This is a genomic window from Ignavibacteriales bacterium (genome assembly GCA_016709155.1).
In the GTDB taxonomy this organism is placed as follows: Bacteria; Bacteroidota; Ignavibacteria; order Ignavibacteriales; family Ignavibacteriaceae; genus JADJEI01.
In genome coordinates, this window is record JADJEI010000013.1 from 1,038,089 (window position 1) to 1,095,759 (window position 57,671).

Consider the following 57,671-nt stretch of genomic DNA (forward strand, 5'->3'; position numbering starts at 1 on the left):
CCGGTAGAAAAAATATTCGGAAATTGATAGAAGAGTGAGTGAAAAAGTATCTCTGTCAAACTGAATCCCAAAACCTTCTGGTTCAAGGAATAATTTTGTTATCATTGTTGAAATTGTCCATCCAACTGCAAATAAAATCCCTATCAAAGCAACATTAGTAAACGCTGAAGAAAGTTTTTCTTCCTGCCATTTTTTTGTGAAAATTATTAAAGCAAAAATTAAATGAACAAAAAAAATAATAGCAGTAATCATAACGAGTTAAATTCTTTCTGCCTTTTTATTTAAAAATATTTTTGCAATAACTGCACCCAAAATCGCGAAGATTATATCAATAATTAAATTGCTGAATAAAATTATCACAGAATAAAATACTGAAAATCCTGTTTGTTTAATTTCATTTGCCACTCCCTTCATAAGATTCAAACTTTCTTCGGCAAGATCTCCCAAATTCATATCCTGGATTATTTGTTCTGACTGAGGAAGTGTTTCAACGAAATCGTTTGTACGGCTGATTGCTGTGAGTAATATATCAAAACCAGTTGAAAAGAGAGCTGCAAATATTCCGGTAAGAAATCCAAACCAGATTGCCTTCTTAACCTGGATCGGTAATGATGAATTATTGATCTTTAAATCAAGAAACAAAGAGAATCCGCCTGCTAAAGGAATAACGAAGCAGCACCCAAATTCTTTTAAACCGGGGATAGTTGTCAGTACTGCTGCAGCAAATCCGCAAACAAATGAGGGAAGAATATTTTTCAATGAATTGAACCTCTAATTTTTATTATTTGATTTTCAAATGTTGCTGCCGTATAGTTAAACGCTGTCATCGCAAATGCCACCCCTGTTAAAAATGCTATCCAATTACTGTAAGAATAAACACCCGATGAATATAAAGTAACATCAACTACCATAGGGATTGATGATGCAACAAACAGAAAATTAGTTATCAGAATTTTTTTTGAAATAAAGAGATTAAAAAAGCCAGCAGTAAATGCACCTAAATATATTCCGGCACATCGCCAACACACGAATAATTTTATTCCTGAAATTTCAAAAAGTTTATCTTGCTGCTGGTGGCAAACACTGCCATAGCTATTTTTTAAAAAAAATTCTACAATAGGATTAGACAATCCAATCAATCTGGATAAAGGATAGGTAAAACCAATACACCAAAATGATATAAGTAGAAACAAGATAATTTTTGATGAAGAGAATTTGCCCGGCATTATTTCTGATTTTGAATGTTGATTTACTTTGTCTGGTTTAACGGGCGAAAACAAGTATAGATTTTTGAGTAAGTACATAGAGCTTATTATTAAACAACAACGATGAAATAATGTTTTCGTTTAGATCATAACCGAGCAGATTCACTTTACGAAGCTCGTGCGAATTTTCTTTAAAATCAATAATGTAAATACTATCTGTATTATTTAATGAAAGGATGGAGTAGATAGTTTTTATGCTTGAGAAATATAATTCTGAAGGAAAAATAGAAATGCCATTTCCATACTGATCAAAAATGACAATTCTGTTTTCATCTATTACAAACAAACTGTTGTCGGGTGTAACAGCAAATTTTCGGGGTGAATTTAAGGCAAAATTTCCCGCATCATAACCGCCGAACTGCTGAATAAAATTTCCAAACAAATCGAATTTTATTATTCTTTTATTTTCTGAATCAAGAATAAAAAGATCACCAATATTCGATGTAACACTTGCAACCGGGTAACCAAAACTTTCTTCACTGTTTTCACTTTCATGAGTACTGAGTTGTGAAATGAAATTCAGGTCTTTATCGAATCTTTGCACCCTATGATTATTATAATCGCAAACGTAAACAGATAATGCATTTGAAAAAACATCTATCGGAAAATCAAATGAAGCAGCATCCCATCCGTATCCCCCGATGGTTACAATTTGATTTCCATTTGTGTCAATTTTTATAATTTCATTCTTAAATTTATCAGCCACAACAATGAACCCTGATGCATTAATATCAAATGCCGATGCCTGCTCAAATTCGCCAATTTTATTTGAAAAATAGAAATCCTGTGCTTGTGAATTAGCAAGAATAGTTGAAACCAAAAGTAGTATGTAAAACAGTATTCTCATTTTAAAAATTTGTAAATCATTATTACAAATATCAAACTTTCTCTCTTAAAAAAGACAAAATATTTAATTGTAAAGAATAACTAAAAACTATAAATTTGCGTCGTTATTTATTTGAATTGTCCCGTGGTGTAACTGGCAACACGTCTGACTCTGGATCAGAAGAGTTCAGGTTCGACCCCTGACGGGACAACTAAAATTGCTAATGGAAAATGTTTTAGGGATATGGGAGTAGGTCTTGGAATTTTTATTTTATCCATTGTAACTAAATTATTTTACACTGGCGCGTTCGTCTAGTGGCTTAGGACACCGCCCTCTCAAGGCGGGGATCACGGGTTCGAATCCCGTACGCGCTACTTCTAAAGCGAGCAGATTGTTCGCTTTATCTATTTATAAAATATCATTAGAATGAAAAGATTCGAGAAGCATATTTTTGTTTGTGAAAATGTCAGACCTCAAAATCACCCACGAGGCTGCTGCAGTGAAAAGGGAAGTTTACAGCTTAGAGATTATTTAAAAAAACGAATTAAAGAATTAGGCATTAATTCTGATATTCGAGTCAATTCTTCCGGCTGCCTTGATGCTTGCGAATTTGGTCCTTCAATCGTCGTTTACCCCGAACAGATATGGTATGGTGGTGTTTCAATGGAAAATGTTGAAGAGATTATTCAGAGCCATTTAATTCAAAACCATCCTGTCGAGCGATTACTTATAAAAGATGCACGTTTCAATAGAGATGTTAAAGACAAATCTTAAAATTCGTGCGCGAAATATATTCGATATTCTTAGAAAGGAATACCCGGATGTCAAACCCGCACTTGAGTATAAAAATCCATTTCAGTTATTAATAGCGACTATATTGTCAGCGCAGTGCACCGATGAAAGAGTTAATCTTGTTACTAAAAAACTTTTCAAAAAATATAGATCACCGGCAGATTTTCTTTCTGCGGAAATTGGTGAATTGCAAAAAGATATTTTCTCCACAGGTTTTTACAGACAAAAAGCAAAGAGTATTATCATATGCTGCACTCAATTGATTAACGAGTACAACGGTAAAGTTCCGGCGGATTTTGATAGCTTAACAAAACTTGCAGGGGTGGGGAGAAAAACTGCATCTGTCATTGCCGGGAATGCCTTTGGAATTCCAGCCATCGCAGTTGATACACATGTTAAACGGTTATCTAATTTACTTGGGTTCATTGAGTCGGATGATCCGGTGAAAATAGAATCCAAATTGAAAGATCTGCTGGATGAATCTGACTGGATAAATTCTTCGCACTGGCTTGCCTCTCATGGCAGAAAAATTTGTATTGCGAGAAAACCTAAATGTTCTGAATGTGTAGTAAATTCTCTCTGTCCATCGAATAAAATCTCCGGAGGAAAATTTGGGAAATGATATAATGCACGATAGACTAAAGTGTCTTTCAATATTAAATGAATACACAAAAAGTGACAGCTTGCTTAAACATGCTTTTGCCGTCGAAACATGTGTTCGCGCTTACGCAGCAAAGCTTAATGAAGATGTTGAATTTTGGGGAAATGTTGCATTGCTTCACGACTTTGATTATGAAATGTTCCCCAGTGCTGAACAACACCCTTTTAAGGGGAGTGAAATTTTAAAAGAGAAAGGATTTAGCGAAGAATTTCGCAGAGCAATTTTATCGCATGCAGCATATACCGGCGTCACGCGGGAAAGTAAACTGGAAAAAATTCTTTTTGCCTGTGATGAATTAGCTGGATTTATTACAGCAGTTACTTATGTTCGTCCGAGTAAATCAATAGATGAGGTAGAGGTATCTTCAGTAAAAAAGAAAATGAAAGATAAAGCCTTTGCACGGGCAGTCAGCCGGGATGATATAAAAAATGGTGCTGCCGAGCTCGGAATGGATCTTGATTCGCATATTGCTTTCTGTATAAATGCGATGAGAGAAAATAAAACGCTTTTAGGATTATAATTGAAAAGCTCACTGCTATCCGAAATAATTTTAATATCAGTAAAATAAATTAAAATTGAATCGTATTGAGAAGGATTTTTATATAACTAAAATAAATCACTATTAACCATAAGGCAGTTGATTATACAAAAGAGCAAACCGTTAAAACGGTTGGCAGTTAAATATTTTTTAAGTTCTCAACGGGATTAATCCCGTTGAGAATGTAAATCAAATAATAATTAACCGTTTCAACGGTTTCATATTTCAATTAGTGAACCAAGGTATTTAGAATTAGGCAAAAACATTCGATATTTTTTAAAATAAATTATTTTGGGCAGAAGTGGAAAAACTATTTTAATCAATACGAAAAAAGAATAAGTTATCGGTGAATCATTTTGCACATTAGATTTAAAATCCCGGAAGAATTCATTTCGGACGTAATAAAATTGAATTACTTTAATTGACTTGACATTATCCCTATTAGTTGTATAAATTTCGAACAAAAATATTCGGGAAAAGTTTTATTAGAGATTTGCTACTGAAAAAATTAACTGCAGAATTAATATTGATTCTATTTTGATAATTCTGTAATGTTTTATTAACCATCTTGAGAATGAAATGAAAAGCAAAATCTCATTGTTTTTTCTGATATTTTTTAACTTCAGCATACTTGCCCAATCTGATCTTAAAATTATCTCGTCCGATCAACGCTCCATTTTATTGGAATTTGTTCCTGTTTATACAGATACATCCATAAACATTATTGATGGTCAGTCATTCTACTCTTTTGATTTTAATAATTCTTATTTACCAATGTCTGATAATCCGGGCGTACCAATTCAGCGGGAAAGACGATTCAATCTTGGTGTACCCGATGAAAATGGAAACACAATTGAAATTCTTAGTACTGAAAGTATTGAAAGAACAGGTGAACTTTTGCCTTACCCAAAAATGATGAAAGATGGCGATTTCAATATTCCTAAATATGAGAAATCAAATGAATACTCATCTTTCAAATCTGAATTTGAGTTAGTTTCCTTCGGTGATTTTGGTTTAGTGCGTGATCTGCCCGTACAAACTTTTATAATAAGACCAGTTCAATTTGATCCATCAATTAATAAGATTAAAATTTATAAGAGAATACTCTTTCGCGTGAACTTTACTGCACAAAGTTTCAATAATCCAGTTAGCGATGATTTACTTCAGTCAGCCGTCTTAAATTATAATTCGGCAAAATTCTGGGTGAAGAGAAAAACGCAGTTGAATAAAGAAATAATTAATAGCGTACTTTCAACCGGTAAATGGGTTAGATTCGAGACTCCGACAGAAGGCATTTATAAAATAGATTACAATTCACTTTCTTCATTCGGAATAGATCCTTCAACTGTTGATCCGCGAACAATTAAAATTTATAATAACGGTGGAAAAGTTCTTCCCGAATTAAACACCGATGACCGCCCAATTGATTTAATCGAGAATGCAATTTTAATTTCAGGTGAGAGTGACGGTAAATTTGATGCAAGCGATTATATCTTATTTTATGGAAGGGGTACATCTTTCTGGGATTTTGATCAAACCGCAAATGATTTAACCAGACAAATCAATCCCTATTCTGCACAAAACTTTTTCTGGATAACTTCCGGCGGGAACAACGGCAAACGAATGACTAACAAATCAAGTGAATCTGCTGATGCTATTCTTATAGTCAATAATACACCCGCCTTTATTCTTTACGAGGATAATAAAATAAATCTTGGCAAATCCGGACGTGAATTTTTTGGTGATGATTTCACTCCCACAGTTAATTCAAGAACTTATACTAATAAACTTGATAAACGCGATAATTCTCTTCCGGTGAATTATAAATTCAGGTTTGTTAATGGAACATCGGTTCCGTTCACTTTGTCTCTTCAGGAAAATTCATCTTCAATTTTTAATGATATAATAAGTGGTCATGACGACTATTATAAGGTTGGATATTCTGAAATTAATTTTGCAGATTTCAACAGTGCACTAACAGATGACAGAAGCGTACTAAAATTTCAATCTACCTTCTCGAATTCAAGCGGCTTAGGTTATTTAGATTATTTTGAAATTGAATATACAAGATTCTTAAAACCGGTTGATGATCATCTCCTCTTTTTCTCTCCTATAGCCGATGGAATTGTTGAATATGACTTATCTGGTTTTGCCTCTACAAATATTAAAGTTTATGATGTTACCGATTTTAGCAACACAAAGATTATTACTAATCCATCCATGCTTAGCGGCGGAGAATTCCGATTTAAGGCAGCAGAAAATAGTGTATCAAATTCAAGATACTTTGCTGTTGGTAACGATAAATTTTTAACGCCAATCAATCCGGTTGAAGCATCTAATTCAAATGTTCATGGTATTGAATCCGGTGCAAAATACATAATCATAACCTCAAAAGAATTTCTTGATGCAGCCAACCGTTTGAAGGATTACAGACAAAATGAAGCAGAAATTCCAATCTCTACAATTGTGGTTGATATTCAAGAAATTTTTAATGAATTCAGCAGCGGGTTATTTGATCCCACAGCAATGACAGATTTTCTGAAATATGCCTATGACAACTGGTCAATTAAACCCGAATATGTTTTATTTTTTGGAGCCGGCACTTATGACTACAAAAACATTGAAGGCTTCGGCAGCAATTTTATTCCTACCTACCAAACTGTTGAATCGCTTGCATTAATTTATTCTTATACAACAGATGATTATTTCTGCCGCGTTTCGGGAACTGATTCGGTTGTTGATTTAGGGTTTGGGAGAATTACGGTTCACAACTCAACAGAGGCGAATAATGTAGTGGATAAAATCATTTATTATGAAACGCAAAGTGAAAAAGGACCGTGGCGGAATAATATTACAATGATTGCCGATGATGAGAAAACCTCAACGACCTACGAAGGAAGTGAGCACACTGCTCCTTCTGAAACTTTGGCTACTACCATAATACCACAGTCATTTGATATTCATAAAATATATTCAACTACTTATGCTGATGTAATTACCGGTGCAGGCAGAAGAAAGCCAGACGTTAACAAAGCTATAATTGATGCAATAAACGAGGGTACGCTTCTCGTAAATTATATCGGTCACGGTAGTCCGGATGTTTGGGCACACGAATTTATTTTTGAAAAAAATGTCACAATCCCACAATTAAAAAATGATAAATATTTTTTTATGTCTGCTGCAACATGCGATTTTGGATATTATGACATCCCCAATTCTGTTAGCGCAGCGGAAGAAATGTTATTGATGCCCGATGCCGGTGAAATAGGTGCATTTACTTCTTCCCGATTGGTTTATTCCGGTTTAAATCATAATTTAAATTATCAATTATTCCGTGATTTATTATTAGCAGCAAGAGATTCATTGAATCTAAATGTACCCCTTGGGAAAGCATTGTTCGAAACAAAGTAATTATACTATGGCGTTAACGATCAGAAGTATCATATTTTTGGCGATCCTCTTCTAAGGCTGCGAGTCCCGGAATACCCTGCAATGATCGATACTATAAATGGCAGCGGTTTGACAACTGCAGTACAAATAAAAGCACTTGGAGATGTGAATCTTTCGGGAAAAATTTTAGATGACAATGGAAATTTGTGGAGTGATTTTAATGGCGAAGGAATACTAACCGTATTTGATTCCGAAAGAAGTGTACTGCTCGAAAAAATGAGTACAATCAGCAATCCATTTTATATGAAAATTCAAGGCGGGGTAATTTTTAAAGGCAGAATATCTGTTATCAATGGACAGTTTGAGTCGAGTTTCGTTGTTCCAAAAGATATTTCTTATGAAAATAAGAATGGAAAGATTGTATTTTATTTCCTCAATTCTAATTCGGATGGATTGGGTTACACAAATCAGATCATTGTAGGAGGCACTGATACCACAAAATCAAATGATGGTGCTGGACCCGAAATTGAAATTTATTTTGACGATACATCTTTTAGAAACGCTTATCTTGTAACTCCCAACTCAAAGTTAATTGTTAAACTTTCTGATGAGACAGGACTTAACACAACCGGTACGGGAGTTGGGCATAATCTTGAAGGCATTCTCAATGACGATAAGAATAACCCATTAAACCTTACAAACTATTTTACTGGTGATTTAGATGCCGACGGCAAGGCGGGGGAGATAAACTACCAATTTTCTGATCTCGAACAAGGCGAATATAAAATACAGGTAAAAGCATGGGATGTATTCAATAATTTTTCCGATGAAATAACCTATTTCAGTGTAGTTTCCGGTGATGAACTGGTTATCAGCGATATTTATAACTATCCAAACCCGTTTAGTTCAAATACAACATTTACTTTTCAGCAGAACCTTAATTCACCAATTGACGTGAAGATAAAAATTTATACAGTTGCCGGAAGATTGATCAAACAGATTGAACAGAATGCCATCAATGAAAAATACGTTACGATTGATTGGGATGGTAGAGATGAAGATGGTGATATTTTAGCTAACGGCGTCTATCTTTATAAGATAATCGTTAAAACGATCAACGGTGATTTCAATAAAAGCGTGCTTGGTAAAATTGCCGTAATAAAATAGGACTAAATTTTAAGTCTGTTTTTTATCATAATTTTTATATTTTAAATCCCTGCAGAAGATCATTTATTTTAGAAACTAAATAGCTTAATTATTAATCGGAGGTTACAAAAATGAAAGTACTAATCAGGCTCCTGCTGATCAGCGTGTTGTTTACAATGTTTGGAAAAGTTACCTATGCCCAAGGTGAAGCCGCTGTTCCATTTCTTCTTTTAGCTCCTGATTCTAGAGCCGGCGGGCTTGGTGAATCCGGAACCGGACTTGCAGACAACTCGGCTGCGATTTTCTGGAATCCTGCAGGAATTGCTTTCCTGACGGGAACTGAACTTAGTATTACGCACAGTAACTGGCTTCCCCAATTTAATCTTGATTTATTTTACGATTATCTTACCTATCGGCAGTACTTTGAAGAATTAGATGGAAGTGTTACAGCAAGTATCACCTATATGAACTTTGGCGAGTTTGTCCGAACCGGTCCGGATTCTCCTGACCCAATTGGCACATTCCGATCCTTTGATGCTGCTCTTACTCTTGGCTATGCAACCAAAATAGATCCTGATTGGGGACTCGGATTTAATTTCCGTCTTATTCATAGCCGTCTATCAGATGCACCGACTGCTGAAGAACAAGGTTCCGGTGTTGCAACTTCTGTCAGTTTTGACATTGCTGCAATGTGGCGACCGGTCAGATTTGTTCTTCCATTTCCTTGATGAAGACATTGGTGGAAAGTTAAGTATCGGTGTAAATCTAAGTAATCTCGGTCCAAAAATTTATTATATAGATCGTGCTCAGGCAGATCCTATTCCTACAAATTTCAGACTTGGTTTTGCTTATAAAATTCTTGATGATGAATATAACTCAATGATCTATACGCTCGACTTTAGCAAGCTGCTTGTTAGCCGAGATGGAGCTACCTCAAAGGAATTCTATCAGGCAATATTTACAGCTTGGGCTGATGATAGAGCAAGCGAGGAAATTAGAGATATCGTCACTTCCATGGGTTTGGAATATTGGTACGGAAGTCCGGGTGATTTTCTTTTTGCACTTCGCTCCGGCTTCTTTTACGAAGATCCTTCTTACGGCAACCGAAAATTTTTGACTTTTGGCGCCGGTATCAGATATGATATTTACGGATTTGATTTCAGCTACATAACCACTTCTGTTTTCAAAGGTGGTGAGAATCATCCGCTTTCCGATACATTGAGATTTACAGTATTAATTGGCTGGGGTGCTGTTCCCGAATCTACTAAAGGACTCCCAAGAGGAATTTAATCTATTTTATGCGTCAACTTTATAAGCTGTTTTTTGTAGCAATAATTTATTTGGGCAGTTCATCTGCCCAAAATTTTATTGGAGAAATAAATCCTTTTCCTTCAAAACCGATTGAACAAATTCTATCAAATGATACGATAAAAATTCTTGCGGTGATGGTGAACTTTGCCGATGATAAAGACGAATCAACTTTTGGAAATGGGAAATTTGGATCTATCTATACTCAGAATTATGGAAATACAATTATTGATCCACTTCCGCACGACACCAAATATTTTGAATCTCATCTTCAATTTGCTCAAAATTATTTTCAAAAAGTCTCCGGTGGAATGGCTAATATTTCTTTCACAATTTTACCTGACACTTTTTCAGTTTCAAAGACAATGAGGAATTATTCGCCGGAAAATAATTCAAGTGATTTTACTGTGATTGGTTCATTTGCGGAAGAGGTTTGGAGAATTGCGGATCAAAATAATCCAGGTTTTAATTTTAGTGATTATGACCTTTTCATTATCTTTCATGCAGGGGTGGGCAGAGATGTTACTCTTCCGGGAAGTCTTGGAACTGAAAGAGATATTCCATCAGTTTATCTTTCAACGAATGCTCTAAAACATATTTATGGCGAAACATTTGAAGGATTTCCTGTTTCCGGCGGTTCATTTAAAATTTTGAATAGTATGATCATTCCTGAAACCGAGAGCAGGGAAGTCAGCAGTTTCGGAAGTGTTTTCCTTTTTGAGCTTTCAATTAATGGGTTATTAGTCGCAAGTATCGCCAGCCATCTTGGGCTTCCTGATTTATTTGATACAGAAACCGGACTAAGTGCAATCGGACGTTTTGGATTAATGGATGGACAATCAATCTTTGCATACAATGGATTGTTTCCTCCCGAGCCATCCGCCTGGGAAAAAATTTATCTTGGTTGGAAAGAACCAATTGTTGTTGAACCCGGCAATTACAATCTTTCCTTAACCTCAAATACAATTGCATCTTTGAGTGATACTGTCATTCTCAAAGTCCCGCTTAACTCAACAGAATATTATTTAGTTGAGAATAGAACCCGGGATGCTTATCAGGATGGGGCGAATATCTCTTATAAAATTGGGGAGGTTATTTTTAGTAAAAATTTTGATAAAGATACCTCAGGCTTTTATAGCTTTCAAACTGACTCAGTTGATGGAGTTGTTATTGATGTTGATGAATTCGATTGGGCGCTTCCAGGTAGTGGAATTATTGTCTGGCACATTGATGAAAATGTAATTGTCTCTAAAATTGCTGAGAATAAAATTAATACAGATAAAAAACTTAGAGGAGTTGATGTTGAAGAAGCTGATGGCGTGCAGGATATCGGTGAAACCTTCTTTACAATTTTTGGCGACGAAGTAATCGGCGAAGGAACTGAGGAAGATCTCTGGCATAAAGATAATCCAGCGGACTTATTCAAGAACCGATTTTCAAAAGATACTTACCCAAACACAAATACAAATTCCAGTGCAAATAGTTTAATTACTTTTTCAAATTTTTCTTCAATTGCAAATCGAATGTCTTTCAGTTTGACCTTCGGTGACTCGATAATTAAACCGATTTTTTCTAAGCAATTAGATATTTCTGGACAAAATAAACTTACATCAGGCAGCAGCAGTGATTTCAGATTTGCGCTGCTCAATAATCAGGACTTACTAATTATAGACGAATCAGGAAATGTTAAAAAAACTTTTACAAATTTTTCATCTTACAAAGTTGCATCAACCAGCTTAATTGGTTCTAATTATTTTGTCGGCGCTCTTAATAATACGCTAAACATTTATATGACCGATGGACAAACAGAATTTTTTAAAAGTGTTGATGTAGGAGTTCCTATTTCTACCGCGCCGGTTCTTGTAAATTTACTTGGTGAAACAATCATTAAAATTGTTGCTTGAGATTCTCTAAAAGATTTCTCTCTTGGATCGCTTCCTTCAACCCCACCTGTCCAAATAAACAGCATAAAACTTGGCGAACAACTTAATATTTACAGATTATCTTTTGCTGCCGGCAGATTTTCCTATCTCGCTGAAGCACTTTCTGATCCGGTTCCTGAAATAGCGAAATATAAATTTATTGATGACACTGGTTTTGCTTATGAATTTATTGGTGAAAAACCTGGCGCTATCGCAACCACATTTTCCCGCACGGGGGAGTTTGTAAGCGTAGTTTTAGTAGAGCATAAATTTTATATTTTCTCAGAAGGAAAACTCCTTAAAATTTTAGAAAATTCAGGTTGGATCCCTTCGTTCACGTTTTCAGTTGGCGATATAAAAAATGACGGCGAGAATTATATCATTTTTGCCAACGGAAATAAAATTGAAGCAATCAACTTTGCAGGTGCTTCTGCAGATAATTTTCCTTTTGAAGATCCAAATCAAAAAACATTTTTCAGTACCCCTTTAACCGCCGATATTGATGGAACAAATCACTCGGAGGTTATTGCTTCTACGGAAGACGGTAGGATTTTTGCCATTGATGGTGCGACTGGCAAAATAATTTCCGGATTTCCTATTTCCGCAGGTTCTTTTAGCATCGGAACACCTTCGATATTTGTTGATGGACAAAACAAAATTTCACTTGCTTACCTTAACGCAGGTAGAAACTTTTCGGCTTGGGAAATTGGTCCTACCGAAGGAACAAGATTTTGGACTGAAGCGTACGGTTCAAATTTTAATTCTGCCTCAATTGAAGCTGCTTCAGTTGATAATTCTGTTAATGAGTTTTTCCCTGTTGAACGCGCCTATAATTATCCAAATCCTGTCTATGAAGGGACTACAAATATTCGATACTTCGTTTCTGAAGATTCAAAAATAAATATTAAAATTTTTGATCTTGCAGGTGACTTTGTGGATGAGTTGAACGACGATGCACAAGGAGGTTTTGATAATGAAACAGTGTGGAATGTTGGAAATATTCAAAGCGGGGTTTATCTCGCTCGAATCGAAGCATCAAGCAGCAGCGGCAAAACTGAAAGCGCAATTATTAAAATAGCGGTTGTGAAATAATTTTCTCAGCTTATCATTTAACAATTCTAATTTTTAAAACATTTTTTTAATGCAAAAATATTTTCGTATCGCAGCAAGCATTTTGTTTTTTACTAATCTATCATTTTCGCAATTCACAGAATTTCATCCTGAACTGAATTGGTTTACTATTAAAGGCGAACACGCTGAAGTTCATTATCATGAAGGTGCGGATAGAACTGCGAAAGTCATTTCAAAAATTATTGATGAAGTTTGGGGTCCCATTACTTCTCTTTATGACTATGAACCTGAAACTGTTCATTTCGTTATTAAAGATTTAGATGATTACTCAAACGGCGCAACATATTTTTTTGATAACAAAATAGAAATTTGGACAAGTGCACTTGATTTTGATCTGCGCGGGCAGCATAACTGGCTCCGTAATGTTATTTCGCACGAGTTTACTCATATGGTACAAATTCAAGCTGCAATGAAGGTGGGGAGAGGAGTGCCGGCTTTCTTTTTACAAATGTTAAACTACGAGGATGAGCGGCGTCCGGATATACTTTACGGATTTCCGAACACGATAATCAGCTATCCACTTGCAAGTATAAATATGCCAGCCTGGTTTGCTGAAGGAACTGCACAGTACATGCGAAAAGATTTTGATTATGATAATTGGGATTCGCACCGCGATATGATTCTTCGCTCGTATGTTCTTGATGATAAAATGCTGACCTGGAATGAAATGGGTGTTTTTGGAAAAACTTCGCTTGGGAATGAATCTGTTTATAATTCAGGTTTTGCTCTTACAAGGTATATTGCTCAAAAATATGGCGAAGATAAATTAAAAGAAATAACAAACGCTCTCGGCAAATTTGGTAACTTCACTATTGATGCCGCCTTCAGCGATGTTCTTGGTAAAAATGGAAATGAGATTTATAATGAATGGAAAAATTTTCTGAAAGAGGATTATCAAAATAGAACTGAATCTATTCGCTCAAACCTTGTTGAGGGTGAGTTGATTGCAAAAGATGGATTTGGTAATTTCTATCCTCAATATTCTGATGATGGAAATAAGATTTTTTATGTTTCTAATAAATCATCAGACTATTTCAGCCCTGCGGGTATTTATCAATATGATTTAATAACTAAAGAAGAAAAATTATTAGTCGGTACTGTTCGCTCAACTTTCAGTCTTATCCCCGAAACAAAAAAAATTCTCTACGCAAAACTTTCTGATGATAATAAAAATTGGTACAACGTTCATGATCTTTATACTTATGATATTGAAAATGAGGATGAAGTTCGATTAACTTATAATCTGAGGGCGAACCAGCCAAACCTTTCGCACGATGGTAAAAAAATAGTATTTCTTTATCAGAAAGATGGCACTTCTAATCTCGGGTTAATTGATATTGACGGCAATAATTTTAAGCCGCTGACTTTTTTCCAAAACGGCGAGCAGGTTTTTAATCCAAAATTTTCTAACGACGATTCATACATAGTTTTTGATTATTCGTATTATCAGGGAAGAGATATTTATAAAATTAGTGCTGATGGAGGAACTGCTGAGCCTGTAATGACATCAAAATTTGATGAGCGAAATCCTGTTTTTAACAGTGCTGGAAAACTAATTTATGCTTCGGATGAAACCGGGATTTATAATTTGTATTCACTCGATCTCAATTCAAAAGAGAAAAAGCAGCTAACCAACGTACTTGGCGGTGCATTTATGCCTGTTGAGGACTTGAACGGAAATATTGTTTATGCTGGTTATACTTCAACCGGTTATAAAATATTTCAAATGCTAAATACCGAAAAGCAGAAAGTTGACAAAAATAAATCCTATGTTCGTGTAGAAAACCCTCCCTTAAATGCCGACCAGCCAAAAGGCGATATTTCAAAATTTGATATTAATCATCTCAAGAATTTTGATGATAAAAAATTAGATGACATTCAATCTGAGAAATATACAGGCAAATTTTCTAAACTTACTTTTTATCCGTTTATCAGAATTGATAACTATAATACTTCAAATAGTTTTTTTGAAAAACTTAAACCCGGTTTGTACGTTTCCTCAAACGATATGTTAAATCGGTATTCGATTTTTGCGGGTGCTTCTATTAATTCCAAACTTGAGCGCGACTTGTTTCTTATTTTTGATTATAGAAATAAACTTCCACTTTTATTCGACCTTGGTTTAAAACCCGAACTCGCTCTCGAAATTTATAACATTAGCCGTAAAGCTAATATTGATATTTTCTTCGGCGCTGATACTGTCGGTTCTACAGTTAATTATGACTTTATCATTCCGGATGACGTTACCTATAATCTGTTTGAAGTTGATGTTGCTGCAAAGCATAAAATATTTTCACGCGAACAAAATTTAGAGTTCAGGTTTATTTTTAGCAGGTACTCTGCATCGCTTGGCAGTTTTATTTTACCAAATAATAATGGGCTTTATCCGACGACCAATGATACTTATTTAATTGGGAGAAATTTTCGGCTCACATATTCTTTTGAAGGAATCTTACCTGATAGAGATGATGAAATAAATCCAGTAGGCGCCAGGCTTGAAGTTAAGTATGATTACGAATCAAATAAGTTTAATGAAGAAGGCGAATACGTGGTTGAGGATGGTTTGCTAAAACCAAAGTACAAAATATTTAATTTTCACAAACTCGAATTAAATTCTAAAATCCATTTTGGATTGTGGAGCGATCACACACTTACCGCTCAAGTAAGGGCGGGGACAATCTTTGGTCCGCAGGTTCCAGATTTCTTTGATTTTTATCTCGGCGGATTAATCGGAATGAAAGCATATCCATTTTATGCCATCAGCGGAAATGAAGTTGGCTGGATAAATCTAACTTACAGATTCCCGTTATTCCGTAATATTGATGCACGATTCGGACATCTTTATCTCGACAAAATATTTCTCGCTTTTTACGGCGATTTCGGAAATGCGTGGAATGGCAGCGAAGTTAGTCTGAAAGATTTTAAGAAAGGCGCGGGGGCAGAACTGCGTGCCCATCTTAATTCATTCTATCTTTTCCCAACAGATGTTTTTGTAAATGCTTCCTATGGCTTTGATAAGTTCTCGCGCACTGCTCGAAACGAAGTGGTAACTTATGGAAAAGAGTGGCGTTTCTATGGTGGAATATTATTCGGTTTTGATTTTTAATTATTCAAAAAGAAAAATTTAAAATGAAAAATTCACTTTTATTTATAATCTCAATGTTGAGCAGCTCAATCATTTTGGCTCAGCCTGCAAATGATTATGGCAATAAACTCACAGGTAATCTGCAGTACGATTCAAGAATTCTATCGAAGAGTATTCAAGTTGTAAAGCCGATAAATTTATTTCCGGAATCAACTGATAAAAAATCACCATTCCTTGCTGGTGTCCTTTCATTTCTCGTCCCCGGTGCCGGTGAATTTTATTCCGGTGAATATTTGAAAGCCGGTATATTTTTAGGTGTTGAAGCAACTGTAATAACAGTAGCTTTACTTTATGATAAAAAAGGTAATGACCAGACTGAAAGTTTTCAGAATTTCGCGAATCAGAATTGGGATGCTGCCCGTTATGCGCAGTGGACATTGGACCATCTTCAGCAGCTAAATGCTTCTATTACTCCAGATGAAATTAGTTATTTCACAGAAAATCTTTTTAATGTAGAGCCTGTTAACTGGAATATTTTGAATGAAATGGAACGTTCTATCGGAAATGGTTATTCACATTCACTACCCCCATTTGGTGACCAGCAGTATTACGAGTTGATCGGGAAGTATCCTCAATACGCAGGCGGCTGGAATGATTTTACTTCTGATGATTATCATGATATCTCTCCCAATTTCACTTACTATTCCGGAGAACGCGGCAAGGCAAATGATTATTATAACGTGGCATCGAAAGCAGTTGTTGGAATTTATATCAATCATTTTTTAAGCACGCTCGATGCAGTTTGGAGTGCGATCTCATTCAACAATAATATTGCAATGAATGTTCGTGTAAATAATTTTCAATTTTCAGGACAGTTAGAATTTATACCCACTTTTAATGTTAAATTGATTTTTTAGTAAGTAACAACTTCTATCCTTTTATCGTGAATTAAACCGGAAAATTTCTGCATCCGGTATTAATTTTTAATTCATTTTGTGAAACTAAAGTTACCGAAGCAAAATTATTTTTTACTTTGAACCGATAAAAACCGCTGATTCATTCCCTAATAATCGCTATTTTTCAACTCCAAAAAATAAAAATATGAAAACACCAATTGTAGCAATAGTCGGAAGACCAAACGTAGGTAAGTCCACCCTTTTTAACCGGTTGATTGGAAAGCGGGATGCCATCGTTGACGATCAAAGCGGCGTTACTCGTGATAGAAATTATTCTGATGTGGAGTGGAATGGAAAAGTATTCAGGTTGATTGATACGGGTGGATATGTCCCTGATTCAAAAGATCTTTTTGAAACCGCTATCCGTGAACAAGTTCAACTTGCCGTAAATGAAGCAGACACAGTTTTATTTATGGTTGATTCACGGTCGGGACTGCTTCCGGTTGAGAGAGAAATTTTCAACATGCTTAGAACATCAGGGAAAAAATTTCTTGTCATTGTAAATAAAGTTGATTCTGAAAAATTTGAATCGTCGGCGAATGAGTTTTACAATCTTGGTGTTGAAAATATTTTTGCTGTTTCTGCATTGGTCGGTAGAAATATTGGGGATTTGCTTGATGTAATTGTTGAACCTTTTCCGGTTCACAGTCAAATAGAGGAAGATAAAATTATAAAAATTGCAATTGTTGGAAGACCGAACGTCGGAAAATCATCGCTTACAAACGCATTACTTGGAGCAGATCGAAGTATTGTTACCGATGTTCCTGGAACTACAAGAGACAGTTTGGATTCAACTCTAAAATACTATGGGCAGGAATTAATTTTAGTTGATACTGCCGGTTTACGAAAAAAGAAAAAAGTGCAGGAAAGTGTAGAATATTTTTCAACCTTAAGAAGTCTCAAAGCAATTTCTGAAGCTGATGTGGTGATAATTTTAATTGATGCTTCAGTTGGATTTGAAAAGCAGGATCAAAAAATAATTGATGAAGCAGAACGACGGAAAAAAGGAATAATCCTCGCAATAAATAAGTGGGATCTGATTGAAAAGGAAACAAACACTTCGCGCGAGTTTGAATTGGATATCAAACAAAAACTTGGAGCGCTGGATTATGTTCCCATCATCTTTATCTCCGCTCTTACTAAGCAAAGAATTTACAAGCTTGTGGATTTGTGCATCCGGTTATACAATGAACGCAACAAAAAAATTAGTACGTCCGACCTGAATGAAAAACTTATGGCTGAGATAGAGAGATTTCCCCCTCCTGCTACAGGTACAGGTAAAGAAATAAAAATCAAATATGTTACCCAAGGAGGCGACAAGTATCCAGTGTTTTTATTTTTTAGCAACTTTCCTAAATATGTCCCTGATAATTATAAACGATTTCTCGAAAATAGTATAAGAAAAATTTTTGGTTTTGAAGGAATACCTTTAACACTTAGTTTCAGGCAAAAATAAATTATGAGTAATATCAATAATAACTTAAAGCTGATTGAGCATCCACTCGTCAAAAGAGATTTAACAATTATTCGGGATAAAAATACGAGCACTGAAAATTTTAGAGAAGCCGTTAAACGAATTTCAAATATTCTTGCTGCCGAAATCTCAATTAATTTTGAAACAATCCAGATTAAAATTGAAACACCGCTCGAAAAAACCAATGGATATAAACTTTTACACGATGTTGTTCTTGTTCCTGTATTACGAGCAGGGCTTGGAATGGTAAATGGTTTTTTAGAATTAATCCCCGATGCAAAAGTCGGGCACATCGGGTTACAAAGAAATGAAGAAACTTTAGAACCAGTAGAATATTATTATAAAACACCAAAGAACATTAATGATTCAATGGTCATTCTCCTCGACCCGATGCTTGCAACCGGTGGAAGTGCGTCTGAAGCAATTAAGTACCTTAAACAACGGTCTGCTTCAAAAATTATTTTTGCTTGTATTGTCGCTGCACCTGAAGGAGTTTCAAAACTTCAGCACGATCACCCCGACATAAAAATCTTTGCAGCTGCTTTAGATAGAAAATTAAATAACAAAGGATACATTCTACCCGGATTGGGTGATGCAGGAGATAGGACATTTGGTACACTTTAAATATATTTTTTTAGCATTCATTTTCTTTGCAGGGCTTTCATTCGCTCAGAAATATCCGGATGATAAAATTCATACTATCCTTACACAAGGTATTCAGGAAATAATAAATCAGAACTATGATGCTGCCCAGACCAAATTTGAGAAGCTCAAGAGTGATTACCCGAATATTCCTTTAGGAAAAATTTATCTTGCTGCTGTAGAAATAGCCAGATCGTATGATCAAGCTGAAGAGTTCAACGATCAACTGATAATGAATTATCTTGATGAAGCAGAAGCCCAATCAGAAAAACTTTTGGCAAAGGAACCACAAAATGTTTGGAATAAATATTTTCTTGCTTTAGTAAAAGGCTACAATGCTTACTACAAAGCACTAAATGAAAGCTGGATCCCTGCTTTTTCCAAGGGTATGAGTTCTGTCTCGGATTTTGAAGATTGTCTGGAAATAAATCCTGAATTTTACGAATCATACATAGCAATTGGTGCTTATAAGTACTGGAGCAGCAGTAAAACAGAATTTATCAATTGGCTTCCGTTTATTTCTGATGATAAGGACAAAGGAATTGATTATTTAAAAAAGGCAATAAAATATTCTACTTATAATTCATATCTCGCAGCATATTCACTTATTTGGGTTTACATTGATCGTGAAAATTTTGGTGATGCTGAAAAAGTTGCAGAGGATGCTCTGAAGAATAATCCTGGAAGCCGATTATTCAAGTGGAGCCTTGCAAGAATTTATGAAGAGATTGATAAAAAAAGAGCGATTAATCTTTACTATGAAGTTTTAAAATCTTACCCACCCGAGGGATTAAAAAATCATATTAATGCGGTAGTACTTAAGCACATTATTGCTCAGCTTTATTATAAACTTGGACAAAAAGAAAATGCACTTCAAATATGCAATGACATTCTTGCGATCAAGGACTTTTCTGAATTTGCAGCGGATAAATTAGACAGTCGTATCGAACGAGTTAAAAAATTAAAAAGAAAAATCCTGCAGGATATGGAAGATTAATTTCTGCACTGAAAAACTGCTGACTTTCTCATTTCATTTAAAAGAAGTATTTTAAAGCCAAAATGAATTTTAATGGCTTTAAATAATGCCTTCAACCAATTCAAAAAATAAAAAATATCTCGATGAATTATTGACTGCGTGCAATAACAATTTGTCCGCAGTAAATACAGATTTAATAGTTAAGAGTTTTGAATATAGTTTCGAAGCTCATAAAGATGAATTGCGTGCTTCCGGCGAGCCATACTTTACCCATCCTTTTCACGTAGCTTTAATAGTTGTTCGCGAATTTCCACTTGATGATATTTCAGTAGCTTGTGCCTTGCTTCATGATGTACTTGAGGATACAGACGTAAATATAGATATTCTTTCCAAAGAATTTGGAAAGGAGGTAGCCGAAATTGTTGATGGCGTTACAAAAATAAGCGGGATATTTAAAGGTCACGAAATTACAAAAGCTGAAAACTATCGGAAGCTTCTTCTTTCAATGATAAAAGATGTTAGAGTGATACTCGTCAAGTTTGCTGATAGACTTCACAACATGCGCACTCTTGAATTCGTTAACCCGGATAAACAGAGAAGAATTGCACAGGAAACACTTGAAATATATGCACCGTTTGCCAATCGTTTTGGTTTGGGAAAATTAAAATGGGAGCTTGAAGATTTATCCTTTAAATTTCTAAACCGCGAAGCTTACGATGAACTTTCACGGAAAGTTAAAGGTAAACGAAAAGAACGTGAATCATACATTAGTAAATTTACCGAACCTATTGAACTGAAGTTGAAAGAGTATAAAATTAAATACGAAATAAATGGACGCCCAAAGCACCTTTATTCTATTTATCGAAAAATGTTGAGACGTAATAAACCATTCGAAGAAATTTATGATCTCTTTGCCATCAGAATTATTCTTGAAACTGAGGATACGAACGAATGCTACACAACTCTCGGAATTGTTAATCAAATTTACCTGCCGGTACCGGACCGATTTAAAGATTACGTTTCAATTCCAAAGACAAATAATTACCAATCTATTCATACCACTATTGTTGGGCATGACGGCAGATTAGTTGAAATTCAGATTCGTACAAGAAAAATGCACGAAGTAGCGGAGAAGGGTGTGGCAGCCCATTGGCGGTATAAAGAAAATAAAAGTGCCACGGACAAAGACCTTGACAGCTGGATTAACTGGGTTCGGGAAATTTTTGACAATGCTTCTCGTGACGATGCAAGAAAAGAATTACTTGAAAGTTTCAAACTAAATCTTTATCAAGATGAAATTTACGTATTCACTCCCAAAGGTGATTTAATTCGTTTACCCGTCAGCTCCACTCCGGTTGATTTTGCGTTTGAAATTCATAGCAAGGTGGGTGAACACTGCATAGGAGCAAAAGTAAATGGCAGAATTGTTCCTTTAGATTCGGTTTTGCACAGCGGAGATCAAGTAGAGATCATCTCTTCTAAAACCAACATCCTAATAAAAGTTGGTTGAAGTTTGTTACTACCCATAAAGCCAAGTCTGCTATTCGGAAGTGGATTAACTCAGAAGAGGAAGATATAGTTTTAGCGGGAAAGGAAATTTGGGAAAAAAAGATAAAAAAAATGAAACTTAATTTTAGCCAGGAGGATGTAATAAAACTTGCTGCAAGCACGAAGTATGAAAACACAAAACATTTTTTTATTGCGATTGCACAAGGTGTGTTAAATCTTGATGAAGTATTAACAACTTCAAAGGAAAAGGAGAAAAAAGAAAAAGTTTCAGCCGTTCTTGAATACAAAAATTTTGTTAATGTTGCTCGCAATGATGCTGGTGGTGTGCTAGTTGACGGCGAAAGCGGGGGGCTCTTATACACTTACGCAAAATGCTGTAATCCTGTGCCTGGCGATCCGGTTATTGGCTATATAACAATTGGCGAAGGCATTAAAATCCATAGAAAAACTTGCAATAATCTTCTGCAAATTTCTGAAAAAGATCCAACAAAACTTGTTTCAGTGCAGTGGCCCAAAGGGGAGGGTTCTCTTTTTGTCGCTGGAATAACATTAATGGGTGAGGATTCTCCCGGTTTACTAAATGAATTGTCTCACACTATTGTTTCCTTTAAGAATACTAACATCAAATCAATTAATGTCAACACAAATGATAACACATTTGAAGGTAGCATAACCGTTTATGTTCAGGATCTCGATCACCTTTATAATTTAATTGAACGACTTAAAAAAAGTTAAAGGTGTCTATTCAGTTGAGCGGTTTGAAGGTTAACAATGAGTGAAAACCTTCCGATAGAATACAAGAGAATCTTAGCAATCGATTATGGAGAAAGGAGAATTGGTACAGCGCTTTCAGATCCGCTTAAAATATTTTCTTACCCTTTTAAAACTTTAATTAATGATAATTCTATTTGGAAAGAATTGGGAAAGATCATTTTAGAGCAGGATGTTTTTTCGATTGTACTTGGTATTCCATCAGATGAGGATAAGCCCGGATCTATTCATAACAAAATTTTAAAATTTAAATTGGATTTGGAAAGTAAGTTTAAACTTGAAGTAAAACTTTGGGATGAAACATTCACTTCTGTCATTGCGTTTGAGAAAGTGCTTGAATCAGTAAATAAAAAATCAAAACGACGGGATAAAGGTTTGATTGATAATAATTCAGCGGCAATTATTCTTCAGGAATTTCTTGAAAAGCTTAAAAAATAATTGCCAATGCTTAAATTGATAATTAGAAAATTAAGAACTATTTTCCATAAAATAAGTTTAGAAGGAAGTTAATCGTGACTCAAAACTCGCTCGGAATAATCGAAACACACAGTTATGCTTGGGCACTAAAAGTTTTACAAAATTTGCCGGAAACCAGGTCAATAAAATTTATAAAGATTGAAACCTCAGGCGATAGTATCGTATCAGTTTTCTTTGAGGGTGAACTTGTTTCTATTAAAGAAATGATAGACATAAATTCTGAAGTTTTAAAAAAAGAAAATCAATTTATTACTTCGCTGATCATTCCGAAACCTCACACTGATTTAATTAAATATTTAAAAGAAAAATAATTATGGACCAAATCATCGGAATATTAGAGACAAAAGGGTTAATCCCGGCTGTGGCTGCCGTTGACTCTGTGCTAAAAAATACTGACGCTACTTTCCTTGGCTTCGAATTTATAGGGGACGGGGTTGTTGTCTCAAAATTTTCAGCTCCGCCTGTTTCTATTGATTTTGTTTTGAAAGAAGCTAAAGAACAAGCTGAAAAAAACGAAGGTTACATCGCCTCAGTTTCTATTAATATTGATAATGAAAGAATTCAAAAGATATTATTGAATAGTAAACGATTTAACTCTCACAAAATTCCCGATGAAATCGCTGTCAAAAAAATAGCCCCATCCTTTGTAAAAAATAATGATTCATTGGATGAGAATATTAATTCGGAGATAAATATCCCGCCAATTAAAATTAAAAAAACTGTTAAGCAGCCCGAGCCGGTAAAATCCAGACAAAAAGCCGAGCAAAGCACAACGAAAGAAGAAAATTTATCAAATCATTCTGAAACGATTGAAAGATTAAAACGAGAAGCATTGGGCCCAATTTATAAAAAGGAAGATCTAAAAAACGAGCCTTCCGTGGAAAAAGAACTACCAATTGACCCTGAAAATATGAATGTTCATGAATTGCGGCACTATGTAAGAGGCATTAAAAATTTTCCAATTAAGGGACGCCAAATCTCACGTGCCAATAGAGATGAATTAATTGATCATTATAAATCACTTCAAGATTAGAAAGTTAAAACCTCTTGAAAATTAAAACCCCACAAAACCTTTCTGTTATAATTATTTCTGTAATTTTTTCAATAATTATTTGGGGTTCTATTTCTTTGTCCAGTGATTACTTTGCAGTCATCGAAGTGCCGTTAAAACTCGTGAATATTCCCAAAGGACTAACTAGTGGCTCTGTAATGCCGGATAAAATTTTAATCAAGGTTAAAAGTAAAGGCTGGAAGCTTATCTCTATGAATGTGGCATCTCCTGCCGAGTTTGTTGTTCCGCAGTCAGTTGATAGTGGATTCAAGTTCATCAATCTAAATAATTATTTATCTGAAAATAATTGGCTCTCGGAAGATATGCAGGTTATGGATATTATTCCGGATACAATCTCATTCTATATCGAATCAATCGGTACAAAAAAATTACCGATTGAAGCAAATCTTAATCTTAACTTTAAAACTGGCTATGGATTAGCATCGGAGATTAAGTTCATCCCTGATTCTGTAATGGTAACGGGACCAAAAAGTATATTAAAAAAAATGAAATCGATAATCACTGAGCGAAGCACTTATAATAATTTATCTGAAAAAATTGTTGAGCGCATTGAAGTAAAAAAACTTAGGGGATTTTCATATTCTGCAGATAATTTGTTAATGAGCCTTGATGTTCAAGCTATTATAGATAAATCATTCGAAGAAATACCAGTTAAAGTTTTAAATGTACCACCGGATAGGGAGGTTGTGTTAATACCCAATTCAATTACAGTAAGTGTGCTAGGCGGTATTGAGGTTTTGGGGAAATTATCAGAAAATGATTTTAGTGCAAGTATAGAGTACGGCGAGGTTGTGGTTGATTCAACAGGCACAGTAGCACCTGAAATTGATTTCCCTGATAACACACAATTGATCTACATAAAACCTGAAAGGCTTCGATATGTCATTACTAAATTTAATTAAAAAAAATAATTTGCAAAGAGCATTCTAGATGTTTATTACTTTTGAAGGAATTGATTTCTGTGGTAAGTCCACCCAGGTTGAACTTTTAAAAAGATATTTATTGCAAAGAAATTTTTCTGTTGAAGTAATTCGAGAGCCGGGAGGGACCGAGATATCTGAAAAATCAGGGAGATTCTTTTAGATAAAAAATACAGCAGAATGTTTATGGAGACTGAGCTTCTGCTTTTCTCTTCTGCACGTGCTCAATTGGTTCGAGAAAAAATAATTCCCTTATTACAAAAAATATTGTAGTGATTTCAGATAGATTTCACGATTCATCAATTGCTTATCAAGCTTATGGTAGAGGAATTGATATTGAAGTTGTGAAAAAAGTTCAACAACTTGCAATTGGAAATACTATCCCTGATTTAACTTTTCTAATTGATATACCGGTTGAAATATCTCATCAACGGAAAAAAAAATCAGGAAGAGCTGAACTTGACCGGATAGAAAATTCAGAAACTTCTTTCTTTCAAAAAGTACGACAAGGTTACCTTCTGATAGCATCCGAAGAAAAAAGATTTCGTGTAATAGACGGTACAAAATCAGTGGCAGATATCCACGAAAAAATAATAAAAGAAATTAAAGCTTGATTGAGGATTTAAAAATGAAAAAAGAATTTTGGTCTAAAATAATTACCGCTATGTTCGTCATTGTAATATTTTCCGGATTTTTTAGTGGCAACGACGATGTCTATTTGAAAATTTCAAAGAACATTGATCTGTTCACCAGAATTTATAAAGAAATTGCACTTAGTTATGTGGACGATGTTGATCCTGAAGAATTTATGAAAGCAGGTATTAATGGAATGCTTCAAACTTTAGATCCTTATACTGTTTTTATTGATGAAGATAAAAAAGAGGATATTGATCTTATGACGAACGGTAAGTATGGAGGAGTAGGAATTTCGATTGGCGTTCGTGGCGATGATGTAACAGTCACGGAAGTAATGGATGGTTATTCCGCTCAAAGGCAAGGAATTAGAGTCGGAGATATTTTAATTAAGGCTGCGGATAAAAAAATTTCATCTGAAAATGTTGATGATATTTCATCCCTCGTTAAGGGTGAGCCTGGTACGACCGTTCAAATAGAGATTACAAGGAATGAGAAAAAAGACACTTTGATTTTTAATTTGATTCGCGAAGAAGTAATTCTTAAAAATTTAACTTACTCCGGTTTCTTTCCCGAAAACAGTGGAAATGTTTATTTGAAATTATCTAACTTTAGTAGAACTGCAGCCGACGAAATTAAAAGTGCAATCAAGCAGTTGAGTGCTCAGAAAAATATCGAATCAATCGTTCTTGATTTAAGAGGGAACCCCGGCGGGTTGCTCGATGTAGCAGTTGACATCTGTGATAAATTTTTACAAAAAGATCTTTTAATTGTTACTACAAAAGGCAGAGAAGAATTTGCAGAAAAAAAATATTTTTCCGAGCAGGAACCGATCGCCGACGATCCTAAACTTGTTGTCCTTATTGATGGTGGTAGCGCTTCTGCCTCTGAAATTGTTGCCGGTGCCATTCAAGATCATGATAGGGGAATTATTGTAGGAACAAAATCTTTTGGAAAGGGTCTTGTGCAAACCATTTCTCCGATTGGAATAAATACATCACTTAAAATCACTACTGCCAAATATTACACACCAAGCGGAAGATGTATTCAGAAAATTGATTACTCAAATAAAAATGATGATAAGTTGAATGAAAATAAATTCAATGCGGAAGCTTTTACTACTGATAATAACCGCACTGTTTTTAGCGCCGGAGGAATCACACCCGATTCCACGGTTGAATTTCAAATCCAAGGCGGCATAACAAAAGATTTACTTGCAAAAGGATTATTCTTTCAATTCGCTGATGCATATTACTACGCACATACGGATCAAAAGTTTGATAATCTTCAACCGAAAACTTTACTGAAAGATTTCGGGAAATATCTTTCCGAACAGGATTATCTTTATCATTCGGATACTGAAAAACAAATAGATAAAATAATTTCTGAAATGAATAAAGCTGAGCTGGATAAGCAAACCGAAAATGATCTGAGGAAAATTCAAGAAAGAATCGCTAAAGTTGATGAGGAATCTTTTAAAAAATATGAAAGCGAAATTTTACTTGAAATTAAAAGCGAATTGGGAGTAAGGTACCTTGGTGCGTCTGAAAAAGTAAAAATGATGCTTGAAGTTGATCCACAATTTCAAACTGCTTATAGAATTTTGAACAGTCAAAATCTTTATAAAAAACTGCTGCACTCAAATTGATGGCCGCAGAACTAATTATTTTTTCGATCGCAGTTGGAATTGGTGCGGGTATATTAATTGGTATGCTTGGAATAGGGGGCGGCATTGTCTTCGTCCCATTTTTTTATTTTATTCTTCCCTCCTTTGGCATCACTCAAGAATCCATCCCTTATTTCGCTATTGGGACATCGTTATTATCCGGGGCAATAGCAACTTCATATTCTGCGGTTAACCATTTTCTAAAGAAAAATCTTAATCTCAAAAAGGCTATTATACTTTCTGCCGGTAGTGTAATTGCATCTATTTTGACTCCATATTTTGTAGTTCATACAAATGCTTCAATTTTGCATGGAATATTTGCTGTCGTTTTTATTTTCGTAGCGCTTAGAATGTTATTTTTTAATGGCTCCAATAATAAATCAAGCAAAAAAATAATTTTACCAAAATTATATTTATTTGGATTTGGTTTGATAATCGGGACAGTTTCTGCTTTTTCGGGGATAGGGGGTGGATTATTGTACTTTCCAACTCTTGTTTATTTATTTAATACAGATATTAAACCGGCAATTGGGACATCTTCGTTTGCAACGGCAGCAACTATGATTTTTTCGGCACTTTCTTTCAGTCAGCAACAAAATAATTTTTCTATAGAAGGCAGCATTGGATATATATTGATCGTCCCGGGTCTGCTATTAGGTGTGTTCGCTTCAATTGGGAGCTATTTTGGGATAAAATTGGCTATTAATTCAAAAGACAAACTCATAAAAAAAATATTTGCTGTTGTTTTGATTATAGCTGTACTTAAAATAATTTTAGGTATATGAAAACTCAAAATATTCTCGTGCGAAAAAATCCTGTTTATGAAAATTGTCCCTCGTGCAAAGAGTCAAATTCTCTCAATCGTTCCAAAGCAAGAAATATTTTTGAGAGGGTAGTAAAATATTTTACCTTTTATAAAATATATCGTTGTAAAAAATGTGGGTGGAGAGGATATAAAACTACGCTGACTATCACTGCAGGGTCGGTTTTAAATTTATTCTTTTATATAGGGTTGATGGTAGTAGTAGCAATAATTGTGCTTCAGATTTTAAAACGATTTATTTAATAATAATTTGGACTCTAACTTCTTTGGTCATATAAGAATAAAATATTTCAAAAATTATATAAAAATCTTTTTCATTCAACCTGAATTTTTTGTTTTAACATCAACTATTTATAATTTTACCCCTAAATTTTTTAGCAGTTAGTAAAATTTGTAGTAGAGCCATTCCGGTATTTAAAAATACGTTTAGTCTAAACTATTTGAAAAAGGGAGTTCTAATCTCCATCAACAACCAAAGGCTTGAAATCCAACAATATTAGTTAAATATGAAAAAACAATTTTTGGATTATGTACTTCGCAATCGTCTGCCAGTTCTCGTCTTCGTGATTCTTGCTTCGTTTGCGTTAACTTATTTCGCTTCCAGAGCAGAAAGAGACAGCGTCGGGTATTCACCGGTGCAGCCGATTCTTTTCTCCCATCAATTACATGCCGGGCAGATGAAAATTGACTGTCAGTATTGCCATATTGGAGTAGAAAAATCCCGTCACGCTATGATCCCTTCAGTCGCAACTTGTATGAATTGTCATTCTGTTGCGCGAAAGGATAAACCCGAAATAATAAAATTAACCTCTTACTATAAAGAGAATAAGCCGCTTCCGTGGAAACGCATTCATAAGGTTCCGGAGTATGCTTACTTCAACCATAGTGTTCATGTGAATAAAGGAATTGATTGTACCGCTTGTCATGGACCTGTAAATCAAATGGACAAGGTTTCACAAGTCAGTTCTTTCACAATGGGGAGCTGTTTAAATTGTCATCGTAATGCTCATACAACATTGCCGGATTTAAAAAATGTAAATCTGGGACCGCAATATTGTTCAGCCTGTCACAGATAATTTTGGAAATATGATGGATCTAAAATGAGTAACATAAAAAATAAAATCAGTCGCAAGAGTTTTTTTGTAAAAGGTGCATTAGCCGGTACAGGATTATTCATAATAAAACTATTTCCTTTTAGAATTTTTAAATCAGAAAAAAACGAAGGGAAAGTGATTGTTAAAATAAATCCGCTTGCAATTAGCAGAAAAAAAATAGGTGGTACTAATGTCTGATCTTTACAATAAAAATGAACAAAACACACCCGATGAAAATTATTGGAGAAGTTTTAAAGAGCTTCATAGCGATAAGGAATTTATTGAAGCAACACACAAAGAATTTTCTGAAGAACAACAAAATAGTTTTGACCTGAAGGAACTTTCGCACCTTTCTCGACGCAAATTTTTAGCATTGCTTGGCGCTTCGGCTGCTCTTGCCGGCGCAGGTTGTTCTGATTATAGAGATAAAGGGGAAATTATTCCATATACCGATAAACCCGAAGAGATCATTGCAGGCGTTCCAAATTATTATGCTTCCACCTGTACAAGTTGCAACAGTGCTTGCGGTATTTTAATTAAAACACGAGAAGGACGACCAATTAAGGTTGATGGTAATCCTGATCATCCGGTCAGTCAGGGTAAAATTTGCGCAAAGGGGCAGGCAAGCATTCTTAGCCTCTATGACCCTGAAAGAATTTCTACACCTAAATTGAAATCAGAATTTGGATTTACCGATATTACCTGGAAGCAATCTGATGATGCAATTATAAAAATTCTTGACTTTGCCGGTTCAAATGAAATTGCTTTGATCTCCCACAAAATTTTATCGCCCACAACTAAAAAGTTACTTAACGATTTTACCGCGAAGTATCCAACAGCAAAAATTTATTCTTACGAACTTTTTAATGAGGAAATCAAAAACTCGGCATGGAAAAAATGTTACGGTGATGGATTTTACCCGTTGATAAAATGGAATGAAGCTAAAATAATTCTTTCTCTTGAAGGCGACTTCCTCGGAACTGAACAAGACAAAGTTGAAACCACAAGAATGTTTTCTGAAAGCAGAGACGTTAATGATCTAAATAAGTTTAGCCGCTTATATGTTGTGGAAGGAAATCTTTCGCTTACAGGAATGAATGCTGATTATAGATTTCGACTTAGACCCGATGCTCAACTTGAATTTGTGCTTTGTCTATTAAAAGAATTATCCATTCATGGCATATCAGCCGGTGGTTTAAATCTTGCCAACTATTCGCTAAATGCTTTTGCGAAAAAATATTCACTAAATGAAAATAAACTGAAACTTTTAGTCAAAGATTTAATTGCAAATAGAGGTAAGTCTATTATTTACGCAGGCAGTACTTTACCTGAAGATATTCACCTCGCTGTAAATTATTTAAACGATCTGCTCGGCAGCAAAAACTTATATCGGACCGACTCAACTCAAAATGATATTATTCCGCTTTCAAATAATGCTGAATTAAATGACTTAGTCCTGAACATGAGAGCAGGAAAAGTAGCTTGTTTAATAAATCTAAATTCAAATCCAATTTATCATTTACCTGAAGATCTGGGATTTCAAGATGGATTAAAAAATGTCCCAACTATAATCAGTCTGGTTGAATCAGTAAATGAGACTTCAGAATTATCTAAGTATGTTTTACCCATTAACCATGATTTTGAATCGTGGGGTGACTTTGAAGTGCGAAATAATTTTATTTCACTTCAACAGCCTGTAATTGCGCCACTTCAAAATACAAGACAAAAAGAAGCCATCCTTTTAACCTGGGTCGGGGGAGATACAAATCTATACAATGATAAAATTTATCATGATTATTTGATAAAGCGATGGGAAGCGGAAATCTATCCTCAACTGAATTCCGTGATGAGTTTTAAACAATTCTGGTTTGCAAGTCTCCATGATGGAGTTGTTAAACATACAAGTTCTAATTTAACCATCGGCGATTTTAACACTTCAATATTAAATGAAGTTAACACTACTTTAAGAAATTTAAGTGCTTATGTTTTAATATTGAAAAATAGCTATACAATTGGGGATGGAAGATTTGCCAATAATGGATTTCTTCAAGAATTACCTCATCCGGTTTCAAAAATTACGTGGGATAATTATGCTGCGGTTTCAGAAAAAACTGCAAAGGAAAATGGACTTGGTGAAAATGATTTAGTTTCAATTTCCGTTGATGGAAGGAAACTTGAGATCCCTGTTTTCGTTCAGCCTGGATGTGCTGATAATACTATTTCAATTGAATTAGGTTACGGAAGAACAGCCGCCGGAATTGTTGGAACCGGTGTTGGCTTTAATGCTAATGTACTTTGCTCACACAAAGCTAATTCATCAAAAATTTATAGCTTGGGTAAAATCGCGAAAGCCGCAGGAACTTACGAGCTTGCCTCAACTCAGGAGCACCATGCTTTTGATAATGAATTAACAAAGGACATCGAAAAGAAAAGAAAGATCATTCAGGAAGGGACAGTAGCACTTTATTCTAAAGATAAAAAATTCCTGAAAAAAAATAACGAACACGAATTAGAAAGTGTATATGATCCTCATCCTTATCCCGGTTTAAAATGGGGAATGTCCATTGATCTGAATAAATGTACGGGCTGCAGCGAATGTATCACCGCTTGCAACGTTGAAAATAATGTTCCGGTTGTCGGGAAAGATCAGATTCTTAAAAGCCGCGAAATGATGTGGCTACGTATTGACAGATATTATTCGGGTGAAATTAATGAGCCGCAAGTAAGTAATATGCCAATGCTTTGTCAGCATTGCGATCAAGCTCCTTGCGAAAATGTTTGTCCGGTTGTTGCTACTAACCATAGTCCGGACGGATTAAATCAAATGGTCTATAACCGCTGTGTCGGTACTCGGTACTGTTCAAATAACTGTCCTTACAAAGTCAGAAGGTTTAACTTCTTCAACTTCCGTGATCATTTTAGGGATGGCTATCAGGAAGGTGAATTACTATCGCTTATGTTTAATCCAGAAGTAACTGTTAGATCACGCGGGGTGATGGAAAAATGTACGTTTTGCGTTCAACGAATTAGTGAAGCTCGCGCTGAAGCTACAAGGAATGGCAGACCGATCAAAGGCTCGGATGTGCGCACCGCCTGTCAGGATGCCTGCGGTACAAATGCAATTCAATTCGGCGATATCAATAATAAGGAAGAAGAATTTTATAAATATAGGAATCATGATCTTGGCTATTATGTACTTGAAGAGCTTAATGTTAAACCAAACGTTACATATATAGCCAGACTCAGAAATACTCATAGGGAGGAAGTTTAGTGAACGTAGATTATTCTCGAGAATTACCCACCATTGAGGGGAGACTTTCACTTGCAGAAATCGAAAGGTTGGTTGCTGCACCTCTCGAATCCAAACCTGATAAGAAATTTTACATTGCATTAAGCATATCAGGAACTTTTTTGTTGATCGGAGCAATTTGTCTCGCAATAAGTTTCTATTATGGTACTGGAATGTGGGGAAACAATCAGCCTGTCGGATGGGCTTTTCCAATCGTGAACTTTGTATTCTGGGTTGGTATAGGTCATGCAGGCACATTAATTTCGGCAATACTTTTCTTATTACGGCAAAAATGGAGAACCGGAATTGCCCGCTTTGCAGAAGCAATGACAATCTTTGCAGTTATGTGCGCTGGAATTTTCCCTATTATTCATACCGGGCGTCCATGGCTGGCAGGTTATCTTACGCCATATCCTAATCAACATAGTTTGTGGGTTAATTTTACTTCTCCACTTGTATGGGATGTTTTTGCAGTTTCAACATATTTCACTGTTTCACTTGTGTTCTGGTATGTTGGTTTGATTCCTGACTTTGCGACCATGCGGGATCGAACAGTTTCTAAATTGAGAAAAACAATTTATTCAATCTTCAGTTTAGGGTGGAGGCATTCAAACAGGCATTGGCAGCATTACGAAAAAGCTTATATGCTTTTAGCAGGATTTGCCACACCCCTTGTTCTTTCTGTTCACACAATTGTTAGTTTTGATTTTGCTGTTTCAATTATGCCCGGCTGGCATACTACAATTTTCCCACCATACTTTGTCGCTGGTGCTATTTTCTCCGGCTTTGCAATGGTGGTTACGGTGCTGATTTTTGTGCGAAAGATTTTTGATTTACAGCATATTATTACTATCAATCATCTTGAGAAAATGAACAAAGTTATTATTGCTACTAGTATGATGGTGGGATATGCTTACGCCATGGAATTTTTTATAGCCTGGTACAGCGGTGTACCTGCGGAACAATTTGTTTTTATCAATCGGGCATTTGGACCTTATGCTTGGGCATACTGGATAATGGTTTCTTGTAATGTAATCTTTCCGCAATTCTTCTGGATTAGAAAAATCAGAAGAAGCGTACCAATTATGCTTGTGATAGTAATTCTCGTAAAGGTAGGTATGTGGTTCGAGAGATTTGTGATAACAGTTACATCTTTAAGCAGGGATTTTCTTCCTTCAAGCTGGGCTTATTATAAACCAACTATGTATGACGCAGGGATTCTTTTAGGAAGTTTCGGATTATTCTTTACGCTTGTAATCTTATTTACGAAGGCTTTACCTGTCGTTTCAATTTCTGAAATTAAAGCTGTTGCCGATGGAGCACAACCCGTTCATCACGGAGGCAGCCATGAATAATAAAAAACTTTTTGCTGTTAGTGCTCTCTTTGATGATCCAAATAAAATTATTAAAGCCGCTTCAAAAATCTCAGAGAGTGGTTATACAAAATATGATGTAAACACACCTTACCCTGTCCATGGTATGGACAAAGCAATGAAACTGAAACCATCAAATCTTGGTTTTGTCACTTTATTCTTCGGGTTATCAGGAACCGCAATTGCATTGTTATTTATGTACTGGACTATGTCAGTTGATTACCCCATGGTAATTGGAGGTAAACCATTTTTTGCACTGCCGGCTTTCATCCCTGTAACTTTTGAACTAACCGTTTTATTGGCCACTCTTTCAACTGTAATTGGAATGCTCGCTTTTTTCTTTAAACTTCCTGCAAATAGTCATCCCTTACACGATACTGATTACATGCAAAATGTTTCTAAAGACAAATACGGAATATTTGTGGAGTCAGCCGATCCTTTATTTGATGAAAATAAATTAAGAAATCTATTTAAAGAACTTGGAGCAATTAAAACTGAAGATATTTTTATACCTGAAGAAGAAACCTATCCGGTTTTTCAACCAAAATTTCTGATTTTATTATTTATTACTGCATTAGTTGTATCAGGTGGAACTTATTTCACCTTGAACAAGCTTATGTACACTTTACCATTCAATTGGATGATGGAACAGGGAAAGCTTAATCCGCAAAAGGGGAGTGTACTTTTTGCTGATGGATTTGGAATGCGAAAACCAGTCGAGGGAACTGTAGCTCGTGGATTTATTCCATACCCTTACAAAGGTGAATCGAATCCTCCGCAAACATTGAGTAACCCATTGCTGCCGACTAAAGCGGTTCTCGAATTAGGTAAAAAGAAATTTCTAACTTTTTGCAGTCCCTGTCACGGAAATTTTGCTGATGGTGACAGCAGGTTAAATGGTCAATTTCCAAATCCACCTACCTTACATTCTGAACGAGCAAGAAATTTTAGTGACGGTATGATATTTCATATTATAACTAACGGACAAAATGTGATGCCTTCTTATGCATCACAAATTACAAGAGAAGAGCGCTGGGCAATTGTAAATTATGTGAGAGTACTTCAGCGTTCAAAAAATGCTTCTGATTCAGATTTATTATTGAGTAAAGAGGAGAGTTCAAAAAATGTCGCAAAATAAATATCTGAAAAAAGAACTGCCTGCAAGTTTAAATAAGATCGGTTGGGTTCTCTTAGTTGTTGGAGCGGCATTGGGATTGCTCGGATTTTATGTTGATCATACAAGAGCAGTATTTAGTTACTTGGTGGCGTACATGTTTTTGGTAAGCCTTGGTGTAGGTTCTGTATTTTTGTTAGCCCTCGAATATGTAGCGGGAGCGGATTGGAGTGTTCCCTTTAGAAGGATCATCGAATTTACCGGCTTCATAACTCCATTTCTTTTAATCCTCGTAATTCCTCTGTTATTTAATTTGGAGGAATTATTTAAATGGGCACAACCACAGATTGTAGCAAAGGATGAAATACTTACCGGCAAATCGCCATATTTAAATACCGAATTTTTTATTATCAGGGTGGTGGTATTTATTTTTATCTGGTCGGCATTCTATTTCTTTATAAGCAGAAATTCACTCAAACAAGATTCGAATGGTGATCAAAAACTTACGAGAATAAATATCAAATTGTCGGCAATATTTATCCCGTTGTTTGCATTAACTATCTCATTTACATCATTTGATTGGATGATGAGTTTGGAGCCTCACTGGTTCTCTACAATTTTTGGGGTTTACTTTTTTTCCGGGACTGTGATTGCTGCGCTGGCATGCGCAACAATTTTTGCAATCCCCTTAAAAGAAAAAGGATATTTGCATTCTGATTTAAATAACGAGCACCTTTTTAGTTTTGGTGCTTTGCTTTTCGCATTTGTAAATTTTTGGGCATACATTGCATTCTCTCAATATTTATTAATATGGTACGCCGATCTTCCAGAAGAAACAGTTTGGTTTTTAACAAGATGGCAGGGAAGCTGGGCTTACTTTTCTATTTTATTAATTGTAATCCACTTTTTAGTTCCTTACATCATTCTGCTTTCACAACCGGCTAAAATGGATCCAAAACGATTGAAATTTTCAGCAGTTTGGTTATTGTTTGCTCATCTGTTTGATCTTTTTTGGTTAATAATGCCAAGTGTAAAATCAATGGAACATGGGTATATTTTTAGCTGGATTGATCTGGTATTTCCAGTAGCTGCTGTAGGAATTGTTATAATAATCTTTACCTTAAAAGCTAAGAATAATAATCTAATTCCCGTTGGCGATCCTAAGCTGCAAAAGGGTTTGAATTTTCATTTATAATTTTAAGTTGATAATATGATTGAGAAAATAAAAAGTACATTTAAAGAAGTTTTAGATAATCCAGGAAAAATCCTCGGAATTAGTTATATCTATGTAATTATAATTGGAATACTTATCGGTCTATATTATGTCTCACGGATAAATGAAGTTGCTAAACAAAAAATTCCAGGTGTACTTCCCGATACTACAAAAGATACTGACCTTGTTTTGATGGAGGCAAAAAGCGTTCCCTCAATAGATCTAAATGTAGTTTCTGTAGCAAGTGCTGAACTAGTAGAGAAGGGTAAAACATTGTTCCAAACTTCCTGTGTATCGTGTCATGGAGAAACCGGTCAGGGAAACGGTCCCGGCGGCGTCGCATTAAATCCCCCTCCTCGCAACTTCACATCTGCGGATGGCTGGAAAAACAGCCCGCTGATTAGTGGCATTTACAAAACACTCGAAGAAGGAATACCGGGAAGTGGAATGATTTCTTATAATTTTTTAACTCCTGAGGACAGGTTCGCATTGGCGCATTATATAAGGGAAACTTTTTTAAAGAATGCACCGAAGGATACTCCTGATGAATTATCGTTACTTGATGCGACCTATAATCTATCAAAGGTTCAAAATATCCCCGCGCAAATACCTGTTAAAAGCGCAATGATTATTTCGTCGAACGAAGCTGAAAAGAAATCTGAATTCATTCAAAAATTAATTCCCGAAATTTTGAATAGTTCAGAAAGAGGTGCGGAATTATTAAAAGATAATACTTCCAATGTTTCGAAAGCAATTGCGGTTCTAATGAATGATATTAGCTGGAAGAATAATCAGAATCAATTCGTTAGTTTAGTAGTGAATGAAGTAAACCAAAATGGATTCAGTAATTCGGTTTTTAGATTGACTTTGGAAGATTGGAACGTATTGTTTAACTATGTAAATCAAAAGTTTTAATTCAATATGAAATTTCATATAAAATTAATTTTTATTTCATTTCTTTTAATCAATTCCGCATTTGGAAATGATAAAAAAATTGAAGTGGGAATTGATGAGCAGTTGGGAAAATATATTTCGCTTGATGCGCAGTTTAAAAATGAATCAAACGAAACCATTCTCTTAAAAGATTTAGTAGATAAACCTGTAGTCATAGCATTCGTTTATTATCAATGTCCAAGTATTTGCAATCCATTAATGTTGGAAATTGCTGATGTTGTTAACAAAGTTGATCTAAATCTTGGTACGGATTACAAAATTATTTGCATAAGTATAAATGACGATGAAACTTCTGCAATTGCAACATCTAAAAAGAATAATTTTTTAGGTATGATCAATCATCAAGTTAACCCAAATGCCTGGGTGTTTCTCACCGGTGACAGTACAAATATTTTGAAGTGCACACAATCCGCTGGATTTTATTTTAAAAGGGATGGTGAAGACTTTGCTCACACGGGCGCATTAATTTTTCTTTCTCCGGATGGAAAAATTTGTAGATACATATTTCCTGATTATTCAGATAGCAGGGGTTTTGGAATTTTGCCTTTCGACTTTAAAATGGCGTTGATGGAAGCATCAGATGGAAGAGTAGGTACGACTATAGCACGCGTTTTACAGTATTGCTTTAGTTATAGCCCCGAAGGTCAAACTTATGTTTTGAATCTTACAAGGATTTTTGGTGCTATTATAATTTTGTTCGCAGGGGTATTTATATTTTTTGTAATTAAATTAAAACCAAAAAAATTAAAGCCGAGGATTACTTAAGGATAAATATGGCAAGTGACGTTAATGAATTAAAAAATAATGGAAGAGAACCGAGTTATCTTGAGTATAAAGGAAAACATACCGGGTTACTTGGATGGATACTTTCGACTGATCACAAAAGAATTGGAATACTATACCTCACAGGATTAATTATCTTTTTCCTTACCGGAATGACTTTCGGGTTCCTGATGAGGTTGGAACTGATTTCGCCCGGGAAGACCATCATTGATCCACAAACTTATAATTCGTTTTTCACTCTCCATGGAGTGATAATGATTTTTTTGTTTGTGATTCCTGGTTTACCCGCAGTATTTGGAAATTTTTTTCCTGCCAATTTTGATTGGGGCGAAAGATGTTTCATTTCCAAGAGTGAACTTATTGTCCTGGTACTTGTATATTATTGGAGCTTTACTGGTACTTGTATCATTATTATTGCCAGGCGGTCCGGTAGATACTGGATGGACATTTTATATCCCATATAGCGTTCGGACTGGAACGAATGTTATGTTCGCTTTGTTTGGTGCATTTGTATTAGGATTCTCCTCGATACTCACCGGGTTAAATTTTATCACTACAATTCATCGCTTAAGGGCGCCGGGAATGGGTTGGTTTAAGATGCCGCTATTTACCTGGGCACTTTATGCCACAGCCTGGGTTCAGGTGCTTGCTACTCCTATTGTCGGGATTACTTTTGCTTTTAGTTGCTGTTGAAAGAGCATTTGGAGTTGGTATTTTCGATCCTGCACTTGGCGGTGATCCTGTTCTATTTCAACATTTGTTTTGGATATACTCGCATCCTGCCGTTTACATTATGATTTTACCTGCGATGGGGATAGTTTCAGAAATTATCCCGGTTTTTTCGAGACGAACTATTTTTGGTTACAAGTTCATTGCTTTTTCAAGTATCGCAATTGCGTTATTTGGCTCATTAGTCTGGGCGCATCACATGTTTACAGCAGGAATGAGCAACACCTCACAATTTGTATTTTCGCTTTTAACAATGGTGGTTGCAATTCCCAGTGCAATTAAAGTTTTTAACTGGACTGCAACACTCTACAAAGGTTCTATTGAATTAGCCCCCCCGATGCTTTATGCTCTTGCGTTTATTTTCCTTTTCACTATTGGAGGCTTGACCGGCATAATGCAAGGTATTCTGACTGTAGATATTCAAGTGCACGATACTTCCTTTATCGTTGCTCATTTTCATTATGTAATGTTTGGCGGAACAGGTTTTGGTATTTTTGCGGCAATGCATTACTGGTTTCCCAAAATGTTTGCTCGAATGTACAATCTTACTGTTGCCAAGGTCGCTTTTTGGATTGTTTTCGTCGGATTTAACACCCTTTATTTCCCGATGTTTATTATGGGCTGGCTCGGAATGCCAAGAAGATATTATGATTATCTTCCCGAATTTCAAACCTACCACGTAATTTCGACGATTGGTTCGTGGATTTTAATTTCAGGAATTTTATTAATGTTTTATAATTTCTATCGTTCATTTAGGGGCGGAAGGAAAGTTACTGAAAATAATATCTGGGGCGGCGAGACCATGGAGTGGAAAGTTCAAACTCCACCAATTTTAGAAAATTATCACGATGTTCCGACAATTACTGCCGGACCTTACGACTATAAAATTAATGATTCAGTAAATCTTAAACAGGAGGTAGTTAATTGAGCAGTCAAGATCACGCTGTGGCTCACGTTCACCGCGATGATGTAGCTTCGCGAATGGGAATGTGGTTGTTCTTATTCACCGAATTATTGTTATTCGGAGGTATGTTTTTTATTTACTCTGTTTATAGGTTTACGCATCAGGTTGATTTTCATCTTGCCGCAAAAGAATTGAATACAGTGATGGGTACTTTTAATACTGCTATTCTTCTAACAAGCAGTTTAACAATGGCTTTATCAATTGCCGCAATTCAGAAGAAAAACAAAAACCTGTCTATATTTTTTCAGGTTATTACAATCGTACTTGCGTTATCATTTATGGTTAATAAATATTTTGAATGGACTGCCAAATTCCATCATGGTATTTTCCCCGGTTCTCCCGAATTACTTGATAAACCAAATGGTGAAATCCTTTTCTTTGGATTATATTATGTAATGACGGGACTGCACGGTCTCCACGTTATAATAGGAATGATTTTAATCGGATATATGACAAGGCTGACTAAGAAGGAGATAATAACGTCTGAAAGCTTTGTAAAATTGGAATCAGCAGGATTGTATTGGCATCTTGTTGATATAATCTGGATATTTTTGTTCCCTCTATTTTACTTAATCACTTAAGGTAATTAAATGCATATTAGCGAAAAACATGAAGAGCACACCACCGGTTATGGGATATACATTTTAGTATGGATGTCCTTAATGACTTTGACCGCAATTACTGTTGCTGTTGCGGGGATAAATTTGAGCAACTTTACCGTAGCTACTGCCTTAATAATAGCTTCAATTAAATCATACCTGGTTTTGACAATATTTATGCATTTACGAAGCGAAGAAAAAGCATTTAGAATTTTTGTTGGTGTTGCGATATTTTTTGTGCTCATTTCAATTATTCTTTTATTCTCAGATTATTCTTTTGTTGCAAGGTAAATAATATGAATCAAGGATCAGGCGCATCATCTTTTGTAAATTCTGTTGACACAGCTTTTTTAATAACACTCGTTGTGTCAATTTTCTTTCTTGTTCTTATCACCGGATTGATGATTTATTTTGTTATTAAATATAGCCGCAAAAAAAATCCAAGACCTTCAAACATCCACGGCAATATGGGACTTGAGATCACGTGGACTTTAATTCCCACCATTCTTGTCTTGGTGATGTTTTATTTTGGGTGGACAGGCTATTTAGACATGTCTTATCCGCCGGAAAATGCATATCAAATTGATGTGACCGCTCAAATGTGGAAATGGACTTTTACATACAAGGAAGGGGTTCAGTACGATACTTTGTATGTTCCTTCTGATAAACCTGTTTTGCTAAATTTGCATTCGATGGATGTGAATCACGCATTTTTTGTCCCGGCATTCAGAATCAAGAAAGATGTCTATCCGGGATCATTGAAGAGAAGTGTTTGGTTCGAGGCGAAAGAAGGTGTCTATGATATTGCTTGTGCAGAATACTGTGGATTAAATCACTCTTACATGTACAATAAAGTGATTGCTTTGCCTCAAGCTAAATTCGACTTGTGGTTAAATGATAAAGTTAATTCTTCAAAGGGAAGCAAGTAATAAATTTTGAAAAATAAAATTGAAATATTATTAGAGTTAACAAAGTTTAGAATAACTTTTTTTGTTACAGTTACCGCTGTCTTCGGGTTTGTCAGCAACACGGGAAAAATAAATACTTCGCTGATTACACCAGCTTTAGGAATATTGTTCTTAGCTTGCAGTTCGGCAGTATTAAATCACATTCAAGAACGAACTACCGATGCCATTATGGAAAGGACAAAACAGCGCCCGATTCCTTCCGGCAGAATTTCGGCAGCATCAGCACTTTTGATTTTTGCAATTTTATTTTTAATTGGCTCAGGTCTATTATTTTTCTTTTCCGGTTGGATTACGCTGCTGCTTGGGCTGCTAAACTTGCTCTGGTATAATGCTATTTACACTCCGTTAAAAAAGAAAACGGCACTTGCAATTATTCCCGGATCATTAGTCGGAGCTATCCCTCCGATGATAGGCTGGGTTGCTTCGGGCGGTGATATTTTTGATCCTGCAAGTTTAATGATAGCATTTTTCTTTTTCATCTGGCAAATCCCTCATTTCTGGCTCTTACTATTAATGCTGAATAAAGAATATGAAAGTGCAGGGTTCCCGACATTAACAAAAATATTTAGTCAGGCACAATTAAGTAGAATCACATTTGTTTGGATAGCAGCTACAGCAGTATCAGCGATTATAATCCCTCTATACGGACTGACTAAATTCACTTTTATAAATGTGTTACTTTTAGCTGCCGGGATCTGGTTGACTGTTAGAGCCGTTAAATTAATAACGGGCACAGGAAGTCGAATTGAAGTTATTCCGGCTTTCAGACAAATAAATATTTTTGCTTTAATTGTAATTGTACTTATTTCTTTAGATAAACTTCTCTCAAATATATAAAACAGGTAGTAGTCAGATGACATTTTTAGATAAATTTGTTTTACCTCAATCAGCAGAGCATATAGAACTACTCCATTACATGCTATTGCTGGTTTTATTTCTTTTCATCCCATTTATTTCTTTAATTTTTGGCGGAACACTGTTCTCAATTTTCTATAAACGAAAATATGAGAAAGGTGGGGATAGAAACTATGAAATACTTGCAAAGGAATTTATCAACACAAGTACTATTAACAAAAGCATAGGAATAATTTTGGGTATTGTCCCATTAATCGCAATAATTCTTATTTATGCGCAGTTATTGGATCAGTCTGGAGATTCTGCTCTAAGCTATCTGATGGTCTCGTTTTTATTTCTACTACCGGCAATTATTTTGATTTATACTTACCGATATTCTTTTAATTTTAGTCAGATATTTGAACCTGTGCACCAATCTCCGAATGAATCTGCGCAGGAAGATTTTCTACAATTAAAATCAAGTGCAATCAAACTTGCTTCAAAAACGGGTCGAAATGGAATAGTTTTTTTATTTTTTTCAATTTGGTTTTTTGTTGCAGGATTGAATGAAGCAAGCAATGTAGATACCATCAAATTATCATTTATTGGTGGACTATTCTCATTTCCAGTTATCATCAAGCTGTTACTTTTTATTTTTTTCTCGTTAGCATTTGCAGGCTCGACGCTCCTGTTTTCTTTCTTTTATTGGGAGGGTGGAAATAAAAAGTATTCAAATGAGATTAAGAATTTTGTCAAAGAGCAGACATCAAAAATTACTTTGTGGTCAGCTATTTCTCTTCCTCTGTTAATTTTATTTACACTAATAAATATTCCTGCAGAACTTTTATCTGGTTCAATTTTTGGATTTTCCATTATTAGTTTGGTACTGATTTTTATCTCCTATCATTCATTATATTCCCTAAATAAAGGGACAGCTATTAGTGCTGGCGGAGTAGTCTTTTATTCACTTCTCTTTGCCTTGCTCTCTTTGACGATTAAAGATCAATTGATAATGTCGAATGCCACTAAGACTCACTCTCTAATTTTAGCTTCTCAGTACGAGAAGTATCTCGCAGATTTGAAGGGGGAAACAGGAATTGTAGCTGTAAGCGGACAGGATATTTTTAATACAAGGTGTTCCGCCTGCCATAAGTTTGACGTTAAGTTAGTTGGTCCTCCATACAAAGAAACGTTACCTAAATATGAAGGCAAGTTAGCCCAGCTTATTTCATTTATTAAAAACCCCGTTAAGGTAAATGCTGCATATCCCCCAATGCCAAACCCCGGGCTTAAACCTAACGAAGTAGAAGCTGTAGCAAAATATATCCTTGAGACTTACAAGAAATAATAATTATATTTCTTAATAAAGTATCTTGACTGATGAATAGAAAATAACTTGATTTTACTTTTCGCTGGATGTAATTTTAATGTTAAATCTAATAGTTAATTTTTATAATAATTTAATTTTCCCTAAATAATCAAAGAGGTAAGTGATGAAAAAACTCGTTACTCTAATATTATGTTTTTTTATTAGTGTGGCATCATTATCAGTTTTAGCCCAAAGCTATCAGGGACCAGCAGTCGGCAGTATTACCGGTGGTGTTTTGGTTACAACTGATAATTTTTCAGCTCCTGTTGGCACAGGTGAAGAAATAGTTCGTGGTCCAAAAAATATTATAGAACCGATTGAAGAACCATACTTTATTAATTATGGTTACGAACTCCCCAAAATGAATTATATTGAAGATAAATCGGTAGTAGATAACCCATTGGGAGGAGGTAGCGAGACATTATTGCTGCATAGTTTCCCTGGCATACCGATGACAAATTCTATCCCGCCGGATCCTATCATTGCTGCAGGTCCGAATCATATCATTGCTTGTGTAAATAGCGAGTTTACTATCTTTGATAAAGAGGGGAATGAAATCAACAATATTAGTGCAGATTCCTGGTATAATTCTGCTCTTCCAAATCCCGGCGCTTTTGATCCGCAAGTTATTTATGACCATTTTTCTGGTAGATGGGTGATTTTGTATGATAATCAAAATGATGCCGCGCAATCAGCTTACTTTTTAATATCCGTTTCGGATGATGATGATCCAAATGGATTCTGGTATAATTATGCTATTCCGGCTGATCAGAATGGAAGCACATCCGTGAATAATTGGGGAGATTACCCTCAAATGGGTTTTGATGATAAGGCGATATATATCAATTCGCGATCGTTTACTTTTACTTCGGGTGTCTATCAGTATAATAAAATTAGAATAATTAATAAAACTGAATTATATAACGCAAATGGTGGCGCAGTTTCCTGGACAGATTTTTGGGATATTACAAATCCCGGTGGAAGTACAAGAGTTGATGTAATAGAACCTTGTCATATGTACACAGTCAGCAGTGACTATTACTTTCTTTACGCTTCATCCTCAGGTGGGAATACAGTTTCACTTTACAAAATAACAGATCCAATTGGTTCACCAGTTTTGAGTGGGGTTAATATTGCAGTTCCATCCTATACTCAAACTCCATTGGCTAATCAATTGGGTGGCAGTACAATTCTTATCGAAAGTGGCGGTGCAAGAGTTAGAACTCAACCCGTGTTTCGAGATGGAATTCTTTACGCAATTCATTCTATTCGAAACCCTAATTTTGCAACCAACTCTTCAATCCAATATTATCAGATTGATGTAAATTCAAATACACTTGTGGATAATGGTGCTCTTGGTGCAGAAGGGTTCTATTATATTTATCCAGCAATCACTGTTGATAAAGATCAAAACATGGCTATGACTTACAGCCGATCTGCTGATACAGAATACATCGGCTCTTATTTCACCACAAAACTCGCATCCGATCCTCCGGGAACATTAGAAGGAAGCAGAGTGCTGCAAGAAGGTAAGGGTAATTACGTGGTTGATTATGGCTCTGGCAGAAATCGCTGGGGTGATTATTTGGGAGTCTTTCTCGATCCATCGAATGAATATAATGTCTGGATGTTGTCTGAATATGCTGCAGGTACAAATATCTGGGGAACATGGATTGGCGAAGTGAGAATGGTTCCTTATCCCGGGGTTCACGCTTATACGGAAACACCTTCAGTTGATTTAAAGACAGTTGAGGTTGGTTCCCAAAGCTCACCTTACTCGGTAAAACTAAGAAACATAGGCTCCGATCCTATGATCATAACCGATATACCTTCCAGTTTTGGTCAATATTTGATGACTTCAATAATAACATTTCCGGTTACGCTGAATTCCTATGACAGCCTGCAGATAGATTTTGTATTTGCTCCGACTGATACCGGTTTATTCCAAATAAACTATCCAATCACTTCTAATGATCCTGAGTTCACTGGATTCGATTTATCTGCAAGAGGCTTCACTATAAGCTCTGTCTTAGATAATGTTCTTTATGGCTATTCTGGTGCTTCAAGTGATGGCAGGCTTATTGCGATTGATACTTCAAATGCGACAAGTTCGCTGATTGGAATTTCGTTCGAAGATAATCTTACAGGTGTTGCTCTTAATCACGTAACAAAAATTTTATATGGAATAAGCACTGATGAGTTTAATACTGTATTCTATAGAATTGATGCCGCACATGGTGGGACATTTGAATTGTTAACAATGCCAATAAGCAATTTGGAAGGTATTGCTTTTGATACATTAGGTACTTTATACGGAGCTTCTGCCACAGGTCTGATTTATTTTATTGATCTTGAAAATCAGATATTCACAGTTCAATCAGATGCACATATTGGTATCAACAACATCACCATTGACAGCAAAACTAATAAGATGTATGCTTGTCAGCCGAATGTTTTTGGTCAACCTAAAGATAAAATCTATGAGATCAATCCTTTGACGGGAGATACATTGTTGGTTGGTAGAACCGGCTTCAATAGCAAAACTTACAATGCAATGGCATTCGATGGCACTCCGGTTCTGTATATTAGCACAGGTTTAAGTGGTGCAATCAATGAATTGATTCGTTATGATTTATCAACTCTGACCGCTAAATCAGTAGGCTTTACCGGATACAAAAACATAAACGGACTTTCTTTCTTGTCGGGTATTCCGTCTGATGTTAATGATAATCCAAAATCTTCATTGCCTGAACAGTTTTCTTTGAATCAGAATTATCCTAATCCATTCAATCCATCAACTACAATAGAGTATGCTCTTCCTGTTGATGCAAAAGTAAAAATGGTGATTTATAATTTACTTGGTGAAGTGGTTACTGTTTTGAATACCACCGAACAAAGAGCGGGTTATCATAGTTTTGTCTGGAATTCAAAAGATAATAACGGCAATAATCTTAGCAGTGGAATTTATTTTTATGAATTAAAAGCTGACGGGATAAATGGTCAACAATTTACTCAGCTTAGAAAAATGGTACTACTAAAATAATTTTAAGCATTTTAAAAATTACTGCCGGACTTTTACGTCCGGCATTTTTTTATTCAAATTGTTCATTACCAAATTCATCTTCTTCTTTGTTCATAGTAAAAATTGAACTTAACATATGTCCTTAAAATTAACTCCATTCTCCAATTTAAATTTGCTCAACTGGGAAAACTCAGATAACCCATAAAGAATAAACTCCATCATCAATAGTTTTATCTTTTCATCTTCGGGTTTAATTATATTTTCAACAATCGAATCAAGTCCGGGGATTTTTCTCAAGGTGTTTCTATATTCTTCATCAGTGCAAAGCATTAAAAGATCAATGGTATTTCCTTTGCTAAACCAACTTATGATGGGTTGATAAATGTTTTTATCAGTTTGTTTTTTTAATTTTTCGGGTGATGGAAAATAATTTTCAAAAACACTTTTTATAGATTTACCGATAAGAATATTTGCTACTTTACTTGCACCTTCTTGCTCGCCTTCATAGACTAATTCCACTTTACCTGTTATCGCTGGTATCACTCCGTAGATATCCGTCACTCTTGCAACAGATTGCAACGCATTGTTTAAGATTACTCTTCGCTCAACAGTGCTAATAAGATTTTCAAAAGCTGAAATTGTCAATCGCGCTGAGACTCCACTTTTAGGATCAATATATTCACTTCCTCGAGCTTCAAATGAAATTTGCTCAATCAATTCCTTAATTAAATCCGGTACAATTACTTTTTGAATCTGGTCAGGAGTCAATTTGGCTTCCTGTTCAGTTATCTTCATAGAGTCGGCAATTAATTTTGGATAATGGGTAAGGATTTGGCTTTCGATTCTATCCTTCAAGGGTGTAACGATTGAGCCGCGATTCGTATAATCCTCGGGATTTGCTGTAAATACAAATTGAACATCAAGCGGCAATCGAATTTTAAATCCACGAATCTGAATATCATTTTCCTGGAGGATATTAAAAAGCGCAACTTGAATTCTTGCCTGCAAATCCGGTAATTCATTCATCACAAAAATACATCTATGCGACCGCGGTATTAATCCGAAATGAATCACTCTTTCATCAGAGTATGGAAGTTTTAATGTTGCGGCTTTAATAGGGTCCGTATCGCCAATCAAATCTGCAACTGAAACATCAGGCGTTGCAAGTTTCTCCGAGTACCTTTCAGTTCTGTGAAGCCATGTGATAGGTGTACTCATTCCATTAGCGGCAATCAAATCTTTGGCGAACTTTGAAATTGGTTTGAGTGGATCATCATTGAGTTCAGACCCGCTTACGATGGGGATATAGTCATCTAATAAATTAATCAGAAGCCTTGCTATTTTGGTTTTTGCCTGCCCTCTTAAACCCAGCAAGATAATGTTGTGTCTTGATAAAATTGCAGTCTGCAAATCCGGGATAACAGTTTCATCATATCCAATTATTCCATCAAGCGGGTTTGTTCCTTCGTTTAATGAACGAATTAAATTTTCTCTTAATTCTTGTTTTATAGATTTTGATTTATAGTTGGATGCATATAAATCACCCAGTGTTGAAATACTTTTTATATCCATTCCTGTTCCTGATTTTAAATTATCTTACTCTTTTTCTTCTGTTGCGAATGTAGTCTTCAAAAATATATTCTCCTAATCCAGTCAGACTGCTGTAAAAAGCCCTGCCATTGTTAGTCTTTGTGAACTCTCTGACAAATTGCTGTAGGTAGGGGTCATTAGCAATCATAAAAGTAGTAATTGAGATACCGAGCCGCCTGCATTTTGCAGCAGCGTCAAGGCTTTTATTTACGATCATCCTATCAAGCCCAAAACTGTTTTTATAATATTTTGCCCCAACCTTTAAGCAAGTTGGTTTTCCATCTGTAATCATAAAAATTTGTTTGTTAGACGTTTTCCTTCTGCGAAGAATATCAACTGCAAGATCTAATCCGGCAACTGTATTTGTATGATAGGGTCCGGCTTGTAAATAAGGTAGATCCTTTATTTCGATTGTCCACGCATCATCACCAAAGACGACTAAATCCATCGTGTCTTTTGGATATTTAACAGCAATTAATTCAGCTAAAGCCATTGCGACTTTCTTTGCTGGCGTAATTCTATCTTCGCCATATAAAATCATTGAATGAGAAATATCAATTAGCAGTACAGTTGAAGTAATTGATTTAATATCTTTTTCTTCCACTTCAAGATCATCTTCGGTCAATTTGAAATCTTCAACCCCATGGTTTATTTGAGCATTCCTAATAGAATCAGTCATATCAATTTGTTCAATGCTATCTCCAAAAAGATAACTTCGCTTTTCGGAAGTTGATTCATCACCGATTCCAGGGAAAAATGTTTTATGATTACCATTGCGGCTCTTACGAAGTTTACCAAAATTTCTTCAAGTGATTGAGTCCGAATTGATCTTTCGGTTTTAGCAGTTGGAATACTCAACCCTGTTTTGGGATCATCTTTGATATAATTCCTCTCTTTCAAATCATCAATGAAATTGCCAATTCCATATTTATCATCTGTAAGTTTGTATTTTCTATCGAGCTCATTTAACCAGTTTAATGCTTCGCTTAGATCACCTGAAGTTACTGTAAGAAGTTGAAGAAATAATTTGAAAAGACTTTCAAAAGAATTATCCTTTGAAAGTTTTTTAATGAATTGAGTGAATCGAAGTCCTAACATGCAGATTTTAAATTGTAATTTTTGCTGGATAATTTAAATCATTTGATGATGAAATCAAGGATTAAAAAATAGGTCTATTGATTGGAAACTATTTTATTTCTGAGAACTCAATTTCTTCAACTTGTTGATTGAATATTTATCTTGAGGATTAAGCTTGATAGCAGAACGAAAATTTTTAGCTGCGAGTCCTTTATTTCCATCCCTTAAATAAGCATCTGCAAGTCCGGAATATGCCTTATAATAGTTGGGGAATTCTCTGACATAAAGTTTAAAAAGCATTACTGATTCAACAACCAAATTATTCTTTAATAAATCATATCCTAAGTAAGAAAATTCTTCTTCGTTTATATTGTAATATTCAGAAGAATCAGATTTGATTTTAGAGTATAAGTTGAAAACAGAATCTGTAGGCAGGGTAAAAAATTCAGGCAGCAGCCTATCCGCAAGCGATTTCTTTAAAGGATGATAACCACTCCCTAATAATATCGAAGCAAATTCGGCGGCAGGAGATTCCAATTGTCTATCTTTTAAATTAATGAGGTGTACTGTTGCAATTTTTTGGCCGGGGTAGATCACAATCTCCGAAACGAATCCGGTGCCGCTTCCAGAATGCGTATAATACACTCGTCCATAGAAATCAATTTGTCTGTCAACGCCCATCCCGTAAGTATGGCTTTTCCCATTTTTTAATTTAGTAGGAGCAGCCATTGTATCGAGCAAATTCCTCGAAAATATTTTACCATCGAGAAGTGCATTTGCAAATTTCAACAAGTCGGATGCTGTCGATAAAAAACCCCCACCCGGGTATTTAATACTCAAGTCAGCCAGTGGTGCATTTTTTAGCTCCCTCGCGTTATCTCTGATATACCCCTTTGCCCGGTAATAAATAATATCTTTTTGAATATCCGGAGATGTTCGATTCATCTTGAGCGGCTTAAATATATTATTCGTAACATAATCGAGATATGACATCCCGGTTACTTGTTCGATTATTCCTGCGAGCAAATTATAACCAAGGGTGGTGTATTGATAAGCGGTGCCCGGTTCGAAATTTAACGAATCTTTTGCCAGCAAATTTATGACTTCCTTTGTCGAATGGAAATAAACTTTGCTGTCGAATTCACCCGGCATATAATCGCGTATTCCTGCAGTATGATTTAATAATTGTCTAACAGTAAAAGTGTATTTTTTTTTCGGGAAGTAATTAAGATATTTTCTGACATCATCATCCAGTTTCACTTTACCTTTTTCAACCAATTGCATTATTGCTGATGCTGTAATGAGTTTTGAAATAGAAGCAATACGATAAACAGTCGAATCAGTCGCAGGGACGAAATTTTCAACATCAGCCAATCCGATAGTTTTGAGCCATATAATTTTTCCATTTTTTATCGCACCTCCTGAAATCGAAGGAATATTTTTTACAGATTTGTAGCTGACTAAATATTGATTTAATTCATGTTCGACAGAACTCTGGGGAAATAAAAGGTATGGACAGGTTAGAATGATGAATAGTAAATACTTAATAAATTTTTTATTGAACAATTCCGAAAAAATATTCATCATTAGAAGTTTTTTGTAATAACAAATTAATAAAAGCGGCGTACAAAAATATATTGCAGCCGCTAAATTTATTTAATAGGGATTCTTTTTTCGAGAATATTATCTATTAAATGATAACTCAATGCTTCTTCTGCTGAGAGATAATGATCACGTTCACAATCTTTTGCGATTTCTTCGATCGGTTTACCCGTGTGGTCAGAAAGGATCTTGTATAATGTATCTCTTGTCTTCACCATTTCTCGTGCATGAATTTCAATATCCGAAGTTTGTCCTTGCAGCCCGCCTATCCACGGCTGATGTATCATTATTTTTGAATTCGGAAGGCTGGTACGTTTTCCTGCCGCACCGCCAGCTAATAAAACCGCACCCATGCTTGCAGCCATTCCAACACAAATGGTTGAAACATCCGGTTTGATATATTTCATCGTGTCATAAATAGCTAAGCCGGAACTTACACTACCTCCAGGGCTATTTATGTAAAGGTTGATATCTTTCTCAGAATCCTCAGCTTCAAGAAAAATCAATTGTGCAATTGTAAGGCTCGCTATGTGATCATCAATTGCAGTTCCAATGAAAATAATCCTTTCTCTAAGCAGGCGGGAAAAAATATCCATGCCTCGCTCGCCCCTGCCTGTTTGTTCGATTACGTAAGGGACAAGCTGATTAAAAATTTCAAATTTATTACTCATAATTTCCTCATTCATTTTTTGGTAATTGATCTGGGAGAACATACTTAATTTTATTCTTCGATTTTAAAAAATCCCATAATTTTTTATTAGTAAACTTTTCTTTCTGCTTGGGGGATTTATAAAAACTGAGAAGTTTTTCTAATTCGATATTCGTTTTAGCAGATTCCTTTTGAGCCTCTTCTTCTATTTCAGGATCTGTTGCCTGTAAATTTTCTTTTTTGATTATCTGGTCACTTAACATAAACCATTTTACCTCATTCAAAGCAGGTTTTTCAAAATGTGTTCTCGCATGTTCCTTATCAAATTTTTCATAGCCTCTTTTTTTAGAATTTTTCTCTTCATTTTGAAGATATTCTTCAATCACATTATTGACCAGAGAGCGGGGAGGTTCAAATTCGTTGTTCTTTATAATTTGTGAAATAATTTTTGAAGATAAGAATTCCTCTGCCTGCGAATCATAATAATTTTGAATATCAGTTTTAATATTGTTACGAAGTTGATCCTCGGAATTGAATTTTTCTTTTGTGATTTTTTTTATCAATTCTTCATCTAATTTCGGGAGGATAATTTTTTGAATTTTATTGATCAGAGCACGATAAAAATATTTTTCTTCGACTTCTTCGTTTGAATGATCCTCTTTTTCAATAGTTCGCTTATCTGTAAATGAAAAATCGAAACTATCACCAACTTTTTTATTCCTGCTATTTACTTTTATATCAGGCTGAACTCTTTCATTAGTGAAATCAATCTCTATATTTTCTTTTTTACTTGCAGGCATCGAATTACCTGATTCATCCAACCTTTCTATCTCAACCCCGATAATGTAATCATCGTCTTCACCAACCAAATCTGTTGATTCAAATGTGCGGTTCGATCTAAGTAAATATTCAATTTCTTTGTCAATTTCTTCTTCACTCACTTTAAAATCGGGAAGTAAAATTTCATTATCAGTATAATTTTCAACTTGAATTTCTGGCATGATCTCAAATTTTACTTTAAAAGATAATTCTGATCTTGGTTCAAATTTCAAATCACTTAAAACAGGCTGATTTATTGGGTTTAGATCTTTTTCTTTAACTACTTCCCAAAATTTATCATTTGCAATTTTTTCTGCAGCTTCATATTCAAGAGCATCTCCAAAACGCTGCTTAATGATTTGAGGAGGTACTTTTCCTTTCCGGAATCCATCAACATTTATTTTTTTTGATTGTTTCTTTACTTCTAATTCAATTAGATTTTTAATCTCAGGATAAGTATATGAAACCTCAACTTGAAGCTCGGACGAATTTATCTGTTCGGATTTAAATTCCAAATTTATTTTTCCTTTCTAACTTACTTAATGGTGCGAGAACGGGGACTCGAACCCCGACACCTTTCGGTACTAGATCCTAAGTCTAGCGCGTCTGCCAATTCCGCCACTCTCGCAGGGATAAAATGCTATTAAATGAAGTGCTAATTTATTAATTTGTTTTTAGAAAATCTGTGATTAAGATAAACTATTTCAAAAAATAAAGTTCAAATATACTTTTTAACAGTCTGTTAAGCAATTATTTGGATAAAAGTACTGCTGTAAAGTCTGTAAAATTTTTAAGATGTCATTTTAAATGGATTTGGATTAAGGGTAAATGAATTTTAGCTATTCAGTCATCTCTAATATTGGTTTTCTTCGCAAAAACAATGAAGATTTCGCCGAAGTATTTAAATATCCGAAGGAATTTTAGCCATTGTATGTGATGGATTAGGTGGAACTAACGCCGGAGAATTTGCATCCAGAAAAACTGTCGAACTGATCAATCAGGCATTTAAAAAAAACACTTCAGAAAAAGATTATCTCGAAAGAATTAGATCAGCAATTGAATTCGCAAATACAAATATCTTTCATCAGTCGAAAACAGAATTTAAGTACTTTGGAATGTCAAGTACAGTCGAGGTTGTCTTCTTAAATGAGAGTTTTATTTATTGGGGGCATATTGGTGATTCAAGAATTTATTATTTCCATTCGGGCAAATTAAAATTACTTACTAAAGACCATTCATTTGTTCAGCAATTGGTTGATGCGGGTAATATTGCCCCAAAAGATGTCTTAACTCATCCTAAAAAAAATGTTATTATAAATGCTATTGGTAGCTCGTTAAATCCGAATATTGATTTAAGCAAAATAAGAATTGATGAAGCAGGTAGGTGCAAAATTTTAATTTGTACTGATGGAGTGTCTTCGGTAGTTGATGAGATAGAAATAGAAAATATTCTTGCTCACAACCAATTGGGACAGATAGCAGAAAAATTAGTAAAGAAAGTTGAATCTGCCGGTGCACCCGATAATTTTTCATTTATAATCCTGCAAAGCAACTGAAGATGACAGGAAAAAAAATTTTTCATTATCGGATATTAGATTTACTCGGTACAGGCGGCATGGGTTCTGTGTATAAAGCGTTTGATCTAAAGCTGGAACGGTTTGTAGCAATAAAATTTTTATCTGAATCACTTTCAAAAAATCTTAAAGTTGTTGACCGCTTTCGAAATGAAGCAAGGAACCAGGCTAAACTTAACCATCCAAATATTGTTGCAGTTTATGGTTATGAAGAAGCAGAAAATAATTTTGCTATTATCATGGAATACTTCAACAGCTTTTCATTAGAGGAACTACTCACGCGGAAAAAATATTTGTCTTTGAATGAAGCTGTGCCAATTATCAAGCAGGTGTTGTATGGAGTTTCTTTCGCACATAAGCATGGATTAATTCACCGGGATATTAAGCCATCCAACATTTTGATAAATATGAATGGTAATGTCAAGATAATGGATTTTGGAATTTCAAGTTCGCTTTATTTTAATGAATCAGATGCAAATAATTATTCGGGAACACTTATTTATTTAAGTCCGGAACAAATGGAGGGCGAACCTGCTACTGAACAAAGTGATGTTTATTCAATCGGATTAACTTTTTTCGAGATGCTGGTTGGCGCACCATTACTTCAAGCTAATAATAGTTATGAGATTATTAACACAAAGTTGAATGCCGAAATTAAAAGCCATAATTTGAAAGTTGCTATCATCCCCGAAGTTTTTCGTTCAATTATTGGAAAGGCTGTTTCGAGCAATCTCGAAAATAGATTTTCAAATTGTGATGAATTTCTTTCTGAAATTTCAAAAGCGTCTGCAAAAGAAATGACTGTGAAAGTACTTCCTCGAAAATCTCTAATCAAAAAAATACTGTTATCATTTCTGGATGACTAATGTACTTTTGAAATCCAATGATCCGCAACATTATCTATTTCACCATTGCGCCTGATATTTAGTGGGTTGACTTCGGTGATAAATAATTTATCAGAAGTTTCTGAATAATAAATTTGTTGAGGTTAAAGCCTCGGACTTCTTAATTATTTTAGTATCAAATATTTATTTAATTATTCACATGTAAATTCTATTTAATACATTTTATGGATAAATTTATAATACACGGCGGGAAAAAACTTCACGGAAGTATAACTGTCAGCGGTGCAAAAAATTCTTCTCTAGCTTTAATGCCTGCTTGCTTATTGACTTCAGGAATTTCTACCTTGTCAAATACGCCACGCCTCAATGATGTTTTCACTATGATGAAATTATTACAGCATCTTGGTGTGACAAGTAATTTTGAAAATCATACTCTTAGATTAGATACCAGCAACATTATTTCTCAGGATGCTCCTTATGAATATGTAAAAAAAATGAGAGCCTCTGTTTATGTATTAGGTCCATTACTCACAAGATTTGGTTATGCAAAAGTTTCATTGCCGGGCGGTTGTGCTTGGGGTCCAAGACCGATAAATCTTCACCTGGAAGCATTAAAAAAAATGGGAGCAGAAATTGAACTGTCTGAGGGTTACATCATTGCAAGATCTCAAGGAGGCAGGTTAAATGGTGCTAAAATAAATTTTGATATTTCATCTGTTGGAGCAACCGGAAATATTTTGATGGCTGCTGTGCTGGCAAATGGTATCACTCAAATTAATAATGCTGCCACCGAACCAGAAATACAAAACCTAACTGAGTTTTTAATTAAAATGGGGGCTAAGATAGATGGAGCCGGTTCTAATTCTTTAATGATTGAGGGGGTGGATAATCTAATGCCTGCTTCAATTGAAACCATACCTGATAGAATTGAAGCCGGAACTATTTTAATCTCTGCTGCAATAACGCGTGGACAAGTCGAATTGACAAACTCGAACACGACTCATCTTAGATCAGTATTATCTAAATTGGAAGACTGCGGCTGCCAAGTTGAAACTATGGAAGACAGAGTGAAACTTATTGCAAACGATTTTGAAATAAATCCCGTTGATGTTGCTACTGCAGTTTACCCCGGATTTCCTACAGATATGCAAGCTCAGTGGACAGCGTTAATGTGTCTTGCAAATGGAACCTCAAAAATAACAGATACTATCTATTTAGATCGCTTCAAACACATCCCAGAATTAATGCGTCTTGGTGCAGATATAAATGTAAATGAAAATAATGCTATTGTGAAAGGGGTTAAAAAATTAATTGGCGCTAAAGTTATGTCAACAGATCTTAGAGCAAGTGCATCGCTTGTAATTGCAGGGCTTGCAGCAGAAGGCACTACTGAAGTGCTTCGTGTTTATCATCTTGACCGCGGTTATCAACGGATTGAAGAAAAGCTTACGATATTGCATGCTGATATTCAACGTGTAGAAGGCACTGAATTTTAATTTGGCTTTACTTAAAAAAATATTTGTATTCCGAAAAGGAATAATACCGTATTGTTTTATTATCGTTGGGTTCAATTTACTGTTACTGAAATTTTCTCTATCCAATGTATTTGGATATGAGTTTTCTGTTTTGAATTCCATCCTGATCACACTTCTTTCAGGTTTTCACTCTTTAGATTTTTTAAAACATAAAATTGAGGAGGATAATTATTCGCTTAGATTGCTTTTTGTGAATCTCTCAATTTTTATTTTGATACCACTAATAATTTCTCTTGCGAACTCTTATCTAAATGGGTTCTGTTCCTTTGTTGACGGTTTATTTTTCTATATAGTTATTTTAACTCCATCCGTCTTGGTTGGGATGGGGTTAAGTGTTGTGTCAATTTTGATCTCGAGAAAATTTTTTCGAACAATTTTCTTTATTATTTTTTTGATCATTTTATTCATTCCGGTGCTCGAAATTTATTTCAATCCACAAGTATATTTTTATAATCCCATTGTCGGTTTTTTCCCCGGCAACATATATGACGAAGGATTAACTGTATCTGCATCTTTAATACTTTACAGAGCATTAAATATATTTTACTTCGGAAGTATCATCATTTCGTTTTTAATTTTTGCTGCAAAATATTCTGCTGTGAAAAGAGTTTTATCTCTAAGTATTACTGCAATTGTGGCATCAGGATTTATTTATTTTAGTCCATTAATTGGTTTAACTACAACAGAAAAATCTTTATCAAATGAATTAAAATTCGGAATTAGCACCGAGCATTTCGACATAAAATATTCTTCCAAACTCAATGCGTCCGAACTTAAAATTTTAGCAATCAGGCACGAATTATATTATGAGGAATTAAAAAACTTTTTTAATTACAAGCCTAATAAAAAGATTAAGTCGTTTATTTTTTCTAATACTGATCAGAAAAAAAAATTATTCGGTGCGGGTAATGCTGATGTAGCTAAGCCATGGTTAATGCAAATTTATTTGACCTATGATAATTACAATGGAACATTAAAACATGAGATAGCTCATTGCTTTACTGCCGAATTTGGTTCAACAATTTTTAAAATAGCGGACAATTTTAACGCAGCATTAATTGAAGGTGCTGCTGTCGCCGGTGATCCGTATTACGACGATTACCCTGTGGATTATATGGCTGCTCTGGCTTATCAAAATGGTTATAAAATTAATTTGGGTTCATTATTTGAATCGTTTAATTTTTTCTTTCAACCGTCAAGTTTGTCTTACATCTACGCGGGTTCGTTTTCAAAATATTTGATTGATAATTATGGGATTACAAAATTCAAACGGCTTTATTCTAATATTGATTTTCACTCGGTTTATGGAAAATATTTACCTGACTTAATCAGTGAATATTATGCTCATCTTTCAATATTCGAAGTATCAAATAAGAAACCGATGGCTGATTTTTATTTTGGAAGAAAACCAATATTCTCCAAAGTTTGCCCGAGATATATTTCCGATCGTTTAGCCAAAGCATGGAATCTTTTTCAAGAAGAAAAATACTCTGAATCTTTAGCGCTCTTTTCTGATGTGATTGGAAAAAGTGAAAACTATTCAGCGATCATTGGCTATGCGTCTTGTCTTTTTGAAACCAATAGAAAAAATGAAGCTGTAAAATTTCTTAAAAGCAGAGTGAATAATTTTTATGGCACATCAAATTATTATCAGATAAAATTTGCGCTCGCTGATTTCATGTCTGAACTGAA

45 protein-coding genes, 3 tRNA genes and 5 pseudogenes (2 of these 53 running past the window's edge) are annotated in these 57,671 nt (G+C 35.1%); 43 read left to right on the top strand and 10 right to left on the bottom strand.

Features of this window, described 5'->3' with window-relative positions; all coding sequences use genetic code 11:
* The 4 genes in view from IPH11_18265 to IPH11_18280 are tightly spaced (at most 37 nt apart) and all read right to left on the bottom strand, a layout consistent with a single transcriptional unit that may run on beyond the window.
* Nucleotides 1-252 carry the 5' portion of a hypothetical protein gene (locus IPH11_18265; protein ID MBK6915512.1) on the bottom strand. Its footprint begins 48 nt before the window's first position, so 252 of the gene's 300 nt are visible here — the first part of the coding sequence; it begins with the start codon at nt 250-252; the stop codon falls past the left edge of the window.
* 6 nt (nt 253-258) lie between these two features.
* On the bottom strand, nt 259-759 hold the full coding sequence (locus IPH11_18270; GenBank protein MBK6915513.1) for a DUF4199 domain-containing protein: 501 nt from the start codon (nt 757-759) through the stop codon (nt 259-261).
* Nucleotides 756-1,226: a DUF2085 domain-containing protein gene (locus tag IPH11_18275; protein MBK6915514.1), complete on the bottom strand. Its 471-nt coding sequence runs from the start codon at nt 1,224-1,226 to the stop codon at nt 756-758. Before IPH11_18275 ends, IPH11_18270 begins: the two co-directional genes overlap by 4 nt.
* Before the next feature lie 37 nt (nt 1,227-1,263).
* Nucleotides 1,264-2,112, bottom strand: a complete 849-nt coding sequence (locus IPH11_18280) for an NHL repeat-containing protein (protein ID MBK6915515.1) — start codon at nt 2,110-2,112, stop codon at nt 1,264-1,266.
* A 117-nt stretch (nt 2,113-2,229) separates the two neighbouring features.
* Between IPH11_18280 and IPH11_18285 the strand changes: the two genes are divergently transcribed.
* From IPH11_18285 to IPH11_18475, 39 genes and pseudogenes are all read left to right on the top strand, one after another.
* A tRNA-Gln gene (locus IPH11_18285) sits at nt 2,230-2,302 on the top strand.
* An 89-nt stretch (nt 2,303-2,391) separates the two neighbouring features.
* Nucleotides 2,392-2,465 (top strand) — tRNA-Glu (locus IPH11_18290).
* A gap of 52 nt (nt 2,466-2,517) precedes the next feature.
* Nucleotides 2,518-2,865 (top strand): (2Fe-2S) ferredoxin domain-containing protein, encoded by a 348-nt coding sequence (locus IPH11_18295; protein ID MBK6915516.1) that lies wholly within the window; start codon nt 2,518-2,520, stop codon nt 2,863-2,865.
* Complete coding sequence (gene nth, locus IPH11_18300) at nt 2,846-3,505, top strand: endonuclease III (protein MBK6915517.1); 660 nt, start codon at nt 2,846-2,848, stop codon at nt 3,503-3,505. Before IPH11_18295 ends, nth begins: the two co-directional genes overlap by 20 nt.
* A 4-nt stretch (nt 3,506-3,509) precedes the next feature.
* Nucleotides 3,510-4,064, top strand: a complete 555-nt coding sequence (locus tag IPH11_18305) for an HDIG domain-containing protein (protein ID MBK6915518.1) — start codon at nt 3,510-3,512, stop codon at nt 4,062-4,064.
* Nucleotides 4,065-4,661: 597 nt separating this feature from the next.
* Nucleotides 4,662-7,493: a type IX secretion system sortase PorU gene (gene porU, locus IPH11_18310; GenBank protein MBK6915519.1), complete on the top strand. Its 2,832-nt coding sequence runs from the start codon at nt 4,662-4,664 to the stop codon at nt 7,491-7,493.
* A gap of 81 nt (nt 7,494-7,574) precedes the next feature.
* Nucleotides 7,575-8,639: a T9SS type A sorting domain-containing protein gene (locus IPH11_18315; protein ID MBK6915520.1), complete on the top strand. Its 1,065-nt coding sequence runs from the start codon at nt 7,575-7,577 to the stop codon at nt 8,637-8,639.
* 110 nt (nt 8,640-8,749) lie between these two features.
* Nucleotides 8,750-9,908, top strand: a pseudogene (locus IPH11_18320) (PorV/PorQ family protein).
* An 8-nt stretch (nt 9,909-9,916) separates the two neighbouring features.
* The gene (locus IPH11_18325) at nt 9,917-11,830 is read left to right on the top strand and encodes a hypothetical protein (GenBank protein MBK6915521.1); all 1,914 of its coding nucleotides are present in this window, start codon (nt 9,917-9,919) and stop codon (nt 11,828-11,830) included.
* Between the two features lie 54 nt (nt 11,831-11,884).
* Nucleotides 11,885-12,940 (top strand): T9SS type A sorting domain-containing protein, encoded by a 1,056-nt coding sequence (locus IPH11_18330; GenBank protein MBK6915522.1) that lies wholly within the window; start codon nt 11,885-11,887, stop codon nt 12,938-12,940.
* A gap of 49 nt (nt 12,941-12,989) precedes the next feature.
* Nucleotides 12,990-16,085, top strand: coding sequence for a biopolymer transporter Tol (locus tag IPH11_18335; GenBank protein ID MBK6915523.1), 3,096 nt, complete (start codon nt 12,990-12,992; stop codon nt 16,083-16,085).
* Between the two features lie 23 nt (nt 16,086-16,108).
* Nucleotides 16,109-16,981: a hypothetical protein gene (locus IPH11_18340; protein ID MBK6915524.1), complete on the top strand. Its 873-nt coding sequence runs from the start codon at nt 16,109-16,111 to the stop codon at nt 16,979-16,981.
* A gap of 184 nt (nt 16,982-17,165) precedes the next feature.
* Complete coding sequence (gene der / locus IPH11_18345) at nt 17,166-18,476, top strand: ribosome biogenesis GTPase Der (protein MBK6915525.1); 1,311 nt, start codon at nt 17,166-17,168, stop codon at nt 18,474-18,476.
* Nucleotides 18,477-18,479: 3 nt separating this feature from the next.
* On the top strand, nt 18,480-19,118 hold the full coding sequence (gene upp, locus IPH11_18350) for a uracil phosphoribosyltransferase (GenBank protein MBK6915526.1): 639 nt from the start codon (nt 18,480-18,482) through the stop codon (nt 19,116-19,118).
* Nucleotides 19,105-20,133, top strand: a complete 1,029-nt coding sequence (locus tag IPH11_18355; GenBank protein MBK6915527.1) for a hypothetical protein — start codon at nt 19,105-19,107, stop codon at nt 20,131-20,133. Before upp ends, IPH11_18355 begins: the two co-directional genes overlap by 14 nt.
* A gap of 85 nt (nt 20,134-20,218) precedes the next feature.
* Nucleotides 20,219-22,390, top strand: a pseudogene (locus IPH11_18360) (bifunctional (p)ppGpp synthetase/guanosine-3',5'-bis(diphosphate) 3'-pyrophosphohydrolase).
* A gap of 2 nt (nt 22,391-22,392) precedes the next feature.
* Nucleotides 22,393-22,830, top strand: coding sequence for a Holliday junction resolvase RuvX (ruvX, locus tag IPH11_18365; protein MBK6915528.1), 438 nt, complete (start codon nt 22,393-22,395; stop codon nt 22,828-22,830).
* A 74-nt stretch (nt 22,831-22,904) separates the two neighbouring features.
* The gene (locus IPH11_18370) at nt 22,905-23,180 is read left to right on the top strand and encodes a hypothetical protein (protein ID MBK6915529.1); all 276 of its coding nucleotides are present in this window, start codon (nt 22,905-22,907) and stop codon (nt 23,178-23,180) included.
* 2 nt (nt 23,181-23,182) lie between these two features.
* Nucleotides 23,183-23,902 carry a BMC domain-containing protein gene (locus IPH11_18375; GenBank protein ID MBK6915530.1) on the top strand — a complete coding sequence of 240 codons (720 nt, stop codon included), beginning with the start codon at nt 23,183-23,185 and terminating at the stop codon, nt 23,900-23,902.
* A 14-nt stretch (nt 23,903-23,916) separates the two neighbouring features.
* Entirely contained in the window at nt 23,917-24,843 is a 927-nt protein-coding gene (locus IPH11_18380; GenBank protein MBK6915531.1) for a hypothetical protein, read from the top strand.
* 28 nt (nt 24,844-24,871) lie between these two features.
* Entirely contained in the window at nt 24,872-25,024 is a 153-nt protein-coding gene (locus IPH11_18385) for a hypothetical protein (GenBank protein MBK6915532.1), read from the top strand.
* A 109-nt stretch (nt 25,025-25,133) separates the two neighbouring features.
* Complete coding sequence (tmk, locus tag IPH11_18390; GenBank protein MBK6915533.1) at nt 25,134-25,475, top strand: dTMP kinase; 342 nt, start codon at nt 25,134-25,136, stop codon at nt 25,473-25,475.
* A gap of 14 nt (nt 25,476-25,489) precedes the next feature.
* Entirely contained in the window at nt 25,490-27,142 is a 1,653-nt protein-coding gene (locus IPH11_18395; protein MBK6915534.1) for a S41 family peptidase, read from the top strand.
* The gene (locus tag IPH11_18400) at nt 27,139-27,945 is read left to right on the top strand and encodes a sulfite exporter TauE/SafE family protein (protein ID MBK6915535.1); all 807 of its coding nucleotides are present in this window, start codon (nt 27,139-27,141) and stop codon (nt 27,943-27,945) included. Before IPH11_18395 ends, IPH11_18400 begins: the two co-directional genes overlap by 4 nt.
* Before the next feature lie 544 nt (nt 27,946-28,489).
* Nucleotides 28,490-29,059 (top strand): cytochrome c3 family protein, encoded by a 570-nt coding sequence (locus tag IPH11_18405; GenBank protein MBK6915536.1) that lies wholly within the window; start codon nt 28,490-28,492, stop codon nt 29,057-29,059.
* 24 nt (nt 29,060-29,083) lie between these two features.
* The gene (locus IPH11_18410) at nt 29,084-29,275 is read left to right on the top strand and encodes a hypothetical protein (GenBank protein MBK6915537.1); all 192 of its coding nucleotides are present in this window, start codon (nt 29,084-29,086) and stop codon (nt 29,273-29,275) included.
* Nucleotides 29,268-32,348, top strand: coding sequence for a TAT-variant-translocated molybdopterin oxidoreductase (locus IPH11_18415; protein MBK6915538.1), 3,081 nt, complete (start codon nt 29,268-29,270; stop codon nt 32,346-32,348). Before IPH11_18410 ends, IPH11_18415 begins: the two co-directional genes overlap by 8 nt.
* Nucleotides 32,348-33,721, top strand: coding sequence for a polysulfide reductase NrfD (gene nrfD / locus IPH11_18420; GenBank protein MBK6915539.1), 1,374 nt, complete (start codon nt 32,348-32,350; stop codon nt 33,719-33,721). The genes IPH11_18415 and nrfD overlap by 1 nt, the downstream gene beginning before the upstream one ends.
* Nucleotides 33,714-34,877 (top strand): DUF3341 domain-containing protein, encoded by a 1,164-nt coding sequence (locus IPH11_18425; protein MBK6915540.1) that lies wholly within the window; start codon nt 33,714-33,716, stop codon nt 34,875-34,877. The genes nrfD and IPH11_18425 overlap by 8 nt, the downstream gene beginning before the upstream one ends.
* Nucleotides 34,878-35,010: 133 nt before the next feature.
* Nucleotides 35,011-36,048, top strand: a complete 1,038-nt coding sequence (locus IPH11_18430) for a quinol:cytochrome C oxidoreductase (protein MBK6915541.1) — start codon at nt 35,011-35,013, stop codon at nt 36,046-36,048.
* A 15-nt stretch (nt 36,049-36,063) separates the two neighbouring features.
* On the top strand, nt 36,064-36,981 hold the full coding sequence (locus IPH11_18435) for a cytochrome c (GenBank protein ID MBK6915542.1): 918 nt from the start codon (nt 36,064-36,066) through the stop codon (nt 36,979-36,981).
* Between the two features lie 6 nt (nt 36,982-36,987).
* The gene (locus IPH11_18440; protein ID MBK6915543.1) at nt 36,988-37,785 is read left to right on the top strand and encodes an SCO family protein; all 798 of its coding nucleotides are present in this window, start codon (nt 36,988-36,990) and stop codon (nt 37,783-37,785) included.
* 8 nt (nt 37,786-37,793) lie between these two features.
* Nucleotides 37,794-39,460, top strand: a pseudogene (ctaD, locus tag IPH11_18445) (cytochrome c oxidase subunit I).
* A 53-nt stretch (nt 39,461-39,513) separates the two neighbouring features.
* Nucleotides 39,514-40,077, top strand: a complete 564-nt coding sequence (locus tag IPH11_18450) for a cytochrome c oxidase subunit 3 (GenBank protein ID MBK6915544.1) — start codon at nt 39,514-39,516, stop codon at nt 40,075-40,077.
* Between the two features lie 9 nt (nt 40,078-40,086).
* Nucleotides 40,087-40,386, top strand: a complete 300-nt coding sequence (locus tag IPH11_18455; protein MBK6915545.1) for a cytochrome C oxidase subunit IV family protein — start codon at nt 40,087-40,089, stop codon at nt 40,384-40,386.
* Between the two features lie 5 nt (nt 40,387-40,391).
* A complete protein-coding gene (gene coxB / locus IPH11_18460) occupies nt 40,392-41,024 on the top strand; it encodes a cytochrome c oxidase subunit II (protein MBK6915546.1) in 633 nt (210 codons plus the stop codon).
* A 6-nt stretch (nt 41,025-41,030) separates the two neighbouring features.
* Complete coding sequence (locus IPH11_18465) at nt 41,031-41,900, top strand: protoheme IX farnesyltransferase (GenBank protein MBK6915547.1); 870 nt, start codon at nt 41,031-41,033, stop codon at nt 41,898-41,900.
* A 16-nt stretch (nt 41,901-41,916) separates the two neighbouring features.
* A complete protein-coding gene (locus tag IPH11_18470; protein MBK6915548.1) occupies nt 41,917-43,245 on the top strand; it encodes a c-type cytochrome in 1,329 nt (442 codons plus the stop codon).
* A 145-nt stretch (nt 43,246-43,390) separates the two neighbouring features.
* Nucleotides 43,391-46,309 carry a T9SS type A sorting domain-containing protein gene (locus tag IPH11_18475; protein MBK6915549.1) on the top strand — a complete coding sequence of 973 codons (2,919 nt, stop codon included), beginning with the start codon at nt 43,391-43,393 and terminating at the stop codon, nt 46,307-46,309.
* A 49-nt stretch (nt 46,310-46,358) separates the two neighbouring features.
* Here the strand turns inward: IPH11_18475 and IPH11_18480 are convergent.
* The 6 genes and pseudogenes from IPH11_18480 to IPH11_18505 form a co-directional block, all read right to left on the bottom strand.
* Nucleotides 46,359-47,860 (bottom strand): annotated as a pseudogene (locus IPH11_18480) (magnesium chelatase).
* Between the two features lie 19 nt (nt 47,861-47,879).
* Nucleotides 47,880-48,976: pseudogene (locus IPH11_18485) on the bottom strand (VWA domain-containing protein).
* 93 nt (nt 48,977-49,069) lie between these two features.
* Nucleotides 49,070-50,539, bottom strand: coding sequence for a serine hydrolase (locus IPH11_18490; GenBank protein MBK6915550.1), 1,470 nt, complete (start codon nt 50,537-50,539; stop codon nt 49,070-49,072).
* A 68-nt stretch (nt 50,540-50,607) separates the two neighbouring features.
* Nucleotides 50,608-51,228, bottom strand: coding sequence for an ATP-dependent Clp endopeptidase proteolytic subunit ClpP (gene clpP / locus IPH11_18495; GenBank protein MBK6915551.1), 621 nt, complete (start codon nt 51,226-51,228; stop codon nt 50,608-50,610).
* Between the two features lie 7 nt (nt 51,229-51,235).
* The gene (tig, locus tag IPH11_18500; protein MBK6915552.1) at nt 51,236-52,540 is read right to left on the bottom strand and encodes a trigger factor; all 1,305 of its coding nucleotides are present in this window, start codon (nt 52,538-52,540) and stop codon (nt 51,236-51,238) included.
* A gap of 28 nt (nt 52,541-52,568) precedes the next feature.
* Nucleotides 52,569-52,653: transfer RNA gene (locus tag IPH11_18505), tRNA-Leu, on the bottom strand.
* A 277-nt stretch (nt 52,654-52,930) separates the two neighbouring features.
* On the opposite strand from IPH11_18505, the gene IPH11_18510 reads away from it, so the two are divergent.
* The 4 genes from IPH11_18510 to IPH11_18525 form a co-directional block, all read left to right on the top strand.
* Complete coding sequence (locus tag IPH11_18510; GenBank protein ID MBK6915553.1) at nt 52,931-53,581, top strand: serine/threonine-protein phosphatase; 651 nt, start codon at nt 52,931-52,933, stop codon at nt 53,579-53,581.
* Nucleotides 53,582-53,583: 2 nt separating this feature from the next.
* Nucleotides 53,584-54,465, top strand: a complete 882-nt coding sequence (locus IPH11_18515) for a serine/threonine protein kinase (GenBank protein ID MBK6915554.1) — start codon at nt 53,584-53,586, stop codon at nt 54,463-54,465.
* Nucleotides 54,466-54,668: 203 nt separating this feature from the next.
* The gene (gene murA, locus IPH11_18520) at nt 54,669-55,940 is read left to right on the top strand and encodes a UDP-N-acetylglucosamine 1-carboxyvinyltransferase (protein MBK6915555.1); all 1,272 of its coding nucleotides are present in this window, start codon (nt 54,669-54,671) and stop codon (nt 55,938-55,940) included.
* Nucleotides 55,941-56,370: 430 nt separating this feature from the next.
* Nucleotides 56,371-57,671 carry the 5' portion of a tetratricopeptide repeat protein gene (locus tag IPH11_18525; protein MBK6915556.1) on the top strand. Its footprint extends 472 nt past the window's final position, so 1,301 of the gene's 1,773 nt are visible here — the first part of the coding sequence; the start codon lies at nt 56,371-56,373; the stop codon falls past the right edge of the window.

Bases quoted from the DNA above. Each gene is read 5' to 3' on its own strand.
- IPH11_18275 (MBK6915514.1), bottom strand. From the start codon at position 1,226: ATGCCGGGCAAATTCTCTTCATCAAAAATTATCTTGTTTCTACTTATA.
- IPH11_18280 (MBK6915515.1), bottom strand. From the start codon at position 2,112: ATGAGAATACTGTTTTACATACTACTTTTGGTTTCAACTATTCTTGCT.
- IPH11_18295 (MBK6915516.1), top strand. From the start codon at position 2,518: ATGAAAAGATTCGAGAAGCATATTTTTGTTTGTGAAAATGTCAGACCT.
- nth (MBK6915517.1), top strand. From the start codon at position 2,846: ATGTTAAAGACAAATCTTAAAATTCGTGCGCGAAATATATTCGATATT.
- IPH11_18305 (MBK6915518.1), top strand. From the start codon at position 3,510: ATGCACGATAGACTAAAGTGTCTTTCAATATTAAATGAATACACAAAA.
- porU (MBK6915519.1), top strand. From the start codon at position 4,662: ATGAAAAGCAAAATCTCATTGTTTTTTCTGATATTTTTTAACTTCAGC.
- IPH11_18315 (MBK6915520.1), top strand. From the start codon at position 7,575: ATGATCGATACTATAAATGGCAGCGGTTTGACAACTGCAGTACAAATA.
- IPH11_18325 (MBK6915521.1), top strand. From the start codon at position 9,917: ATGCGTCAACTTTATAAGCTGTTTTTTGTAGCAATAATTTATTTGGGC.
- IPH11_18335 (MBK6915523.1), top strand. From the start codon at position 12,990: ATGCAAAAATATTTTCGTATCGCAGCAAGCATTTTGTTTTTTACTAAT.
- IPH11_18340 (MBK6915524.1), top strand. From the start codon at position 16,109: ATGAAAAATTCACTTTTATTTATAATCTCAATGTTGAGCAGCTCAATC.
- der (MBK6915525.1), top strand. From the start codon at position 17,166: ATGAAAACACCAATTGTAGCAATAGTCGGAAGACCAAACGTAGGTAAG.
- upp (MBK6915526.1), top strand. From the start codon at position 18,480: ATGAGTAATATCAATAATAACTTAAAGCTGATTGAGCATCCACTCGTC.
- ruvX (MBK6915528.1), top strand. From the start codon at position 22,393: ATGAGTGAAAACCTTCCGATAGAATACAAGAGAATCTTAGCAATCGAT.
- IPH11_18375 (MBK6915530.1), top strand. From the start codon at position 23,183: ATGGACCAAATCATCGGAATATTAGAGACAAAAGGGTTAATCCCGGCT.
- IPH11_18385 (MBK6915532.1), top strand. From the start codon at position 24,872: ATGTTTATTACTTTTGAAGGAATTGATTTCTGTGGTAAGTCCACCCAG.
- IPH11_18395 (MBK6915534.1), top strand. From the start codon at position 25,490: ATGAAAAAAGAATTTTGGTCTAAAATAATTACCGCTATGTTCGTCATT.
- IPH11_18405 (MBK6915536.1), top strand. From the start codon at position 28,490: ATGAAAAAACAATTTTTGGATTATGTACTTCGCAATCGTCTGCCAGTT.
- IPH11_18410 (MBK6915537.1), top strand. From the start codon at position 29,084: ATGAGTAACATAAAAAATAAAATCAGTCGCAAGAGTTTTTTTGTAAAA.
- IPH11_18415 (MBK6915538.1), top strand. From the start codon at position 29,268: ATGTCTGATCTTTACAATAAAAATGAACAAAACACACCCGATGAAAAT.
- IPH11_18425 (MBK6915540.1), top strand. From the start codon at position 33,714: ATGAATAATAAAAAACTTTTTGCTGTTAGTGCTCTCTTTGATGATCCA.
- IPH11_18430 (MBK6915541.1), top strand. From the start codon at position 35,011: ATGTTTTTGGTAAGCCTTGGTGTAGGTTCTGTATTTTTGTTAGCCCTC.
- IPH11_18435 (MBK6915542.1), top strand. From the start codon at position 36,064: ATGATTGAGAAAATAAAAAGTACATTTAAAGAAGTTTTAGATAATCCA.
- IPH11_18440 (MBK6915543.1), top strand. From the start codon at position 36,988: ATGAAATTTCATATAAAATTAATTTTTATTTCATTTCTTTTAATCAAT.
- IPH11_18450 (MBK6915544.1), top strand. From the start codon at position 39,514: ATGGGAATGTGGTTGTTCTTATTCACCGAATTATTGTTATTCGGAGGT.
- IPH11_18455 (MBK6915545.1), top strand. From the start codon at position 40,087: ATGCATATTAGCGAAAAACATGAAGAGCACACCACCGGTTATGGGATA.
- coxB (MBK6915546.1), top strand. From the start codon at position 40,392: ATGAATCAAGGATCAGGCGCATCATCTTTTGTAAATTCTGTTGACACA.
- IPH11_18470 (MBK6915548.1), top strand. From the start codon at position 41,917: ATGACATTTTTAGATAAATTTGTTTTACCTCAATCAGCAGAGCATATA.
- IPH11_18475 (MBK6915549.1), top strand. From the start codon at position 43,391: ATGAAAAAACTCGTTACTCTAATATTATGTTTTTTTATTAGTGTGGCA.
- IPH11_18490 (MBK6915550.1), bottom strand. From the start codon at position 50,539: ATGAATATTTTTTCGGAATTGTTCAATAAAAAATTTATTAAGTATTTA.
- clpP (MBK6915551.1), bottom strand. From the start codon at position 51,228: ATGAGTAATAAATTTGAAATTTTTAATCAGCTTGTCCCTTACGTAATC.
- IPH11_18515 (MBK6915554.1), top strand. From the start codon at position 53,584: ATGACAGGAAAAAAAATTTTTCATTATCGGATATTAGATTTACTCGGT.
- murA (MBK6915555.1), top strand. From the start codon at position 54,669: ATGGATAAATTTATAATACACGGCGGGAAAAAACTTCACGGAAGTATA.